Origin of the sequence: Pseudomonas sp. BN102 (assembly GCF_029871245.1) — a bacterium.
Taxonomy (GTDB): domain Bacteria; phylum Pseudomonadota; class Gammaproteobacteria; order Pseudomonadales; family Pseudomonadaceae; genus Metapseudomonas.
Genome location: NZ_SSON01000029.1, coordinates 1 through 56,497, shown reverse-complemented (window position 1 = coordinate 56,497; position 56,497 = coordinate 1). Strand labels below are relative to the sequence as shown.

General features: G+C 64.6%; 51 protein-coding genes (1 of these 51 cut by a window edge). 24 read left to right on the top strand and 27 right to left on the bottom strand.

Annotation, left to right across the window (positions count from 1 at the left end; all coding sequences use genetic code 11):
• The 4 genes from E8F12_RS04090 to rpsU form a co-directional block, all read right to left on the bottom strand.
• Positions 1-2,722, bottom strand: the 5' portion of a protein-coding gene (locus E8F12_RS04090; RefSeq protein ID WP_280324021.1) for an EAL domain-containing protein. 1,016 nt of this gene lie to the left of the window's left edge; the window shows 2,722 of its 3,738 coding nt (coding positions 1-2,722); the start codon lies at positions 2,720-2,722; its stop codon lies beyond the left edge, outside the window.
• 144 nt (positions 2,723-2,866) lie between these two features.
• The gene (gene rpoD, locus E8F12_RS04085; RefSeq protein ID WP_280324020.1) at positions 2,867-4,720 is read right to left on the bottom strand and encodes an RNA polymerase sigma factor RpoD; all 1,854 of its coding nucleotides are present in this window, start codon (positions 4,718-4,720) and stop codon (positions 2,867-2,869) included.
• 67 nt (positions 4,721-4,787) lie between these two features.
• Positions 4,788-6,779: a DNA primase gene (gene dnaG, locus E8F12_RS04080; RefSeq protein WP_280324019.1), complete on the bottom strand. Its 1,992-nt coding sequence runs from the start codon at positions 6,777-6,779 to the stop codon at positions 4,788-4,790.
• Positions 6,780-6,973: 194 nt separating this feature from the next.
• Complete coding sequence (gene rpsU / locus E8F12_RS04075; RefSeq protein WP_003085057.1) at positions 6,974-7,189, bottom strand: 30S ribosomal protein S21; 216 nt, start codon at positions 7,187-7,189, stop codon at positions 6,974-6,976.
• Positions 7,190-7,395: 206 nt separating this feature from the next.
• Here rpsU and tsaD point away from each other — a divergent pair, with 206 nt between their 5' ends.
• Positions 7,396-8,421 (top strand): tRNA (adenosine(37)-N6)-threonylcarbamoyltransferase complex transferase subunit TsaD, encoded by a 1,026-nt coding sequence (gene tsaD / locus E8F12_RS04070; RefSeq protein ID WP_280324018.1) that lies wholly within the window; start codon positions 7,396-7,398, stop codon positions 8,419-8,421.
• 31 nt (positions 8,422-8,452) lie between these two features.
• Here tsaD and plsY read toward each other — a convergent pair whose 3' ends face one another.
• On the bottom strand, positions 8,453-9,022 hold the full coding sequence (gene plsY, locus E8F12_RS04065; RefSeq protein ID WP_280324017.1) for a glycerol-3-phosphate 1-O-acyltransferase PlsY: 570 nt from the start codon (positions 9,020-9,022) through the stop codon (positions 8,453-8,455).
• 51 nt (positions 9,023-9,073) lie between these two features.
• Between plsY and folB the strand changes: the two genes are divergently transcribed.
• Positions 9,074-9,427, top strand: coding sequence for a dihydroneopterin aldolase (gene folB, locus E8F12_RS04060; protein WP_280324016.1), 354 nt, complete (start codon positions 9,074-9,076; stop codon positions 9,425-9,427).
• Entirely contained in the window at positions 9,418-9,960 is a 543-nt protein-coding gene (gene folK, locus E8F12_RS04055) for a 2-amino-4-hydroxy-6-hydroxymethyldihydropteridine diphosphokinase (RefSeq protein WP_280324015.1), read from the top strand. Before folB ends, folK begins: the two co-directional genes overlap by 10 nt.
• On the opposite strand, the gene E8F12_RS04050 is transcribed toward folK, so the two are convergent.
• From E8F12_RS04050 to E8F12_RS03995, 12 genes are all read right to left on the bottom strand, one after another.
• The gene (locus E8F12_RS04050; RefSeq protein WP_280324014.1) at positions 9,933-11,165 is read right to left on the bottom strand and encodes a multifunctional CCA addition/repair protein; all 1,233 of its coding nucleotides are present in this window, start codon (positions 11,163-11,165) and stop codon (positions 9,933-9,935) included. The two genes, folK and E8F12_RS04050, sit on opposite strands and share 28 nt — an antisense overlap.
• Positions 11,166-11,197: 32 nt before the next feature.
• Positions 11,198-11,707: a DUF4136 domain-containing protein gene (locus tag E8F12_RS04045; RefSeq protein WP_280324013.1), complete on the bottom strand. Its 510-nt coding sequence runs from the start codon at positions 11,705-11,707 to the stop codon at positions 11,198-11,200.
• 65 nt (positions 11,708-11,772) lie between these two features.
• Positions 11,773-13,338: a SpoVR family protein gene (locus E8F12_RS04040; protein ID WP_280288506.1), complete on the bottom strand. Its 1,566-nt coding sequence runs from the start codon at positions 13,336-13,338 to the stop codon at positions 11,773-11,775.
• A 13-nt stretch (positions 13,339-13,351) separates the two neighbouring features.
• Positions 13,352-14,623, bottom strand: a complete 1,272-nt coding sequence (locus tag E8F12_RS04035; RefSeq protein WP_280324012.1) for a YeaH/YhbH family protein — start codon at positions 14,621-14,623, stop codon at positions 13,352-13,354.
• Positions 14,624-14,721: 98 nt separating this feature from the next.
• A complete protein-coding gene (locus tag E8F12_RS04030; RefSeq protein ID WP_280288504.1) occupies positions 14,722-16,644 on the bottom strand; it encodes a PrkA family serine protein kinase in 1,923 nt (640 codons plus the stop codon).
• A 285-nt stretch (positions 16,645-16,929) separates the two neighbouring features.
• Positions 16,930-17,259, bottom strand: coding sequence for a thiosulfate sulfurtransferase GlpE (gene glpE / locus E8F12_RS04025; RefSeq protein WP_280288503.1), 330 nt, complete (start codon positions 17,257-17,259; stop codon positions 16,930-16,932).
• The gene (locus E8F12_RS04020; RefSeq protein ID WP_280324011.1) at positions 17,252-18,079 is read right to left on the bottom strand and encodes a symmetrical bis(5'-nucleosyl)-tetraphosphatase; all 828 of its coding nucleotides are present in this window, start codon (positions 18,077-18,079) and stop codon (positions 17,252-17,254) included. The genes glpE and E8F12_RS04020 overlap by 8 nt, the downstream gene beginning before the upstream one ends.
• 10 nt (positions 18,080-18,089) lie before the next feature.
• Positions 18,090-18,470 (bottom strand): Co2+/Mg2+ efflux protein ApaG, encoded by a 381-nt coding sequence (gene apaG / locus E8F12_RS04015; protein ID WP_280324010.1) that lies wholly within the window; start codon positions 18,468-18,470, stop codon positions 18,090-18,092.
• 30 nt (positions 18,471-18,500) lie between these two features.
• On the bottom strand, positions 18,501-19,307 hold the full coding sequence (rsmA, locus tag E8F12_RS04010) for a 16S rRNA (adenine(1518)-N(6)/adenine(1519)-N(6))-dimethyltransferase RsmA (protein ID WP_280324009.1): 807 nt from the start codon (positions 19,305-19,307) through the stop codon (positions 18,501-18,503).
• A gap of 120 nt (positions 19,308-19,427) precedes the next feature.
• The gene (gene pdxA, locus E8F12_RS04005) at positions 19,428-20,426 is read right to left on the bottom strand and encodes a 4-hydroxythreonine-4-phosphate dehydrogenase PdxA (protein WP_280324008.1); all 999 of its coding nucleotides are present in this window, start codon (positions 20,424-20,426) and stop codon (positions 19,428-19,430) included.
• A 74-nt stretch (positions 20,427-20,500) separates the two neighbouring features.
• The gene (locus E8F12_RS04000) at positions 20,501-21,793 is read right to left on the bottom strand and encodes a peptidylprolyl isomerase (protein WP_280324007.1); all 1,293 of its coding nucleotides are present in this window, start codon (positions 21,791-21,793) and stop codon (positions 20,501-20,503) included.
• A complete protein-coding gene (locus E8F12_RS03995) occupies positions 21,774-24,548 on the bottom strand; it encodes an LPS-assembly protein LptD (protein WP_280324006.1) in 2,775 nt (924 codons plus the stop codon). Before E8F12_RS03995 ends, E8F12_RS04000 begins: the two co-directional genes overlap by 20 nt.
• A 126-nt stretch (positions 24,549-24,674) precedes the next feature.
• Here E8F12_RS03995 and E8F12_RS03990 point away from each other — a divergent pair, with 126 nt between their 5' ends.
• From E8F12_RS03990 to E8F12_RS03980, 3 genes are read left to right on the top strand one after another with little or no spacing between them, the layout of a single operon-like run.
• Positions 24,675-25,700: a phosphotransferase gene (locus E8F12_RS03990; protein ID WP_280324064.1), complete on the top strand. Its 1,026-nt coding sequence runs from the start codon at positions 24,675-24,677 to the stop codon at positions 25,698-25,700.
• On the top strand, positions 25,697-26,368 hold the full coding sequence (gene murU, locus E8F12_RS03985) for an N-acetylmuramate alpha-1-phosphate uridylyltransferase MurU (RefSeq protein WP_280324005.1): 672 nt from the start codon (positions 25,697-25,699) through the stop codon (positions 26,366-26,368). Before E8F12_RS03990 ends, murU begins: the two co-directional genes overlap by 4 nt.
• A gap of 1 nt (position 26,369) precedes the next feature.
• Positions 26,370-27,137: a TerB family tellurite resistance protein gene (locus E8F12_RS03980; protein ID WP_280324004.1), complete on the top strand. Its 768-nt coding sequence runs from the start codon at positions 26,370-26,372 to the stop codon at positions 27,135-27,137.
• 7 nt (positions 27,138-27,144) lie between these two features.
• On the opposite strand, the gene E8F12_RS03975 is transcribed toward E8F12_RS03980, so the two are convergent.
• Entirely contained in the window at positions 27,145-28,164 is a 1,020-nt protein-coding gene (locus E8F12_RS03975) for an alpha/beta hydrolase family protein (protein WP_280324003.1), read from the bottom strand.
• Between the two features lie 134 nt (positions 28,165-28,298).
• On the opposite strand from E8F12_RS03975, the gene E8F12_RS03970 reads away from it, so the two are divergent.
• The 12 genes from E8F12_RS03970 (at position 28,299) to trpC (ending at position 41,855) form a co-directional block, all read left to right on the top strand.
• On the top strand, positions 28,299-30,689 hold the full coding sequence (locus E8F12_RS03970; protein WP_280324002.1) for a transporter substrate-binding domain-containing protein: 2,391 nt from the start codon (positions 28,299-28,301) through the stop codon (positions 30,687-30,689).
• Positions 30,686-31,315: a response regulator transcription factor gene (locus tag E8F12_RS03965; RefSeq protein ID WP_280288492.1), complete on the top strand. Its 630-nt coding sequence runs from the start codon at positions 30,686-30,688 to the stop codon at positions 31,313-31,315. The genes E8F12_RS03970 and E8F12_RS03965 overlap by 4 nt, the downstream gene beginning before the upstream one ends.
• 151 nt (positions 31,316-31,466) lie before the next feature.
• Positions 31,467-32,576, top strand: coding sequence for an ABC transporter ATP-binding protein (locus tag E8F12_RS03960; RefSeq protein WP_280324001.1), 1,110 nt, complete (start codon positions 31,467-31,469; stop codon positions 32,574-32,576).
• 49 nt (positions 32,577-32,625) lie between these two features.
• On the top strand, positions 32,626-33,657 hold the full coding sequence (locus E8F12_RS03955) for an ABC transporter substrate-binding protein (protein ID WP_280324000.1): 1,032 nt from the start codon (positions 32,626-32,628) through the stop codon (positions 33,655-33,657).
• A 112-nt stretch (positions 33,658-33,769) separates the two neighbouring features.
• Positions 33,770-35,017: an ABC transporter permease gene (locus E8F12_RS03950; protein WP_280323999.1), complete on the top strand. Its 1,248-nt coding sequence runs from the start codon at positions 33,770-33,772 to the stop codon at positions 35,015-35,017.
• 110 nt (positions 35,018-35,127) lie between these two features.
• Positions 35,128-35,955, top strand: a complete 828-nt coding sequence (locus tag E8F12_RS03945) for an ABC transporter permease (protein WP_280323998.1) — start codon at positions 35,128-35,130, stop codon at positions 35,953-35,955.
• A gap of 326 nt (positions 35,956-36,281) precedes the next feature.
• Complete coding sequence (gene rpe, locus E8F12_RS03940; protein ID WP_280323997.1) at positions 36,282-36,950, top strand: ribulose-phosphate 3-epimerase; 669 nt, start codon at positions 36,282-36,284, stop codon at positions 36,948-36,950.
• 1 nt (position 36,951) lies between these two features.
• Positions 36,952-37,791 (top strand): phosphoglycolate phosphatase, encoded by an 840-nt coding sequence (locus E8F12_RS03935; protein ID WP_280323995.1) that lies wholly within the window; start codon positions 36,952-36,954, stop codon positions 37,789-37,791.
• A gap of 90 nt (positions 37,792-37,881) precedes the next feature.
• Entirely contained in the window at positions 37,882-39,369 is a 1,488-nt protein-coding gene (gene trpE, locus E8F12_RS03930) for an anthranilate synthase component I (RefSeq protein WP_280323994.1), read from the top strand.
• Between the two features lie 10 nt (positions 39,370-39,379).
• Complete coding sequence (locus tag E8F12_RS03925) at positions 39,380-39,973, top strand: aminodeoxychorismate/anthranilate synthase component II (RefSeq protein ID WP_280323993.1); 594 nt, start codon at positions 39,380-39,382, stop codon at positions 39,971-39,973.
• Positions 39,973-41,022 carry an anthranilate phosphoribosyltransferase gene (gene trpD / locus E8F12_RS03920; protein ID WP_280323992.1) on the top strand — a complete coding sequence of 350 codons (1,050 nt, stop codon included), beginning with the start codon at positions 39,973-39,975 and terminating at the stop codon, positions 41,020-41,022. The genes E8F12_RS03925 and trpD overlap by 1 nt, the downstream gene beginning before the upstream one ends.
• Complete coding sequence (gene trpC, locus E8F12_RS03915; protein ID WP_280323991.1) at positions 41,019-41,855, top strand: indole-3-glycerol phosphate synthase TrpC; 837 nt, start codon at positions 41,019-41,021, stop codon at positions 41,853-41,855. Before trpD ends, trpC begins: the two co-directional genes overlap by 4 nt.
• Positions 41,856-41,921: 66 nt before the next feature.
• Here the strand turns inward: trpC and crp are convergent, their stop codons facing one another.
• Entirely contained in the window at positions 41,922-42,566 is a 645-nt protein-coding gene (crp, locus tag E8F12_RS03910; RefSeq protein ID WP_280288481.1) for a cAMP-activated global transcriptional regulator CRP, read from the bottom strand.
• A 225-nt stretch (positions 42,567-42,791) separates the two neighbouring features.
• Between crp and E8F12_RS03905 the strand changes: the two genes are divergently transcribed.
• A complete protein-coding gene (locus E8F12_RS03905) occupies positions 42,792-43,217 on the top strand; it encodes an OsmC family protein (RefSeq protein ID WP_280323990.1) in 426 nt (141 codons plus the stop codon).
• Between the two features lie 250 nt (positions 43,218-43,467).
• A complete protein-coding gene (speD, locus tag E8F12_RS03900; RefSeq protein WP_280323989.1) occupies positions 43,468-44,262 on the top strand; it encodes an adenosylmethionine decarboxylase in 795 nt (264 codons plus the stop codon).
• A gap of 94 nt (positions 44,263-44,356) precedes the next feature.
• Here the strand turns inward: speD and coq7 are convergent, their stop codons facing one another.
• Together coq7 and E8F12_RS03890 are read right to left on the bottom strand one after the other, a co-directional pair.
• Positions 44,357-45,004 (bottom strand): 2-polyprenyl-3-methyl-6-methoxy-1,4-benzoquinone monooxygenase, encoded by a 648-nt coding sequence (gene coq7, locus E8F12_RS03895; protein WP_280323988.1) that lies wholly within the window; start codon positions 45,002-45,004, stop codon positions 44,357-44,359.
• Between the two features lie 118 nt (positions 45,005-45,122).
• The gene (locus E8F12_RS03890) at positions 45,123-45,461 is read right to left on the bottom strand and encodes a histidine triad nucleotide-binding protein (protein WP_280288477.1); all 339 of its coding nucleotides are present in this window, start codon (positions 45,459-45,461) and stop codon (positions 45,123-45,125) included.
• A gap of 88 nt (positions 45,462-45,549) precedes the next feature.
• On the opposite strand from E8F12_RS03890, the gene E8F12_RS03885 reads away from it, so the two are divergent.
• Entirely contained in the window at positions 45,550-47,031 is a 1,482-nt protein-coding gene (locus E8F12_RS03885) for an AAA family ATPase (RefSeq protein ID WP_280323987.1), read from the top strand.
• A 79-nt stretch (positions 47,032-47,110) separates the two neighbouring features.
• Here the strand turns inward: E8F12_RS03885 and E8F12_RS03880 are convergent, their stop codons facing one another.
• The 4 genes from E8F12_RS03880 to hemJ form a co-directional block, all read right to left on the bottom strand.
• Positions 47,111-47,899, bottom strand: coding sequence for an SDR family oxidoreductase (locus E8F12_RS03880; protein WP_280323986.1), 789 nt, complete (start codon positions 47,897-47,899; stop codon positions 47,111-47,113).
• A 54-nt stretch (positions 47,900-47,953) separates the two neighbouring features.
• On the bottom strand, positions 47,954-49,018 hold the full coding sequence (locus E8F12_RS03875; RefSeq protein ID WP_280323985.1) for a DUF805 domain-containing protein: 1,065 nt from the start codon (positions 49,016-49,018) through the stop codon (positions 47,954-47,956).
• Between the two features lie 197 nt (positions 49,019-49,215).
• Complete coding sequence (locus E8F12_RS03870; RefSeq protein ID WP_280323984.1) at positions 49,216-50,178, bottom strand: nitronate monooxygenase family protein; 963 nt, start codon at positions 50,176-50,178, stop codon at positions 49,216-49,218.
• Positions 50,179-50,198: 20 nt separating this feature from the next.
• Positions 50,199-50,624 carry a protoporphyrinogen oxidase HemJ gene (gene hemJ / locus E8F12_RS03865; RefSeq protein ID WP_280323983.1) on the bottom strand — a complete coding sequence of 142 codons (426 nt, stop codon included), beginning with the start codon at positions 50,622-50,624 and terminating at the stop codon, positions 50,199-50,201.
• A gap of 134 nt (positions 50,625-50,758) precedes the next feature.
• Between hemJ and argC the strand changes: the two genes are divergently transcribed.
• Together argC and erpA are read left to right on the top strand one after the other, a co-directional pair.
• Positions 50,759-51,793: an N-acetyl-gamma-glutamyl-phosphate reductase gene (gene argC, locus E8F12_RS03860; protein WP_280323982.1), complete on the top strand. Its 1,035-nt coding sequence runs from the start codon at positions 50,759-50,761 to the stop codon at positions 51,791-51,793.
• Positions 51,794-51,945: 152 nt separating this feature from the next.
• A complete protein-coding gene (erpA, locus tag E8F12_RS03855; RefSeq protein WP_280323981.1) occupies positions 51,946-52,296 on the top strand; it encodes an iron-sulfur cluster insertion protein ErpA in 351 nt (116 codons plus the stop codon).
• Positions 52,297-52,358: 62 nt separating this feature from the next.
• Here erpA and E8F12_RS03850 read toward each other — a convergent pair whose 3' ends face one another.
• Positions 52,359-53,450 carry an anhydro-N-acetylmuramic acid kinase gene (locus tag E8F12_RS03850; protein ID WP_280323980.1) on the bottom strand — a complete coding sequence of 364 codons (1,092 nt, stop codon included), beginning with the start codon at positions 53,448-53,450 and terminating at the stop codon, positions 52,359-52,361.
• Between the two features lie 4 nt (positions 53,451-53,454).
• Positions 53,455-54,894, bottom strand: a complete 1,440-nt coding sequence (locus E8F12_RS03845; RefSeq protein WP_280323979.1) for a peptidoglycan DD-metalloendopeptidase family protein — start codon at positions 54,892-54,894, stop codon at positions 53,455-53,457.
• A 182-nt stretch (positions 54,895-55,076) separates the two neighbouring features.
• On the opposite strand from E8F12_RS03845, the gene tyrS reads away from it, so the two are divergent.
• Positions 55,077-56,276, top strand: a complete 1,200-nt coding sequence (gene tyrS / locus E8F12_RS03840; protein WP_280323978.1) for a tyrosine--tRNA ligase — start codon at positions 55,077-55,079, stop codon at positions 56,274-56,276.
• The last annotated feature ends 221 nt before the right edge of the window (positions 56,277-56,497 follow it).

Sequence of the window (56,497 nt, the reverse complement as noted above, 5' to 3'; positions counted from 1 at the left end):
CCACGGCCTGGGCATCGGCGGCGTTGTGCAGGCCGGGCAGCAGAATGATGAATTCATCGCCGCCGAGGCGGGCCACGGTATCGATGTCGCGCAGCTGCTCGCGCAGGCGGCTGGCGATGCCCTTCAGCAGCAGGTCGCCCACCGGGTGGCCGAGGCTGTCGTTTATGTGCTTGAAGCGGTCCAGGTCGATGAACAGCACCGCGCCCTGGTGGTGGTCGTTGACGGCATCGGCCAGAGCCAGTTGCAGTCGGTTCTCGAACAGCAGGCGGTTGGGCAGGCCGGTGAGCGGGTCGTGGTGCGCCTGGTAGTCGAGGCGCGCCTGGGCGTGCTTTAGCGGCGAGATGTCAGCGAATACGCCGACGTAGTGGGTGACCCGGTTGTAGCGGTCGCGAACGGCGCTGATGGTGAGCCATTCCGGATAGGGGTCGCCGTTCTTGCGGCGGTTCCAGATTTCCCCCTGCCAGTGGCCTTCACGCTCCAGCTGATGCCACATGGCGGCATAGAAGGCGCTGTCGTGTTGGCCGGAGGCGAGCAGGCGTGGCGATTGGCCGAGCGCTTCGCTTTCGCTGTAGCCAGTGATTTCGCTGAAGGCGCGATTGACCGCGGTGATGCGCTGCTCGGTGTCGGTGATCATCACGCCTTCGGCGGTGCTTTCGAAGACGGTCGCGGCCTGGAGCAGCTTTTCCTGCATCTGCTGGCGCTCGGTGACGTCGCGGGCGATGGTCAGCATGCAGGCGTCGTCGCCGATGGGGATGGGCTGGGCGGAGAGCTCGCAGAGGCGGATCTGCCCGGCCTTGGTGCGGACGGTCGCGGTGAAGTGGTGCAGGCTGCCCTGGTCGCGGACGACCCGGATCATGTGTTCGCGTTCGGCCGGATCGGCCCAGAGGCCTAGGTCCAGAGTGGAGCGGTCGGCGATTTCCTGGGGGCTGTAGCCGGTGATCCGGCTGAAGCCGTCGTTGGCTTCCAGCAGGAGGCCGTCGCTGATGCGGGAGATGAGCAGGCCGTCCGGCGAGGCGTGGAAGGCACGGGCAAACTTTTCTTCGGACACCTGCAGCAGCTGCTGGGTTTCCTTGAGCTGGGTGATATCGCGGACCACGACCACCAGGGCAGGGGTGTCGTCCAGGTCGATGGCCTGGGCCGAAATCAGGCCGGTGAAGGTCTCGCCACTGGCGCGGCGGAAGGGCATTTCCAGGTTGTGCAGCGGGTTGCCCTGCTGCAGGCGCTGGAGGAGTTTCGGACCGATGCCGGGGATGCCCCAGATATCGAGATCGGTGGCGGTCTTGCCGAGGGCATCGCTGGCCTTGATACCGATCTGTTGCTCGAAGGTGTGGTTGATCGCCAGCAGGCTGCCGTCGGTGCGACGGGCGATGACGATGATGTCCGGGCAGTTGTGGAACACCGAGGCGAACTTCTGCTCGGAAAGGCGCAGGGCCTGTTCGGTCTGCTTGGCCTCGGTGATGTCGATCATCAGGCCCCGCATCATCTGGGTCTCCCCGTGGGGGATGAGGGTGATGATGTCGCGCACCCAGAGCACCCGGCCGTCCGCGGCGATCATCCGGTAGTCGAGACTGTGGTCGCGACCGGCCAGGGTTTCCGCTTCGCAGAAGGCGTTGGCCCAGGCGGAATCGTCAGGGTGCAGGGTGCGGCGCCAGAAGCCGGGTTCCCGCCAGGTGGCCAGAGAATAACCGAGCAACCGTTCGGCGTGGGGCGACACGTAGGTGTAGCAGTAGTCCTCCACACGCATTTCCCAGGCGATGGCATTGAGGCTTTCCACCAGGCCCCGGTAGTGCTGCTCGCTGCTGCGCAGCTCTTCCTGGAGCGCCGCTCGGCTGGCCATTTCGCTGCTGAGGCGGCGGTTGACGCGCAACACGAAGAAGAGCACGCCGGCCAACAGGATCAGGCCGGGCAGGCCGTAGAGCAGGGCGCGGCTCCAGTCGGTGCGCTGATACAGGGCTCCGCCCACCCAGCGCTCCTGGATGGCGGCGACTTCTTCGGGGGTGACGTCGGCTAAGACCTTGTCGAGGATGCCCGCGAGGATTGGCTCACTGCGCGGTGTAGCCATAGCCAGTTGATAGCGGTAGGGCGTTTCGCCGCTGATGGCGATGCCTTCCAGCTTGAGCTGGCGCTGGCTCCAGACGCTGGAGGCGAGGTCGCCGACGAACGCGTCCACCTGGCCGGTGGCCAAGGCATGCAGGGCGGCGGCGACGCTGGGGTAGGCCTGCAGGTTGAGGTCGGGATTGTGCGTGCGCAGCAGTTCGTGGGGCGCGTAGTTGGCGACGACGCCGACGCGCAGGCCGTAGAGCCCCTTGAGGTTGGCCGGCTGCGGGCCCTTGGCCTGGGACAGGATGACGATGGGGAAGTCCAGGTAGGGGCGGGTGAACAGCAGGTACTCCTGGCGTTCCGGGGTGGACATGATGCCTGGCAGCAGGTCCAGGTCGCCGTTGCGAGCCTGCTGCAGCACGGCGCCCCAACTGCTGGGTTCGACGGGCGTCAGTTTCACGCCCAGGCGCTGGCGGATCAGGTCGACGTAATCGGCCGCCAGGCCCAGGTGATTGCCCTGCAGGTCACGGAATTCGAAGGGGGGCCAGGAGGTGTCGATGCCTAGGCGCAGCTCGCCGTGATTGTCGAGCCAGGCCTGTTCTTCCCGGGTGAGCGTCAGAGCCCCGGCCGAAGAGGCCCAGAGTGCCAGCCAGAGCATCAGTACGGCCCGCGCTCGCGCCATTGGCAGCCTCTTTCCTTGGGGGGAGATGTCTGGTCGAAGTGTAGACGTGGCCGCTTGCCATCCGAAAGAGAAAAGTGCGGTCTGGCGCGCTATCAGGGATGGACAAAAGAAAACCCCCGGACTGGCCGGGGGTTTCTGGATCGCTTACTCGTCGAGGAAGGAGCGCAGGTGCTCGCTTCGGGACGGGTGACGCAGCTTGCGCAACGCCTTGGCTTCGATCTGGCGGATACGTTCGCGGGTTACATCGAACTGCTTGCCGACTTCCTCGAGGGTATGGTCGGTATTCATGTCGATGCCGAAACGCATGCGCAGGACCTTGGCTTCACGGGCAGTGAGGCCGGCCAGGACTTCGCGGGTCGCTTCCTTGAGGCTTTCCACGGTGGCTACGTCGATCGGGGACTGCATGGTGCTGTCCTCGATGAAGTCGCCCAAGTGGGAGTCCTCGTCGTCGCCGATCGGGGTCTCCATGGAGATCGGTTCCTTGGCGATCTTCAATACCTTGCGGATCTTGTCCTCCGGCATCTCCATACGCTCGCCCAGCTCTTCCGGAGTGGGCTCGCGGCCCATTTCCTGCAGCATCTGGCGGGAGATGCGGTTGAGCTTGTTGATGGTCTCGATCATGTGCACCGGGATACGGATGGTGCGCGCCTGGTCGGCGATCGAGCGGGTGATCGCCTGGCGAATCCACCAGGTTGCGTAGGTCGAGAACTTGTAGCCGCGACGGTATTCGAACTTGTCCACCGCCTTCATCAGGCCGATGTTGCCTTCCTGGATCAGGTCGAGGAACTGCAGGCCGCGGTTGGTGTACTTCTTGGCGATGGAGATCACGAGGCGCAGGTTGGCCTCGACCATCTCTTTCTTCGCCCGGCGAGCCTTGGCTTCGCCAATGGACATGCGGCGGTTGACGTCCTTGATCTCGTTGACCGTCAGGTCGACTTCCTGCTGGAGGTCCACCAGCTTCTGCTGGTTGCGTTTGATGTCGTCCACCAGCTTGCCGATGGCTTCGGCGTACTTGGCTTTGCCCTTGGCCAGGCCTTCGGCCCAGGTCAGGTCGACTTCATTGCCCGGGAACAAGCGCAGGAAGTCGGCGCGAGGCATGCGGGCATCACGTACGCAGAGCTGCATGATGGCGCGTTCCTGGGCGCGGACGCGGTCCAGGGCGCTGCGGACTTTTTCCACAAGGACGTCGAACTGCTTCGGCACCAGCTTGATCGGCATGAAGAGCTCGGCCAGGGCCAGTAGCTCTTCAACGGCCTGCTTGCTGTCGCGACCATGCTTCTTGAGGGCCTTCTTGGCCTTTTCGAGCTGCTCGGACACGGCCGTGAAGCGGCGCAGGGCCTCTTCCGGATCAGGACCGCCGTCACCTTCTTCCTCGGTGTCGTCGCCCTCGGCTTCCTCGTCCTCTTCGTCTTCCTTTTCCTTGGCGGCGGCGCTGTCGTCCTTCAGGCCGACGGGCTCGACTTCTTCGGCCGGCAAGGTGCCGTCATCCGGGTCGATGTAGCCGCTGAGGACGTCGGAGAGACGGCCACCTTCGGTGGTGACGCGCTGGTATTCGGCGAGGATGCCGTCGACAGTGCCGGGGAAGTGAGCAATGGCGCTCATCACTTCGCGGATGCCTTCCTCGATACGCTTGGCGATTTCGATCTCGCCTTCGCGGGTCAGCAGTTCCACGGTGCCCATTTCACGCATGTACATGCGCACTGGGTCGGTAGTGCGGCCGATGTCGGTTTCCACTGCAGCCAGGGCGGCGGCAGCTTCTTCGGCGGCGGCTTCGTCGGTGTCGGCTTCCGCCAGCAACAGGGCATCCGCATCCGGGGCACTCTCGAATACGTTGATCCCCATGTCATTGATCATGCGGATGATGTCTTCCACCTGTTCCGGATCGGAAATATCCTCCGGCAGGTGGTCGTTGACCTCCGCGTAAGTCAGGTATCCCTGCTCACGGCCACGGGCGATCAACTCTTTGAGGCGAGACTGCTGTTGCGCTTTTCCGGACATAGCACCCTATCCACTTAAGGTCTTGGCGGGCTGAAAACAAGCCGAGGATTATACCTGATCCGGGGCCTTACGCGCCAGTTGAGGTCGGAGTCAGGGAGGACGTGTTGCGGCTGAGAAGGTCACGCAGCTGATCTTTTTCCTCTGCGCTGAGTTCGCTTTGCCGTGCTTTCCGCAGCAGATTTTCCAGGCGGCGTTCCCGCTGGCGAGCCGACAACCTAGTTATAGTGTCGAAAAACTGTTGTTCAAGGTTGTCGTCGGAAATCAGCCATTCCTTTTCCGCCAGGGCCCGCAGCAGGCGGCCCTGGTCGGTGCCGTGCCAGCGGGCGATCAGCTGCAGTGAACGCAGTTTCGGGTTCTTCTGAACGGCTTCCACGAGCGACACCATGAGCTGGGCGTAGGTGTCGTCTTCGGCGGCGAAATGGCTGGCATCTTCCACCTTCTGTGCCAGAGAAGGGTGGTGCAGCAGGGTGCGCAAGGCGGTCAGGGTGGGGGATTCCACCTTCACTTCCGTGCGCGGCGGGCGCTTGAATTCGTCGCGGCCCTTGCCCCACTTGCTGCCGTCCTTCTTCCAGTCGCCCTTTTTCCAGCCTTCCTTGCGCCGCTCGTCCTTCTGCCAGTTGCCCTGTGGTGCGGCGGATTGCTCGAAGTACTGCGAATGGTCCGGTTCGTGCCGCTGGTCGTCATGGCCGGAGAAGGATTCGTAGTAGGAATCGTCCGGGTGGCCATGGCTGTTGCTGCTTACGCTGGTCGGAGCGCTACGGGCGAACTGGCCGAGGGCATCACCGTGCAGTCCGGTAATTTCGCCCAGGCGCTGACGCATCAGGACCTTGAGGTTGGCGCCGGGGATGCGCTCGATCAGCGGCGCGGCCAAGGTCGCCAGGTGCGCCTTGCCCTCCAGGGAGGAGGGGTCGGCCTCCTGGGTCAGCTGCTGGAAGAAGTAGTCGGCCAGTGGTTGGGCATGCTGGGTGATGCGCGCGCGGAAGGCGTCGGTGCCTTCCTTGCGCACCAGGCTGTCCGGGTCCTCGCCTTCGGGCAGGAACAGGAAGCGCGCGCGGCGGCCGTCTTCGAGGCTCGGCAAGGTGGCTTCCAGTGCGCGCCAGGCGGCCTTGCGACCGGCCTGGTCGCCGTCGAAGCAGAAAAGAATGCTCGGCACCAGGCGGAACAGGCGCTTGATGTGCTCTTCGCTGGTGGAGGTTCCCAGTGTGGCGACGGCATTGCGCAGGCCTTGCTGGGCCAGGGCGATGACGTCCATGTAACCCTCGACGACCATGATTTCGTCGAGGTTGCGGTTGTGCTTGCGCGCTTCGAACAGCCCGTAGAGCTCCTGGCCCTTGTGGAACACGGGGGTTTCCGGGGAGTTCAGGTACTTGGGCTTGTCATCTCCCAGTACTCGGCCGCCGAAGGCGATGATGCGGCCGCGGCTGTCGCGGATGGGGAACATCACCCGGTCGCGGAAGCGGTCGTAGCGCTTGCCGGTCTCGGTGTTCTCGATCAGCAGCCCGGCGTCGATCATGTGCTTCTGCTGCAGGCTATCGCCGCCCATGTGCTTGAGCAGGTTGTCCCAGCCGGGCGGGGCGAAGCCGAGGGCGAAGTCGCGGGCGATCTCGCCCGTGAGGCCGCGGCCCTTGAGGTACTCGACGGCGGCCTTGCGTGTCGGGTGTTGCTTCAAGGCATGCCGGTAGTAGTCCGACGCGGCGGTGAGCAGGGCGTAGAGCGGGGAGTCGGTTGGCTGGCGCGGGCGGTTGCTGCGCCCGCCTTCTTCCCGCGGGATGTCCATGCCGGCGCGCTTGGCCAGGTCCTCGACCGCCTGGGGGAAGTCCAGGTTGTCGTGGTCCATGATGAAGCCGAGGGCATTGCCGCCGGCACCGCAGCCGAAGCAGTAATAGAACTGCTTGTCCGGGCTGACGCTGAAGGACGGCGTCTTTTCGTTATGAAAGGGGCAGCGCGCGGTGTAGTTCTTGCCGGCCTTTTTCAGCTGCACGCGTGCGCCAACCACCTCGACTATGTCGGTGCGGTTCAGCAGATCGTCGATGAAGCCTTGCGGGATCAGGCCAGCCATAGGGTGCTCAGGGCGCAGGAAGGTTCAAAGCATACTCCCGGCCCCCGGCGAGGGCGACAGCGGGCGGGGTGCTCGCGCTGGAAAGCAAAAAACTCCGGCATTCGCCGGGGCGAAGCGGAGTTTCTTGGGCGCTCACTATGCACTCGCCCGGCCGGAGCCGGGCGATGCTTGAGCGTGCTGCGGAGCCTGTTAACTCAGTACAGGCGCTCGCGGCGGCGCTGCTCGCGCTGCACTTTCTTGGCGTGACGCTTGACCGCGGCGGCGGCTTTGCGCTTGCGCTCGGCAGTGGGCTTCTCGTAAAACTCACGGCTGCGAACTTCGGCCAGTACGCCGGCTTTCTCGCAGGAGCGCTTGAAACGACGCAGGGCTACGTCGAAGGGTTCGTTCTCTTTAACTTTGACGGCTGGCATCCAGGTCGTACCTTCATCAATTACCGAATGGTCGACGCATTCCGGCAAAAGCTGGCTCGGTGGCGCGTCGGATTTCAAGGGCTGCGGATATTAACGCCTCGGGCCTTGGAATGCAAAGCCTTCAGTCGAAAACCGCTGGTCGGCAGGAGGGGCGGCGATTATGATTCGCGCCTTCTTCATTGGCCAGGCCAGAAAGGCTCATACCCATGCTAGTGCTGGGGTTGGAAACCTCCTGCGACGAAACCGGCGTCGCCCTATATGACAGCGAACGCGGCCTGCTGGCCGACGCGCTGTTCAGTCAGATCGACCTGCACCGGGTCTATGGCGGCGTCGTGCCCGAGCTGGCCTCCCGCGACCACGTCAAGCGCATGCTGCCGTTACTGCGCCAGGTGCTGGCCGAGGCCGACCGCAAACCCGAGGACATCGATGGCATCGCCTATACCGCCGGCCCCGGCCTGGTCGGCGCGCTGCTGGTAGGCGCCTCCTGCGCCCAGGCCCTGGCCTTTGCCTGGGGGGTGCCGGCGCTCGGTGTGCACCATATGGAAGGCCACCTGCTGGCGCCCATGCTGGAAGAACAGCCACCGCAGTTCCCATTCGTCGCCCTGCTGGTTTCCGGCGGCCATACCCAACTGGTGCGGGTGGACGGCATCGGCCGCTATGCGCTGCTTGGCGAATCGGTGGACGACGCCGCGGGTGAAGCGTTCGACAAGACCGCCAAGTTGATCGGGCTCGGCTATCCAGGCGGTCCGGAGATCGCCCGCCTGGCCCAGACCGGCACGCCTGGCCGCTTCACTTTCCCGCGGCCGATGACCGACCGCCCAGGCCTGGACTTCAGCTTCAGCGGGCTCAAGACCTTCGCCCTCAACACCTGGCAGCAGTGCCGCAATGCCGGGGACGACGGCGAGCAAACCCGTTGCGACATCGCTCTGGCCTTCGAACAGGCGGTGGTGGAGACTCTTACCATCAAGTGCCGGCGCGCCCTCAAGCAGACCGGCCTGAAGCGCCTGGTGATCGCTGGCGGGGTCAGCGCCAACCAGTCGCTGCGCCAGTCGCTGGGCAAGATGCTCGGCGAGTTCAAGGGTGATGTGTTCTATGCTCGGCCACGCTTCTGTACCGACAACGGCGCGATGATCGCCTACGCCGGTTGTCAGCGTTTGCTGGCAGGGCAGCAGGACGGTCCGGCGATTGCCGTGCAGCCGCGTTGGTCGATGGAGCAGCTGTCCGCCGTCTGACGGCCGCTTGAGCCGTTTTCACTTCAGCTAGTCAGAAATGCCGTTCGCGTCCGGCGACAAGGTCGCGTAGATTGCCGCGATGACGCCAGACGATGAGTCCGGTGAGTACCGTCATTGGCAGGAGCGCGCCGGGTTGTTGCCAGGCCAGGAGCGGCAGGGTCAGTGGCGTGGCGATCAGCGCTGCGAGAGAACTGGTGCGGGTCAGGTAGAAGGTCAGCAGCCAGGCGCCGATGGCCAGCAAGGCAGCCGGGGGGTAAAGCCCGAGCAGCATGCCGGCGGCAGTGGCGACGCCCTTGCCACCACGGAAACGGAAGTACAAGGGATACAGGTGCCCGAGCACTGCGGCGAGGCCGATCCAGGCCTGTTGGTGGATGCTCAGGCCGCAAAGATGAGCGACCAGGACGGGCAGCAGGCCTTTGCACAGGTCGCCGAGCAGGGTCAGGATCGCAAGCTTCTTTCCCGCCACCCGCAGCATGTTGGTGGCACCAGGGTTGCCGGAGCCCTGGGCACGCGGGTCGCCCGTGCCGAACAGACGGCTGAGCAGAATGGCGAAGGACAACGATCCGAGCAGGTAGGCGAGAGTCGCCAGCAGCCAAAACATGGTATCCATTCCGGGGCGAGGAAGTCCCGATTCTAGCGGGGCAGCACTGACGTGGACACGGTTTTCATCGAGGGTCTGGAAGTCGACACCGTAATCGGTGCCTATGACTGGGAGCGCAGCATTCGCCAATGCCTGCGCCTGGACCTGCAACTGGGCTGGGATAATCGTCCCGCCGCCGAGGGCGATGACCTCGACAGGGCGCTCGACTATGCGGCCGTGTCCCAGCGCATCCAGGCATTCGCCGCCGAGGCGCAGTTCCTGCTGGTGGAGACCTTTGCCGAGCGCCTGGTCGCGGTGCTGATGGCCGAGTTCGATATCCCCTGGGTTCGCCTGAAGTTGCACAAGCCGGGCGCCGTGCCCGCGGCCAGCAGTGTCGGTGTGGAGATCGAGCGCGGATGTCGCTGACGCCTATTTACCTCGGCCTCGGCAGCAATATCGAGCGCGAGCGCAACCTGACCGCCGGGCTCGAAGCCCTGGCCGAATTCCTTCAAGACATGCAGTGCTCGCCGGTGTTCGAGAGCCAGGCCGTGGGCATCAAGAGCGGGCATTTCTTCAACTTGGTGGTTTCCGCCCGTACCGACCTGTCGCTGCACGAACTGGACCGCCGGCTCAAAGTCATCGAGGCGGACAACGGCCGCTATGCCCCCGGCCGCAAGGGCCTGCCGCTGGATATCGACGTGCTGTTCTACGGCGACCGGGTGGGCAACTTCGATGGTCTGATCCTGCCGCGCGCCGAAGTGCTGAAGAATGCCTTCGTGCTGTGGCCCCTGGCTCTGCTGGCGCCCGAGGGGCGGCATCCGGGCGAGGGCAGGACCTTCGCCGAGCTCTGGCAAGCGTCCAGCATCCAGCAGGCGCTCTGGCCCGCATCCTTCGTCTGGCGCGGCGCCGAGCTGACGCCGCCGGCCCTGCGTCAGGCCTTTCCCCCGGCTTCCTTGTAAGCCTTGAGCGCCTTGAGGCGTTCGCCTTTGAGCGCTTCGCCCAGCTCCGCGCCTTTCAAGCCTTTTTCCAGCAGCGGTTGCACCGCGACCGCACGGGCGGCAGCGGCTGCGCCCAGCAGGTAGGCTGCCTGGGGGTATTCGCGCCGTTCCAGGCCGGTGCGGCCACGTGCATCCATCTCGCTGGCGGCGACGAATTCCTCGAAGCGCTGGGGGCGGCGGTAGACGTCGAAGCTCTGCAGCAGCTCCAGCAGCGTCGAGGCGCGCAGCTCCAGGGCCCGATGGGCGTGGGTGTGGTACTCGCCTACCAGCAACGCCAGTTCCTGGCAGTCGCGCGGAGCCTTGCAACGCTCGTTCACCGCCTTGATCAGCTTGAGGCCGCGCTTTTCGTGGGCGATGTGCTGTGGCCACTCCTCTTCCGGGGTCAGGCCCTTGCCCAGGTCGTGCAGCAGAGAGGCCCAGCGCACGGTGAGCGGCTGGTCGTGTTCCGCGCACTGGCGCAGCACGGCCAGTACGTGCACGCCGGAGTCCACCTCGGGGTGGTGTTTTTCCGGCTGGGGGACGCCGAACAGGCGGTCCAGTTCGGGTAGCCAGGCGGCGAGGGCGCCGCATTCGCGCAGGACCTGGATGAACACGTCCGGGCGCGGCTCCATGAGGGCGCGGGAGATTTCCTTCCAGCTGCGCTCCGGGGTCAGGGCGTCCAGCTCACCGGATTCGGCGATGCGCCGCATCAGCTCCAGGGTTTCCTCCGCCACCCGGAACCCCAGCGGGGCGTAGCGCGCGGCGAAACGTGCAACCCGCAGCACGCGCAGGGGGTCTTCGGCGAAGGCGGGGGAGACATGGCGCAACAGCCTGGCCTCGAGGTCCTGCCGGCCGCCGTAGGGGTCGATTAGATTGCCCTGGTCGTCCTCGGCCATGGCGTTGACCGTGAGGTCGCGGCGGGTCAGGTCCTGCTCCAGGGTTACGTCAGGGCTGGCGAAGAAGGTGAAGCCGCCGTAGCCGCGGCCGCTCTTGCGCTCGGTGCGCGCCAGGGCGTACTCCTCGCCGCTCTGCGGATGGAGGAATACCGGGAAATCGGCACCCACCGGACGGTAGCCCTGTTCGAGCATCTCTTCGGCGGTGGCGCCTACTACTACCCAGTCGTTCTCGGTAACCGGGCGTCCCAACAGGCGGTCGCGTACTGCGCCGCCAACTTTGTATATCTGCATGGCTTGCCTCCGTGGCTGCGGAGGATAGCAGCCTAACGGGCTGCGGGGAGTTGCTCGATCAGTGCGCGCACGGCGCTCGCCAGCAGCTCGGCGCTGTCGCGCGAAGGGCTGAGGCCGGTGATGGCCAGGCCCTCCCAGAGCACCTGGCCGGCCGAGTCGGTCAGACGCAGTCGCAAGGTGCCGGTTTCATCGCGCAGTCGATGGATGGCCTGGTAGGGGCCGAGGGGGCTGGGCGGTGCCTGGTCGACCTTGAACTCCAGCGGCGTGTCGTTTACCGCCAGCCAGTAGTAGACCCGCAGCTGGGCATCGTTGGCGGCCTGGTAGCCACGGCTCGCCAGGCCCTGACGGATCAGCGGCGCGAGTTGGGCGTAGCGTTCGCGGTAGGGCAGTTCGCCCTCCACGGCTTGTTCCGGGGAGACCAGCTCGAAGGTGCCGCGACCCGCCAGCTCCGGAGAGGCAGGCTGCAGGACGCGGATCTGCGGGATCGGGCTGGCGCAGGTGGCCAGGGCCAGGCACAGCAGCAGGACGGAGAACAGACGCATCTGAGGACGGCTCCCATAGTGGCTGATCCGCATGCTCGGCGCCGGCCGGCCATGCGGTCAACCGATCAAATGGGCGGAATGATCAGGTCCAGGCGCGGGTATTCCCCGTCCTCAGTGCGTTCCCCCTTTGGGGGGACGTGGTGGCTCCCGGTGATCTGCTCGCCCTGGCGGGTTTCCAGGTGGATGTCGAAGCCCCAGAGGCGGTGCAGGTGGCGGAGCACTTCCTCGGTGGATTCGCCCAGGGGTTTGCGGTCGTGCTGCTGGTGGCGCAGGGTCAGCGAGCGGTCGCCGCGCCGGTCGACGCTCCAGATCTGCACGTTGGGCTCGCGGTTGCCGAGGTTGTACTGCGCGGCGAGTGTCTCGCGGATCAGCCGGTAACCCTGCTCGTCATGGATGGCCGGCACCAGCAGTTCGTCCTTCTGGTCGTCGTCGAGGATGCTGAACAGCTTGAGGTCGCGGATCACCTTGGGCGAGAGGAACTGCAGGATGAAACTTTCGTCCTTGAAGCTGCTCATCGCGAACTTGAGGGTGGAAAGCCAGTCGCTGCCGGCGATGTCGGGGAACCAGCGCTTGTCCTCCTCGGTGGGCTCTTCGCAGATGCGGCGGATGTCGCGGTACATCGCGAAGCCCAGGGTGTAAGGGTTGATCCCGCTGTAGTAGGGGCTGTCGAAGCCTGGCTGGTAGATGACGCTGGTGTGCGACTGGAGGAATTCCATCATGAAGCCGTCGGTGACCAGGCCTTCGTCGTACAGGTCGTTCATCAGGGTGTAGTGCCAGAAGGTGGCCCAACCTTCGTTCATCACCTGGGTCTGGCGCTGCGGGTAGAAGTATTGGGCGATCTTGCGCACGATGCGCACCACCTCGCGTTGCCAGGGCTCCAGCAGCGGGGCGTGCTTCTCGAGGAAGTAGAGGATGTTTTCCTGGGGTTCCACCGGGAAGCGCTGGTTGTCCTTGTCGCCACCCTTGCCGGATCCCTTGGGAATGGTGCGCCAGAGGTCGTTGATCTGCTTCTGCAGGTGTTCCTCGCGGTCCTTCTGCCGGCGCCGTTCCTCCTCGGCGGATATCGGGTAGGGCCGCTTGTAGCGATCGACGCCGTAGTTCATCAGGGCGTGGCAGGAGTCCAGCAGGTCTTCCACGGCGTCGATGCCGTGGCGCTCCTCGCACTGCATGATGTACTGCTTGGCGAACACCAGGTAGTCGATGATGGAGCTGGCGTCGGTCCAGGTGCGGAACAGGTAGTTGCCCTTGAAGAAGCTGTTGTGGCCATAGCAGGCGTGGGCGATCACCAGGGCCTGCATGGTGATGGTGTTCTCCTCCATCAGGTAGGCGATGCAGGGGTCGGAGTTGATGACGATTTCATAGGCCAGGCCCATCTGGCCGCGGGAATAGCTTTTCTCGGTGGCGAGGAAGTGCTTGCCGTAGGACCAGTGGTGGTAGCCCAGGGGCATGCCGACAGAGGCATAGGCATCCATCATCTGTTCGGCGCTGATCACCTCGATCTGGTTCGGATAGGTGTCCAGCGCATAGCGCTCGGCAATCCGGCTGATCTCGCGGTCATAGGCGCGGATCAGGTCGAAGGTCCATTCGGACCCCGTGGAAATCGGTTTGCGTTCCTTCTTGCTGGCAGTCATGGGACGCCTCCCCTCAGGTCACCAGCCGGCGCTGGAAGAGTTCGCGGAACACCGGGTAGATATCCGCCGCCGAGACGATCTGTTGCTGGGCGAAGGTATCGTCGAACGCCTCGCAGACCTGCTCGTACTCGTACCACAGCGCCTGATGCTCGCGCGGGGTGATCTCGACGTAGGTGTAGTACTGCACGAACGGCATGATCTGTTTGATCAGGATATCCCGACAGATGGGGGAATCGTCATTCCAGTTGTCGCCGTCCGATGCCTGGGCGGCGTAGATGTTCCATTCATTGATGGGATAGCGCTCGGCCATGATTTCCTGCATCAGCTTGAGCGCGCTGGAAACGATGGTGCCGCCGGTTTCCCGGGAGTAGAAGAACTCTTCCTCGTCCACCTCGCGAGCGCTCGTGTGGTGGCGGATGAAGACGACCTCGATCTTGTCGTAGTTCCGCTTGAGGAACAGGTAGAGCAGGATGAAGAAGCGCTTGGCGATGTCCTTGGTCGCCTGGGTCATGGAGCCGGACACGTCCATCAGGCAGAACATCACCGCCTTGGACGACGGGTTGGGCTGCTTGACCAGCAGGTTGTACTTGAGGTCGAAGGTGTCGAGGTAGGGAACACGCTCGATTCTGGCGCGAAGTTTGGCAATTTCAGCTTCAAGTTCCTGGATATCGCTGAAATTGTCCGGCTCTTCGCGCTTGAGCCGCTCCAGTTCCTCCTTGGCTTCCTTGAGCTTGCTGCGGCTGCTGCCCGACAGGGCGATGCGTCGGGCATGGGCCGAGCGCAGGGTGCGGACGATATTGATGCGTGACGGGCTGCCTTCGTTGCTGATACCGGCGCGTACCGTCTTGAAGGTGTCGGCACCGGAGAGGTGGCGCTTGACCAGGTTGGGCAGTTCGAGGTCCTCGAACATGAAGTCGAGGAACTCCTCCTGGGTGATCTGGAAGACGAAGTCGTCCATCCCTTCGCCGGTGTTGCTCGCCTTGCCGCCGCCGCGCCCGCCACCACCGCCGGAGGGGCGGGGAATGCGGTCACCCGCGGTGAATTCCTTGTTGCCGGGGTGGACTATGGTCTGCCGTCCGCCACGACCATGGTGCAGGACGGGCTCGTCGATATCGCGGCCGGGAATGCTGATCTGCTCGCCATGCTCCATATCGGTGATGGAACGGCGGCTCACGGCCTCCTCCACGGCCTTCTTGATGTGCTCGCGGTAACGCCGCAGGAACCGCTGGCGGTTCACCGTGCTCTTGTTCTTGCCGTTCAGACGCCTGTCGATGACGTAGCTCATAGACCCCTCCGGGGAGTTTCAGGCTGCAAGGCGCAGAAGACGCCGTGCGAGACGGCGCCTCCGACGGGCTTGCTCCAGGCTTGCAGCTTGAGACTGTTTTACTGCGACTTGCGTACCCGCAGGTACCATTCGGACAGCAGGCGTACCTGCTTCTCCGTATAGCCGCGCTCGACCATGCGTTTGACGAAGTCGTTGTGTTTCTGCTGCTCCTCCTTGCTGCCCTTGGCATTGAAGCTGATGACCGGCAACAGGTCTTCGGTGTTGGAGAACATTTTCTTCTCGATCACCACCCGCAGCTTCTCGTAGCTGAGCCAGCTGGGGTTCTTGCCGTTGTTGTTGGCCCGGGCACGCAGTACGAAGTTGACGATCTCGTTGCGGAAGTCCTTCGGGTTGCTGATGCCGGCCGGCTTCTCGATCTTCTCGAGCTCCTCGTTCAACGCCACGCGGTTGAGGATCTCGCCGGTTTCCGGGTCGCGATACTCCTGGTCCTGGATCCAGAAGTCGGCATAGAGCACGTAGCGGTCGAAGATGTTCTGGCCATACTCGCTGTAGGACTCGAGGTAGGCGGTCTGGATCTCCTTGCCGATGAACTCGATGTAGCGTGGCGCCAGGTATTCCTTGATGTAGCGCAGGTAGCGTTCGCGGGTTTCCGCCGGGAACTGTTCCTGCTCGATCTGCTGTTCCAGCACATAGAGCAGGTGCACCGGGTTGGCCGCCACTTCATGGGGGTCGAAGTTGAATACCTTGGAGAGGATCTTGAAGGCGAAGCGGGTCGACAGGCCGTTCATGCCTTCGTCCACGCCTGCGGAATCGCGGTATTCCTGGATCGACTTGGCCTTGGGATCGGTATCCTTGAGGTTCTCACCGTCGTAGACGCGCATCTTCGAGTAGATGTTCGAGTTCTCCGGCTCCTTCAGGCGGGACAGCGCGGAAAACTGCGCCAGCATGCGCAGGGTGTCCGGCGCGCAGTGGGCGTGGGCCAACGAGCTGCCGACCAGCAGCTTGTCGTAGATCTTGATCTCGTCGGCGACCCGCAGGCAGTAGGGGACCTTGACGATGTAGATACGGTCGATGAAGGCTTCGTTGTTCTTGTTGTTACGGAAGCTGTGCCATTCCGATTCGTTGGAGTGGGCCAGGATGATGCCGCTGAACGGCAATCCGCCCAGGCCCTCGGTGCTGTTGTAGTTGCCTTCCTGGGTGGCGGTCAGCAGCGGGTGCAGCACCTTGATCGGCGCCTTGAACATCTCGACGAATTCCATCAGGCCCTGGTTGGCCCGGCACAACGCGCCCGAGTAGCTGTAGGCATCGGCGTCGTTCTGCGGGAATTCCTCGAGCTTGCGGATATCCACCTTGCCCACCAGGGACGAGATGTCCTGGTTGTTCTCGTCGCCCGGCTCGGTCTTGGCGATGGCGACCTGGTTGAGAATCGAGGGGTAGAGCTTGACCACGCGGAACTTGCTGATATCGCCACCGAACTCGTTCAGGCGCTTGGTCGCCCAGGGCGAGATAACCGTACGCAGGTAGCGCCGCGGGATGCCGTACTCCTCTTCGAGGATGGCACCGTCTTCATCGGCGTTGAACAGCCCCAGGGGCGACTCGAACACCGGCGAACCCTTGATGACATAGAAGGGCACGCGCTCCATGAGCTGCTTGAGCTTTTCCGCCAGGGACGATTTGCCGCCGCCCACCGGTCCCAGCAGGTAGAGGATCTGTTTCTTCTCTTCGAGGCCCTGGGCGGCATGGCGGAAGAAGGCGACTATCTGGTCGATGCATTCTTCCATGCCATGGAAGTCGGCGAAGGCCGGGTAGCGGCGAATCACCTTGTTCGAGAAGATCCGCGACAGCCGGGGGTCGAGCGAAGTATCCAGCAGTTCCGGATCGCCGATAGCCATGAGCATGCGTTCCGCTGCGCTGGCATAGGCACTACGGTCCTGCTTGCACAGGTCGAGATACTCCTGGAGGGTGTATTCCTCCTGGCGCGTCGCTTCGAAGCGTTGTTGGAAGTGGCTGAAAATGCTCATGACGTCACCTCGCTGGAAACAGGAAGCCGGCGCGGGGTCGGTTGTGCGGGTGCGGGCAGTCAGCCGAAAGCTGGCTGATGAAAGTCCCCCAGAACACCTGAATGGTCGCTGCCGATGGCCCGGAACCGGTGGACCGGCTCTCCCCTTTTTTGGATGGCCTGAGCTAAGAGTAGTTCGTAATCGGCAAGGTCAAGCATGACGGAACGATAACAAGGGATTACCGTTCGTCGGCTGGGCGGCGCTAAGCCAGTGATGGCGCGGGGTTGCGCCTCACGGAAAAAATTTTCAGTCGGCGCTGCCCTGGGCGACTTCGTCGGGGTAGAGGCTGCGCCAGAGCTCGAAACCGCCATCCAGGCTGTAGACCTCGGCGAAGCCCTGATGCGCGAGATAGGCGGCTGCGCCCTGGCTGGAATTGCCGTGGTAGCAGGAGACGATCAGGGGCTTGTCGAAGTCGGCTTTGGCGATGAAATCGGCCAGGGAGTGGTTGTCCAGGTGGTGCGAACCGCTGATGTGGCCGAGGGCGAAGCTCTGCGGGTCGCGGATGTCGACCACCACTGCGCCTTGTTCGCGCAGGGCTTGGGCCCGCTCGGGGGGGATGCGTTGGAATTCACTCATGGCGGTTCTCCTCGCAGCTGCAGCTCTGGCGCTCGCCGCTGTCGATGTTCAAAAGGGTCATGGCGCCGCCCCAGACGCAGCCGGTGTCGAGGGCGAACAGGTCGGGTTCGTCGCACTTGCCTTCCAGGGCTGCCCAGTGGCCGAAAATGATCTTCTGCCCGCGGGTCTTGCGTCCGGGAATGCTGAACCAGGGCGCGAAGCCGGGCGGTGCTGTGTCCAGGCCTTCCTTGGATTTCAGGTCCAGGGTCCCGTCGGCGCGGCAGAAGCGCATGCGGGTGAAATAGTTGGTGATGACCCGCAGGCGCGCTGCACCGTGCAGGTCCTTGTCCCACTTGTCCGGCTCATTGCCGTACATGCCGTCGAGGAACAGCGGCAGGCGGGCGTCGTCCCGTAGGGCCTCCTCCACTTCAGCCGCGCGCTTGAGGGCCTTCTTCAGCGTCCACTGCGGCGGAATGCCCGCGTGTACCAGCGCGACGTCTCGCTGCTCGTCATAGTGCAGCAGCTTCTGCAGGCGCAGCCAGTCGAGCAGTTCGGCACTGTCCGGTGCGTCGATTATCTCGCGCAGGGTATCGGCCTTGCGCAGGCGCTCGATATTGTGGGCCACCGCCAGCAGGTGCAGGTCATGGTTGCCGAGCACGCAGACCAGGGATTCGCGGATCGAATAAAGGAAGCGCAAGGTTTCCAGGGATTTCGGCCCGCGGTTGACCAGGTCGCCCACCAGCCAGAGGCGATCCCTGGCCGGATCGAAGTGAACCCGCGCCAGCAGGCACTTCAGTTGGTCCAGGCAGCCCTGGAGATCGCCGACCGCATAAGCCGCCATGCCGCTCTCCTCAGTGCAGGGCGCCGGGAACGGCGAGGCGGAAGGGGGCGATGATGGCGTCGAAGCGTTTCCCGTCTTCGGCGACCATCTGGTAGCTGCCCTGCATGCTGCCCACCTGCGTCGCCATCACGGTGCCGCTGGTGTAGCTGTGGCTGGCGCCTGGGGCAATCAGCGGCTGCTGGCCGACCACGCCGGCACCACGGACTTCCTGGACGTGGCCGTCGCCGTCGGTGATGACCCAGTGGCGGGTGAGCAGCTTGGCCGGGAGCTCGCCATTGTTCTGGATGGTCACGGTGTAGGCGAAGGCAAAGCGATTCTCATCCGGCTGCGATTGTTCCGGGAGGAAGCGGGTGACGACGCTGACGTCGACCTGATAGCGAGGATCGGACACGCGATTGCTCTCGAGTAGCTGGAAAGGAGTCTAGGGCTTGGCGCCTGCCGCGGCCAGTTGGTCGGCCAGGCGGACGAATGCGGCCAGGTCGAGCTGTTCCGGGCGCAGGCTGCCATCCACGCCGGCGGCCTCGATGGCGGCAGCGTCGAGCAGGCCCTTGAGGGTGTTGCGCAGGGTCTTGCGGCGCTGGTTGAAGGCTTCGCGCACCACGCGCTCCAGCAGGGCGACGTCCTTGGCCGGATGCGGCAGCACCTCATGAGGCGCCAGGCGGACGATGGCCGAGTCGACCTTGGGCGGCGGGTTGAAAGCGCCCGGGCCGACGTTGAACAGGTGCTCCACGCGGCAGTGGTACTGGACCATGATCGACAGCCGGCCCCAGTCGCCGCCGCCGGGCTCGGCGGCGAGGCGTTCCACCACTTCCTTCTGCAGCATGAAGTGCATGTCGCGGATCAGGTCCGCGTGGTCCAGCAGGTGGAAGATCAACGGCGTGGAGATGTTGTACGGCAGGTTACCCACGACCCGCAGGCTGCGCGGCTCGGCGCCGAGCTGGCGGAAGTCGAACTTCAGGGCGTCACCCTGGTTGAGGCGGAAGCGCGGCTCGTGACCGAACTTGTGCTGCAGGATGGGAATGAGGTCCAGGTCCAGCTCGACCACATCGAGCTGAGCGCCGCTGGCCAACAGGCCCTCGGTGAGGGCGCCCTGGCCCGGGCCGATCTCCAGCAGTCGCTCGCCTGCGCGGGCGTGGATGCTGCGCAGGATGCGGTGGATGACACCTGCGTCGTGCAGGAAGTTCTGGCCGAAGCGCTTGCGCGCGCGGTGTTGGTAGTGTTCGGACATCGAAGGCTCCAGGCCTTGGGGCCAGGCCCGGGGCCTGGCGTGGAAACTGAGCCGCGTAGTCTATCAGGCGTCAGTCCCCGCCGCCTAAGGCTCAACCGCGAAAGCGGCAAGGGTCTACCGTCAATCAATGCGCTGTTGCGCAGTGGCCATCTGGTACGCGGTTTCCAGGGCGACTTCCAGGCTGCCACAGTCGATACGACCGGTGCCGGCGAGGTCCAAGGCAGTGCCGTGGTCCACCGACGTGCGAATGATCGGCAGTCCCAGGGTCACGTTCACCGCCGCGCCGAATCCCTTGTACTTGAGCACCGGCAGGCCCTGGTCGTGGTACATCGCCAGCACGGCGTCGCAATGGTCCAGATGCTTGGGGGTGAACAGGGTGTCGGCCGGCAGCGGGCCGATCAGGTCCAGGCCCTCGGCGCGCAGACCTTCAAGGGTCGGCTCTATCACGTCGAGCTCTTCCCGGCCCAGATGGCCACCCTCGCCGGCGTGGGGGTTGAGACCGCAGACCAGGATGCGCGGACGGGCGATGCCGAACTTGTTCACCAGGTCGGCATGCAGGATGCGGCTGACTCGCTGCAACCGCTCAGGGGTGATGGCGGTGGCGACATCCTTGAGCGGCAGGTGAGTGGTCACCAGGGCTACACGCAGCCCACGGGTGGCCAGCATCATCACCACCTGGCGGGTGGCGGTCAGCTCGGCGAGGAATTCGGTGTGTCCCGAGAAGGGGATGCCGGCTTCGTTGATCACGCCCTTGTGTACCGGGGCAGTGATCATCCCGTCGAAATGCCCGTCGAGGCAGCCCTGGCCGGCGCGAGTCAGGGTTTCCAGCACGTAGGCCGCGTTCGGTGGCGCAAGTTGGCCCGGGTTGGCTGGTACGCGCAGCGGCGTGTCCCAGACATAGAGGCTGCCGGCGGCGGCCGGTGCGCTGGGCAGGTCCTGTGGGGTGACCTCGACCAGGCGGATGGCCAGGCCCAGTTCGGCGGCACGCTGTTTGAGCAGGCTGCGGCTGGCGATGGCGATCAGGGGATGGGGCTGGACCGAGCGGGAAAGGAGCAGGCAAAGGTCGGGGCCGATGCCGGCAGGTTCACCTGGGGTGAGGGCGAAGCGGAGAGGTTTCATTCCGGGTCCTTGCATGGTGTCCAGCGCGTTGGCGGTGATTGTACCGCCAGCGCGCCGTCCTGCGACCCAGGCGCTTACAACTTGGTTTCGACGTAGGCCTCGTCGCGGATCTGGCGTAGCCAGGCCTGCAGTTCCTCGTCGTATTTGCGGTTGCGCAGCACGTTCAGTGCCTGTTGCTCGCGGAACTTGTCACTGCTGTCGGTGGCGCGGCGGCCCAGTACTTCCAGCACGTGCCAGCCATAGGGGCTCTTGAACGGCTTGGAGAGCTTGCCGGCCGGGGTCTGTGCCATGACTTCGCGGAACTCGGGCACCAGGGCGTTGGGGTCAATCCAGTTCAGGTCACCGCCGTTAAGCGCCGAGCCCGGGTCCTCGGAGAAGCTCTTCGCCAGTTCGCCGAAGTCCTCGCCCGACTGGATGCGCTCGTAGAGGCGCTCGGCCAGGCGCTGGGTGTCTGCTTCGCTGCGGATCTCGCTGGGCTTGAGCAGGATGTGGCGGACGTGCACTTCGTCGCGCACCAGGGTTTCGCCACCGCGCTTGTCGAGCAGCTTCAGAATGATGAAGCCACCCGGGGTGCGGACCGGCTCGGTAACCTGGCCGACCGGCAGGGCGCTGATCATGCCGTCGAAGGGCGGAGGCAGCTGGGCGGCCTTGCGCCACCCGATCTCGCCGCCTTCCAGGGCGGTTTCGCCGGCGGAGCGGGAGATGGCCAGCTGGGCGAAATCGGCGCCCTGCTGGAGCTGCTGGTACAGCTCCTGGGCCTGGCGCTCGGCAGCCTGAATGGTGTCGGGCGAGGAGCCTTCCGGTACCGGGATCAGGATATTGGCCAGGCGGAACTCTTCCGACAGCTGGATCTTGCCCATATCGGAGGCGAGGAAGTTCTGCACTTCCTGGTCGGTGACCTGGATGCGCTCGGCCACGCGGCGCTGGCGCACACGACTGATGACCATCTCGCGGCGTACCTGCTCGCGGGCGTCATCAAAGGACAGGCCGTCCCGGGAAACGGCGCCACGGAACTGTTCGACCGTCATGCCGTTGCGTTGGGCGATGGCCTCGATGGCCTGGTTCAGTTCCTCATCGGTGATGCGGATGCCGGAGCGGTCGCCGATCTGCAGCTGGATGTTCTCGATGATCAGGCGCTCCAGCACCTGCTGGCTGAGCACATGCTCGGGCGGCAGCGAGGCGCCGCGCTTGGCGATGGTCTGTTGCACTTCGCGCAGGCGCTGGTCCAGCTGGCTTTGCATGATCACGTCGTTGTCGACGATGGCGACCACTCGGTCGATGGAGCGAACCTCGGCATGCGCGAGGCCGCCGAGGAGGAGGGCGCCCAGCAACAGCGGGCGCAGACAATCAGAGAGCTTGGTCTTCACGTTCACGGTAACCTTGAATGCCTTTTTCCAGGAAGCCTTCGGCCTTGTTGCCCACGATGCCGCCGAGGCCCTTCAGGACGATCTGCAGGAATATCCCGTGGTCGCCACTGTCGTCGGTGGTGGAGGGGGTCTGGTCGAATTCGTCGTAGTCGACCCAGTAGCGGTTGATCAGGCGCAGCTTCCAGCAGCAGCTGTCGTACTCGAAGCCACCGAAGGCTTCCAGGGTACGGTCGCGGTTGTAGTCGAACTGCCAGCGGGCAATGGCGCTCCACTGCGGAACCACCGGCCAGATGACCGAGAAGTCGTGCTGGCTGATCTTGTAGTAGTCCTTGATGAAGCCAGGCTGGCCTTCCACACCGAAGTCGCCGCCGCCGACGACCCAGTTACCGGTGGACTGGTCGTAGCGGATGGTGTCGTTGCGGTAGCGGTAACCGGCGTTGACCACCTTGTTCGGATTGTCTTCAGGCTGGTAGTGGAACATCGCGCTGCCGGAGCGGGTGCGATGGGAGTCCGGGTCCCAGTTGAAGTCCGAGGTGATGCGCCAGTCGCGATTGAAGCGATACAGGTACTCCAGCGCATAGGGCGAAACGGACGCCTGGGAATCGTCGCGGGTGCGGAAGTCGATGCCGGGCAGTTGCACCTTGCGGTCCTGGAAATAGAAGGCCTGGCCGATGCTGACGCGCTGGCGCTCGAAGCCGTTGGACTCTATCCAGCGGTTGGTCACGCCCAGCGAGACCTGGTTGGCGTCGCCGATGCGATCGCGGCCGGAGAAGCGGTTGTCACGGAACAGCGACGAGTAGTTGAAGGTGTTCTCGCCGGTGTCGAACAGAGGAATGTCGGTCTGGTCCTCTTCCGGAACGTAGAGGTAGTACAGGCGCGGTTCCAGGGTCTGGGTATAGGGCTTGCCGAAGAATTGGGTCTTGCGGTCGAAGAACAGGCCACTGTCGACGCTGTAGATCGGTACCTGGCGATCCTGGCTGCCATGGAAGGTCTGTTCGGCCAGCAGCGTGTTCTTGCCTTGCTGGTCCAGATCCAGGTCGTACTGGGTATAGGTGTACTTCACCTGCGGCTTGAGGAAGCCCCAGGTCCAGTTCATCGGCAGGCTGACGCTCGGCTCCAGGTGGGCACGGTCACCGTTGGCGCGAGCAAGACCTTGGATGTTCTCATCGAGCCAGGGCGAGGCGAGACCATCCTTGTCGGTGAAGTTGCCATCGCGCAGATTGCGGTCGAAGCGCACGAACTCGGTGCTGTAGTCGAAGTTCAGGCCGCCCGGCTGGAAGGGCAGTGCGCCATCCAGGGTGATCTGCGGCAGACGGTCGTACGGCGTGATGTCCGAGATGGTGGCCAGCTCGTAGGCATGCGCGTTCAGGCGGGCGGTATAGGTATCACCGCGGTAGCTCAGCGTACCGCGCTGGTTGACGAAAGTCGGCGTGTCGACGCCCAGGTCGGTATCCAGGTCGTCGAAGTAGTACGGATCGCTGATATCGGTGTAGTCGACCTCGGCCAGCAGGCGGGAGTCGAGGCCGCCGGTGTGTTTCCAGTTGTACAGCCAGCGCTTCTTCTCGTACTCGGACATGAGCTTGCGCTCGTCTTCCTTGTCGTCGAGGTAGGCCCCGCCCAGTTGGCCTTCGCTGCTGCGGGTCAAGTAGCGGCCCTCGACTTCCATCAGCAGACCGCGCTTGGCCATGTAGCGCGGGTACAGCGTGGCGTCATAGTTCGGCGCCAGGTTGAAGTAGTACGGCGTGACCAGCAGGAAACCGGTGTCGGAGCTGGTGCCGATGGTCGGCGGCAGGAAGCCGGACTGGCGACGGTCGTCGATGGGGAAATAGATGTACGGGGTATAGAACACCGGAATGTCCTTGACCCGCAGGGTGACGTTGGTCGCGGTGCCGAAACCGGTGGCGGGGTTCAGCTTGATATTGTTGCCCTTCAGGTGCCAGGCGTTGTCACCCGGTTCGCATCGGGTGTAGGTGCCGTCCTTCAGGCGGATGACGGCGTCTTCCTGGCGCTTGGCGTATAGCGCGTTGCCGCGGGTGTGGGACTGGTGCAGCACGTATTCGGCGTTGTCGATCTTGGCTTCGCCGTTGTCCAGCTGCAGCTCGGCGTGGTCGCCGACTACCAGGGCGCCCTTGTCGCGCAGCTTGACGTTGCCGAGCAGTTCGCCGCGGTTCTCGGCCTGGTGCAGGTTGGCCTCGTCGGCCTCCACCTGCATGCTGCCCTGGCGCAGAACCACATCGCCGGCGAGAGTGGCGATCTGCTTCTCCTGCTCGTAGCGGGAGGCCTTGGCGGAGATGTAGGTGGGCGCGTCCTCCATCGGCGTGTCGTCGTCCATGCCCGGACGCGGCGGCTCGACGTAGGCGCCGGCGCAGTAGGGGCCGGTCTCAGCCAGTTGGGCCGGAGTGAGCTTGTCGCGCGGCACCCAGTCGAGGTGACTGTAGTCGGCGCTACGGGTGGCCAGGCCCTTGCCTTCGGCCTCGGTGACCAGCGTGGCCTCGCTGCCTTCAGCCGCGGCCTGCCCCTCTTGGGGGGCAGCACCGATGGTCGAACTCACGGCACTGCTGCTGTGAACCGGACGAGGTGGTAACTTCTCGGTGCTGGCCTTGGGCGAGCAGGCCCAGCCGCCAGAGGCGGATGCCTGGCAGTCGAATTGTTCTGCGGCGACGGCGAAGGAGGTGGCTACTGGCTGCAGTGCCAGCAGGCTGCCGGTCACCAGCAGAGGAAATTTTCTACGAAACGCGGGAGATCTTACTGCCATCTTGTTAGTCCGGGCTTCCTGCGCGCCTTCGGCCCGCTGGGGCCGCACGCCTCTCGATGGGCTGAAAAAGATGCTGGATAATAAAGCATGACCCGCACAACGGCTAGCGCCGCCGGAGACCACCCGATGCACCACGAAGACCTGCGCCTTCAGCAGCTGAGCCAATGGCTGGACCAGCAGTTGCCCACCCTGTTCGCTGCCGAAGGCTGGGGCCCCGTGCCTGTCGCCAGGCTGGTTTCGGCCAGCAGCGATGCCAGCTTTCGCCGTTATTTCCGCTGGGAGGCCGACGACCGCACCCTGATCCTGATGGACGCCCCGCCGCCCCGCGAGGATTGCCGCCCCTTCGTCAAGGTGGCCGGGATGCTCGCCGAAGCCGGCGTTCACGTGCCGCGCATTCTCGCCGCGGACGTGGAGCAGGGCTTCCTGATCCTGGATGACCTGGGCCGCCAGACCTACCTCGACGTGATCAACGTCGAAAATGCCGACTCGCTCTTCGAGGACGCGATCCACGCGCTGATCGCCTTCCAGAAGCGCAGCCTCGATGTCCCCATGCCCAGCTACGACGATGCCCTGCTGCGTCGCGAGCTGCAGCTCTTCCCCGAGTGGTATCTGCAGCGCCACCTGGGCATCGAACTGGACGGTGAGCGCCTGGCCGCCTGGCAACGCGTATCCGACCTGCTGATCGGTAGCGCCCTGGACCAGCCGAAGGTACTGGTGCACCGCGACTACATGCCGCGCAACCTGATGCTGAGCCGTCCCAATCCCGGCGTGCTGGATTTCCAGGACGCGGTCTACGGGCCGGTGACCTACGATGTCACCTGCCTGTTCAAGGATGCCTTCCTCAGCTGGCCGGAAGAGCGCGTCGCCGCCTGGCTTCAGCGCTACTGGACCCTGGCGCGGGAAGCGGGAATTCCGGTGCAGGCCGACTTCGCCGAGTTTCACCGCGCCAGCGACCTGATGGGCGTACAGCGCCACCTCAAGGTCATCGGCATCTTCGCGCGCATCTGCCATCGCGATGGCAAGCCCAAGTACCTGGATGACGTACCGCGCTTCTTCTCTTATATAGAAGCCGTGGTCGCCCGCCGACCGGAGCTGGCCGAGCTGGGCGAATTGCTGGGCGGCATGCCGCTACTGGAGGTCGTGCCGGAATGAAGGCCATGATCCTCGCGGCCGGCAAGGGTGAGCGCATGCGCCCCCTGACCCTGCACACACCCAAGCCGCTGGTCCGTGCCGCCGGCACCCCACTGATCGAGTTCCACCTCAATGCCCTGGCGGCGGCGGGGTTTCGCCAGCTGGTGATCAACCATGCCTGGCTCGGGCCGCAGATCGAGGCGTATCTCGGCGATGGCGCGCGCTTCGGTCTGTCCATCCGCTATTCGGCAGAAGGCGAGCCGCTGGAAACGGGAGGCGGCATCTTCCGGGCCCTGCCATTGCTGGGGGACGAGCCTTTCCTGGTGGTCAACGGCGACGTCTGGACCGACTTCGACTTCAAGCGTCTGCGGCGGCCACTGGATGGCTTGGCCCATCTGGTGCTGGTGGACAACCCCATCCACCACCCACGCGGCGACTTTCGCCTCGACCAGGGGCGGGTGAGCGACGCAGTCGAGGGCGAGGCCAGCCTCACCTACAGCGGCATCGCCGTGCTCCATCCGCGGCTGTTCAGCGGTTGCCAGGCAGGCGCCTTCAAGTTGGCCCCGTTGCTGCGCCAGGCCATGGCCGCCGGCCAGGTCAGCGGCGAGCATTTCGCCGGACGCTGGGTCGATGTCGGTACCCACGAACGCCTGGCGGAAGTCGAGCGCCTACTGGTAGCGGAGGCCTGAGTTGGTCTGGCCGGCTACCCTGATCGGCGCCGCAGCAGGACTCGCCCTCGCGAGCATTCCCGGCGCCCTGCTGGGCGGTCTGCTGGGGCATGTGCTGGATCGGAAGCTGCAGCTGGACTCCTGGAGCGCCCTGCGCGCCCGCGTGCGTGGCGAATCGGCCATCGACCAGCAGGACCTGCTGTTCATCCTTCTTGGGCGCCTGGCCAAGAGCGATGGACGGGTGGAGGAAGCGCATATCCAACAAGCGCGCTCCGAGATGAAACGGCTCGGTCTGGATGACGCCGGCACCCGGCGGGCGATAGCCGCCTTCAACCGCGGCAAGGCCGGCGGCGACAAGCTGGAGATTTCGCTGAGGCAGCTGCGCCACGATCGCTCGAGCGTCGAACGCCTGCTGCGCAGTTGCTGGCAGTTGGCCGCAGCTGACGGGCGTATTGGCCAGCATGAGCGCCAGCTCATCCTCCAATGGGGCCATTGGTTGGGGCGTTCGGCGTCGCAGGTGGAGGCGCTGGGCGCTGGCTACGATCTGCCCCATGGACTGCCGCTCAGGCGTGGCAGCGGCTACAAGGATGCACTCACCCTGCTGGGAGTGACAGCCGATTGCGAGCCGGCGGTGATCAAGCGCGCCTACCGCCGACTGCTCAGCCAGAACCACCCGGACAAGCTTGCCGGCTCAGGCGCCAGCCCGGCCCTGGTGCGCGCCGCGACCGATCGCACGCGCGAGCTGCACAATGCCTACAACCTGATCCGCGAGCGCCACGGTTTCCGCTGAAGCCCTGTCAGCCCCCAGGCGCGGTGCCTTGCCCGTCGGCGGCTTGCAAGTGCAGGCTGAGCCAGCCCCGAATCCGCCGTATCAGCTGTTCCTGCTCGGTGGCGCGGTCGCCCGGCAGGCCCTTCATGGCGATCTGCAGGTAGGCCGGGTGCTTCTGCCGTTTGCTGGCATGCAGCCGGCGTAGGGCGGAATCGCGGTCGGTGGGCTGGTCTTTGTAGTAGAAGTCGCCGGTGGCCAGCTTGAGTTCCGACAGCGAATCCTCCAATGCAGGCTCGTATCCCGCCGGTAGTTCCGCCGCCACCAACAGGAGGTTGCGGATGTCCTTGGGTTCCTTCAGCGCCAGAAACTGCGCCGCCCAGAAGGCCCCCGTGCCGTGGCCGAGCAGCACGATGGCCTTGGGCTGCTGCTGGCGGGCAAAGGCCAGGGCTGCCTCGATGCGGGCGAACACCCTTTCCGTCTGGGCCTTCTGGATGGCATCGCGGGAGAGTGGCGGTGGTGCCGGGTCGGTGTCGGGCTCGGCACTGCCCGCCTGCTCGGTGTTGGCCGGGCCTTCTTCCGCGGCCTTCTCGGGGTTCACGGCAGGCTCGGTCTTGCTCGGCTCTTCGGTCTTGAACGGACGTGGTGGCAACGGATCGCCGCTGGGGTCGGGCAGGGTCAGGCTCAGGGTGCTCCAGCCGGAGTTCGGCAACCTGCGCCGCAACGGGCCGATGGCTTGCGGCCAGTCTGCGCTCTCGCCTTCCCCGGGCAGCAGGATCAGGAGACCGCCGGGATCACTGACATTGGCCGGCCGCCACAGCGCCAGGAAACTATCCTCGCCCGCCCGCAACCGTTGTTGCTCCCGGCTCGGCAATTGGCGCTCCAGGCTAGCGGCATCTTCCTGGCTGCGCTCCTCCAGCGGCGCGCGTTCCACGGGAGGAAGCGGCTGCGTGTCCGTGGCGGTGGTTGCCTCCGCCGCAAGTAGGGCAGGGGAGGCAGGTAGCAGGGCGAGGTAAATGGCCACGAGAGTCGGGCAAAGGGCGCGAAGCATCTGGGGATTCCTGGTCGAGCTGAGACAGAGGAGCCTAATGGCACGCCCGGCATTTGTCAGGCCGAGCCTTCGCATGGTGGGTTGCAGCTGGAGTAAGGTATGTCGGCTGTTTACCCCTTTGCGGTTGGTCCTCGATGATCCGTGCGCTTTTCTCCCTGCTGTTCGCCTGCTGCCTGGCGATTCCCGCGTTGGCGGCACCGACCCCGTTGCCCCTCGACGACGGCCAGCGGCAATGGCTGGAGGCCCACGGCCAGCTGCGCGTCGGCGCCCTGTTGCAAGCGCCCTACGTCCAGCTGGACAGGCGACTGCAGCAGCTCTCCGGGGCCAATGTCGAGCTGATGAATTGGTTGGCCGGGGCCATGGGCGTGGAGCTGGTCTGGCGCACCTACGACAGCCAGGGCGAACTGGATCAGGCCCTGCGCGCCGGGCAGATCGACCTTGCCCCCGGCCTTGTCCAGACCCCAGCCGGCCTGCGCCTCTGGCTCTTCTCCGATCCTTACATGCGCGTCTCGCAGCTGCTGGTGGGCGAACGTGACGGCAGCGCGGCGGTGGATCTCGAACAGCTCGACGCCACTTCGCCCGTCGCGGTGCGCCAGCCCAGTGCGGTGGCCGATTACCTGCGCGCGACCTATTCCAATCTCAACCTGAAACCCATGGCCAGCGAACGCCATGCTCTGCAGGCGTTGCTCGCCGAGCAGGTGCGCTATGCCGTGCTGGACGAAGCCCAGCTCAGCCGCCTGTCCCGCGAGCAGGAGTTCGCCGGGCTGGCGGTAGTCGGGGATATCGGCTTCCCGCAGCTGCTGCGGATCGCGTCGAGGCGGGACTGGCCGGAACTGGCGGCCATCATCGACCTCGCCATGCGCAGCCTGCCGCCCAAGGACCTGGACCTGCTCCACGAGCGCTGGCTACAACCCAAGTACTCGCGCCTGGGCGAGTCCGCCGGCTTCTGGCAGAACCTCAGTCTGCTGCTGGGCGCACTGCTGCTGACCGCCGCCGCCGTCATCGCCTGGCTGCGCCGCCAGCGCCGTGGTCTGGAGCGGCAACTGCTGGACGCGCGCCACGCCCTGCAACTGCGCGAGGCGGCCGAGGAAGCCCTGCGCCTCACCCAGTTCTCCATCGACCACAGCACCCTGGGCATCCTGTGGGTCAACTGGGACAGCCATGTGCGCTACGCCAACCGCGCCGCCGAACAGATGCTGGGTTATGCAGCCGGCAGCCTGGCGGACCGGCCGCTGGCGGACTTCGAGCCGGAACTGAGCATGGACCGCTGGCTCAACCTCTGGCGCCGTGCCCGCAACAGCGACGAAGGCCCGTTGAGCTTCGAGACGCGCTGCCTGCGCCCGGACGGCGGCTGGCTGCCGGCCGATGTGTCCCTGAGCTTCCTGCGCTTCGGCTCCTCGGAGTACCTGGTGGTGTTTCTCTCCGACGCCACCGAACGGCGCCGCGCCCGCGAGGCCGTGGAGGAAAGTGAAGCCCGCCTGAAGGGTATCGCCTCCAACGTGCCCGGCCTTGTGTTCCGACTGGAGCGGCGCAAGGCCGGAGTGCCCGCCGACTTCGCCTTCATCGGCGAGGGCAGCGAGGGGCTTGTGGGCTACAGCGCCAGCGAATTGCTCGACACCGGGCGCGGCATCCGCGGCCTGGTCCACCCGGAGGACCGCGACAGCTACTGGGCAAGCCAGCAGGCGGCGCTGGGCGCCGACCGCGATTGGCACTGGCAGGGGCGCATCCTCACCCGCGACGGGCAGTTGCGCTGGGCTGACATCAAGGCCAGCGCGCGGGTCTTCGAGGACGGCCGGGCGATCTGGGACGGCGTGGTCTGGGACATTACCGAGAACAAGCAGATCGAGCTGGAACTGGGGGCCTCGCGAGCCCAATTGCGCGAGCTGTCGGCGCACCTGGAAAGCGTGCGCGAGGAGGAGAAGGCGCGTATTGCCCGCGAGGTGCACGACGAACTGGGCCAGGTGCTCACCGTGCTCAAGCTGGAAACCTCCATGTGCGAACTGGCCTTCGCCGGCCTCGACGCCGGACTGCGCGAGCGCCTGGAGAGTATGAAGCGCCTGATCGCCCAGCTGTTCCAATTGGTGCGTGACGTGGCCACCGCCCTGCGCCCGCCCATCCTCGACGCCGGCATCGCCTCGGCCATCGAGTGGCAGGCCCGGCGCTTCGAAGCACGCACCCAGATCCCCTGTCTGGTGGAAGTGCCGGAGCAGCTGCCGCAGCTCTCCGACGCCAAGGCGGTTGGCCTGTTCCGCGTGCTGCAGGAAGCCCTGACCAATGTCATGCGCCATGCCGAGGCGCATACTGTGGCGGTTCGCCTGTGCGAAGAAGACGGCATGCTCTGCCTGCGCATCAGCGACGACGGCCGGGGCTTCGACACCAACGCCGGGCGTGGCAGTTCCTTCGGCCTGGTGGGTATGCGCGAGCGCGTGCTGATGTTGGGCGGCAACCTGCAGATCGACAGTCAACCCGGAGAGGGCACCACCCTCTGCGTCCGCGTGGCATTGGATAAGGAGAAAGTGGCGTGATCCGAGTACTGGTGGCTGAAGACCACACCATCGTCCGCGAAGGCATCAAGCAGCTCATCGGCCTGGCCAAGGACCTCTGCGTCGCGGGCGAGGCGGCCAATGGCGAGCAGTTGCTGGAAACCCTGCGGCAGACGCCCTGCGAGGTGGTGCTGCTGGATATCTCCATGCCCGGCGTCAACGGCCTGGAAGCCATTCCGCGAATCCGCGCGCTGAGCAACCCACCGGCGGTACTGGTGCTGTCCATGCACGACGAGGCGCAGATGGCGGCGCGGGCGCTGAAAATCGGCGCCGCCGGCTACGCCACCAAGGACAGCGACCCGGCGCTGCTGCTCACGGCCATCCGCAAGGTGGCGTCCGGTGGCCGCTACATAGACCCTGAGCTGGCCGACCGCATGGTCTTCGAGGTTGGCCTGACTGACGCACGACCCGCCCACACCCTGCTCTCGGAGCGGGAGTTCTCGGTGTTCGAGCGCCTGGTGCGTGGCGAAGGGGTGAACGAGATCGCCCAGCAGCTGGCGGTCAGCAGCAAGACCGTGAGTACTCACAAGGCGAGATTGATGCAGAAGCTCGGTCTGCACTCGGTGGCGGACCTGGTGAAATACGCCGTCGAGCACAAGTTGCTGTGAATGTCCGACAATGGCTCTCTGATTTGTAGGGCGATCCCTACAAGAAATCCTCTCTAAGCCTTATAGCAATCTCTCATACCGCCCGATTTGCGTGCTTTGCCGCCTTCTCTAGGCTTTCCCCTACGGCAGACACAAAAACAAAGGTGCGGTTATGGCCGATTCAAAAGGCAGCGACATCCTGGTCAGCTTTCGCGGCGTACAGAAGAGCTACGACGGCGAGACCCTGATCGTCAAAGACCTCAACCTGGACATTCGCAAAGGCGAGTTCCTCACCCTGCTCGGGCCGTCCGGCTCCGGCAAGACCACCAGCCTGATGATGCTCGCCGGGTTCGAGACCCCCACCAACGGCGAGATCCTGCTGGGCGGTCGCTCGATCAACAACGTGCCCCCGCACAAGCGCGACATCGGCATGGTGTTCCAGAACTACGCGCTCTTCCCGCATATGACGGTGGCCGAGAACCTGGCCTTCCCGCTCTCGGTGCGCGGCCTGAGCAAGACCGACGCCAGCGAGCGGGTCAAGCGCGCGCTGTCCATGGTCCAGCTGGACGCCTTCCGCAACCGCTATCCCGGCCAGCTTTCCGGCGGCCAGCAGCAGCGCGTGGCCCTGGCTCGTGCCCTGGTGTTCGAGCCGCAGCTGGTGCTGATGGACGAACCCCTCGGCGCCCTGGACAAGCAGCTGCGCGAGCACATGCAGATGGAAATCAAGCACATCCATCAGCGCCTCGGCGTCACCGTGGTCTACGTGACCCACGACCAGGGTGAAGCTCTGACCATGTCCGACCGGGTGGCGGTGTTCCATCAGGGCGAGATCCAGCAGATCGCCCCGCCGCGCGAGCTCTACGAGCTGCCGCGCAACACCTTCGTGGCTAACTTCATCGGTGAGAACAACCGCCTCAATGGCCAGCTGGAAAGCCGCGAGGGCGACCGTTGCGTGGTGCGCCTGGCCCGTGGCGAGAAGGTCGAGGCGCTGGCGATCAACGTCGGCCAGCCGGGTGAGCAGGTGACCCTGTCTATCCGTCCGGAGCGTGTGCGTCTCAATGGCCACAGCGAGAGCTGCGTCAACCGCTTCTCCGGGCGCGTCGCCGAGTTCATCTACCTGGGCGACCACGTGCGTATCCGCATGGAGGTCTGCGGCAAGCCCGACTTCTTCGTCAAGCAACCTATTGCTGAGCTCGACCCCGCACTGGCGGTAGGCGATGTGGTGCCGCTCGGCTGGCAAGTGGAGCACGTCCGCGCTCTGGACCCGCTTCTGGCGGAATGACGCGGCGGCACCAAGGCATTAGCAACCCTGCACTGTGGAGAAAATAACAATGTCGAAATCCCTGAAACTCACCGCCATCGCCCTCGGGTTGGCCTGCGCCGCCCAGGCCATGGCCGCCGACCTGACCGTGGTGTCCTTCGGCGGCGCCAACAAGAACGCCCAGGTCAAGGCCTTCTACGAGCCTTACCAGAAGAGCACCGGCAACAAGATCATCGCTGGCGAATACAACGGCGAGATGGCCAAGGTGAAAGCCATGGTCGACACCAACAGCGTGTCCTGGAACCTGGTGGAAGTGGAGTCGCCCGAACTGTCCCGCGGTTGCGATGAAGGCCTGTTCGAAGAGCTCGACGCGGCCCAGTTCGGCAAGGCCGAAGACTTCGTGCCCGGTGCCATCCAGCCCTGCGGTGTAGGCTTCTTCGTGTGGTCCACCGTGCTGGCCTACAACGCCGACAAGCTGAAGAGCGCGCCCACCAGCTGGGCGGATTTCTGGGATGTAGAGAAATTCCCCGGCAAGCGCGGCCTGCGCAAGGGCGCCAAGTACACCCTGGAGTTCGCCCTGATGGCCGACGGCGTCGCGCCGAAGGACGTCTACAGCGTGCTCGCCACCAAGGAAGGCCAGGACCGCGCCTTCAAGAAGCTCGACCAGATCAAGCCGAGCATCCAGTGGTGGGAAGCCGGCGCCCAGCCGCCGCAGTTCCTCGCCTCCGGTGACGTGGTCATGAGCTCCGCCTACAACGGCCGCATCGCCGCCGTGCAGAAGGAGAGCAACCTGAAGGTGGTATGGAACGGCGGCATCTACGACTTCGACTCCTGGGCCATCCCGAAGGGCGCCAAGGATGCGGACAAGGCCAAGGAGTTCATCGCCTACTCGGTCAAGCCCGAGCAGCAGAAGACCTACTCCGAGAACATCGCCTATGGCCCGGCCAACACCCAGGCGGTGCCGCTGCTGGACAAGGCCCTGCTGAAGGACATGCCGACCACTCCGGAAAACATCAAGGACCAGGTCGCCATGGACGTCACCTTCTGGGCTGACTACGGCGAGCAACTGGAGCAGCGCTTCAATTCCTGGGCGGCCAAGTAAGGCTGCTTTTACTCCCCTCTCCCTCCGGGAGAGGGGCCGGGGGTGAGGGACGCATCTCCTCACCCTGGCCCTACGGGGCCGAAAGTCCAACCCTGTTCCAACGGAGTTCGCCATGGCCACTGCAGTGCCCCTGAACGAGGTCGCCGGCCCCAGCCTCAAGCAGCGCCTCGCCCGAGCGGAGCGGATGAACCGCCTGAAGTCCCAGGCGCTGATCCTGCCGCTGCTGATTTTCCTCCTGCTGACCTTCCTGGTGCCCATCGGCGCGCTGCTCTACAAGAGTGTGAACAACCCGGAAGTGGTCGGTTCCATGCCACGCACCGTCGACGCCATCTCCAGTTGGGACGGCAAGGCGCTGCCCGCCGAGCCCGTGTACAAGGCCCTGGCCGAAGACCTCGCCGCGGCGCGCAAGAACCAGACCATAGGCGACCTTTCCAAGCGCCTGAACATGGAACTGGCCGGCTACCGCAGCCTGATGGCCAAGACCGCCCGCGCCTTGCCGTTCAAAACCGAGCCGGCTTCCTACAAGGAGGCGCTGGAAGGACTGGACGAGCGCTGGGGCGACCCGGCCTATTGGCAGGCAATCCGCCGCAACGCCAGCCACCTGACCCCCTATTACCTGCTGGCCTCCCTCGACCATCGTATCGACGACCTTGGCGAGCTGGCGCCGGCCACCCCGGACCAGGCCATCTACCTGGACATCTTCGCCCGCACTTTCTGGATGGGCGCGGTGATCACCGTGATCTGCCTGCTGCTGGCCTACCCACTGGCCTACCTGCTGGCCAACCTGCCGACCCGCCAGAGCAATCTGCTGATGATCCTGGTGCTGCTGCCGTTCTGGACGTCGATCCTGGTACGGGTGGCGGCCTGGATCGTGCTGCTGCAGTCCGGCGGCCTGATCAACGGCGCGCTGATGAAGCTGGGTCTGATCGACCAGCCGCTGCAGTTGGTGTTCAACCGCACCGGCGTCTACATCGCCATGGTGCACATCATGCTGCCGTTCATGATCCTGCCCATCTACAGCGTGATGAAGGGCATCTCCCCCAGCTATATGCGGGCAGCGATCTCCCTCGGATGCCACCCCTTCGCCAGCTTCTGGAAGGTGTACTTCCCGCAGACCGTGGCCGGCGTCGGCGCCGGGTGCCTGCTGGTGTTCATCCTGTCCATCGGCTACTACATCACCCCGGCGCTGCTGGGTAGCCCGAACGACCAGATGGTCAGCTACTTCGTCGCCTTCTTCACCAACACCACCATCAACTGGGGTATGGCCACGGCCCTGGGCGGCATGCTGCTGTTCGCCACCCTGATCCTCTATGTGGTGTACAGCTGGCTGGTGGGCGCTGGCCGCCTGCGCCTGGGATAAGAACGCCTCCGAAGGAGGCCACCCGATCCCCCTCTGCCGCTCGCGGGAGAGGGTGGCCCAAAGGGCCGGGAGAGGGTGGGGTAACAAAAAGATTCTGAGGAGAGAGCTTCATGCTGAGTCCCTACATGTCCCCGGTCGAGCGCCTGTGGTACTACACGCTGCGCGGCCTCTGCGGCCTGGTGCTGCTGTTCCTGATCCTGCCGGTGCTGGTGATCATCCCGCTGTCGTTCAACTCCGGCACCTTCCTGGTCTACCCGCTGCAGGGGTTCTCTCTGCGCTGGTACGCCGACTTCTTCAACTCGGCGGAGTGGATGCGCTCGCTGACCAACAGCATGATCGTCGCCCCGGCGGCCACCGTGCTCGCGATGGTCTTCGGCACCCTGGCCTCCATCGGCCTGACCCGTGGCGAGTTCCGCGGCAAGGCGCTGGTGATGAGCCTCTTGATCTCCCCCATGGTGGTGCCGGTGGTGATCATAGGTGTCGCCGCCTACCTGTTCTTTGCGCCGCTGGGACTGGGTAACAGCTACATCTCGCTGATCCTGGTGCACGCGGTGCTGGGCGTGCCCTTCGTGATCATCACGGTGTCGGCCACCCTGCAGGGCTTCAACTACAACCTGGTGCGTGCCGCCGCCAGCCTGGGCGCGCCGCCCTTGACCGCCTTCTTCAAGGTGACCCTGCCGCTGATCGCGCCGGGGGTGATCTCCGGGGCGCTGTTCGCCTTCGCCACCTCCTTCGACGAAGTGGTGGTGACCCTGTTCCTCGCCGGCCCCGAGCAGGCCACCCTGCCGCGCCAGATGTTCAGCGGTATCCGCGAGAACCTCAGCCCCACCATCGCCGCCGCCGCCACCCTGCTGATCGGCTTCTCCGTCGCCCTGCTGCTGGTGCTGGAGTGGCTACGCGGCCGCAGCGAACGCATGCGGACCTCTATGCCGGAATAAGTTCTCCAACCTTCCGCCCGCCCGCTCCCCGTGCGGGCGGGTTCTTTTTTCCTCCCGCCTCAGAACCAGCTCACGATCAGCTGTGCGTCGGTCCTGCGGCATTAAAAACAGGCTCGGAAAGCCGCTTGCGGCTAACGCGCTTCAGCGCGGCCCGAAGCGAGTAACGCTCATTTACAACTCGTAAACTCCGCTTCCTCGCCCGTTTTTGCCTTGCATGACTCTAGTTCGCAAGATCGTGAACAGGTTCTCGGCCATCGGTCGAATCCCCGCGCGCCATCCATCCCGGCTACAATCCGCGCCACCGTGATTCCGCCCTGAGGTCAGCCATGCAGCCCTTCGCCATCGCACCGTCGATCCTTTCCGCCGATTTCGCCCGCCTGGGCGAGGAAGTGGAGAACGTACTCGCCGCCGGCGCCGACATCGTTCACTTCGACGTGATGGACAACCACTACGTGCCCAACCTGACCATCGGCCCCATGGTCTGCACCGCCCTGCGCAAGTACGGCATCACCGCGCCGATCGATGCGCACCTGATGGTCACGCCGGTGGACCGCATCATCGGCGACTTCATCGAAGCGGGCGCCACCTACATCACTTTCCACCCGGAGGCCTCCCTGCACATCGACCGCTCCCTGCAGCTGATCCGTGACGGCGGCGCCAAGGCCGGCCTGGTGTTCAACCCGGCCACCCCGCTGGACGTGCTGAAGTACGTGATGGACAAGGTCGACATGATCCTGCTGATGAGCGTCAACCCCGGCTTCGGCGGGCAGAAGTTCATCCCCGGCACCCTCGACAAGCTGCGTGAAGCACGTGCGCTGATCGATGCCTCCGGCCGCGACATTCGCCTGGAAATCGACGGCGGCGTCAATGTAAAGAACATCCGCGAGATCGCCGCCGCCGGTGCCGACACCTTCGTCGCCGGCTCGGCCATCTTCAACGCGCCGGACTACGCCGAAGTCATCGCCGCCATGCGCGCCGAGCTGGCTCAGGCCTGATATGAGCGCCTTGCAGCGGCTGTTCGATGGGCGCCTGCCACGCCTGGTGATGTTCGACCTGGATGGCACCCTCGTGGATTCGGTGCCCGACCTGGCCGCCGCCGTCGACCGCATGCTGCTCGCCCTCGGGCGTCCGGCAGCGGGTGTCGAACGGGTTCGCGAATGGGTCGGCAACGGTGCGCGCGTGCTGGTGCGTCGTGCCCTGGCTGGCGACATCGACCATTCCTCGGTGCATGACAGCGACGCCGAACGCGGCCTGGAACTGTTCATGGAGGCCTACGCCGAGAGCCACGCGCTGACCACCGTCTACCCGGGCGTTGCGGAAACCCTAAGGTGGTTGAAGAAGAAGGGCGTGGAACTGGCGCTGGTCACCAACAAGCCCGAGCGCTTCGTCGCCCCGCTGCTGGACGAGATGAAGCTGGGGAGCTACTTCCCGCTGATCATCGCCGGCGACACCCTGCCGCAGCAGAAGCCCGATCCGGCCGCGCTGCTCCATGTGATGCACATGACCGGGGTCAGCCGGACCGAGGCGTTGTTCGTCGGCGACTCGCGCAGCGACGTACTCGCCGCCAAGGCCGCCGGAGTGCAATGCGTGGCCCTGAGCTACGGTTACAACCACGGCCGCCCCATCAGCAACGAGGATCCGGCCCTGGTGGTGGATGACCTGCGCGAGCTGTTGCCAGGAGGTTGCGCCGCTCACGGCGCTGCGCTAATGTCGCCGGACTCCTCCGACAATCCGCCTCAACGAGACAGAAACGTGGTGGTTCCCTGCAAGCATTGGCTCGAACGAGCCGGAATGAAGATCATCAAGGCCGTCGCCCGTTGGCGCTGGCGCGCCTGAATTCATTCTGGCCGGACGCCCCGGCGCGCTTGCACACCGACGTTTTCATCTCCAGGAGCCCAGCAGGGCTCCCCGCCCACGAGGCTGATCATGACCCGCGAAGAATTCCTGCGTTTGGCCGCCGAAGGCTATAACCGCATTCCGCTTGCGTTCGAGACCCTGGCGGACTTCGACACCCCGCTGTCCCTTTACCTGAAGCTCGCCGATACCCCTTACTCCTACCTGCTGGAGTCCGTGCAGGGTGGTGAGAAGTGGGGCCGTTACTCCATCATCGGCCTGCAGAGCCGCACCGTGCTGCGCGCCCATGGCCTGAAGGTCAGCGTCAGCGTCGACGACACCGAGGTGGAAAGCCACGACTGCGAAGACCCGCTGGCCTTCGTCGAGGCCTTCAAGGAGCGCTACATGGTGGCGCCAATCGCCGGGCTGCCGCGCTTCAACGGCGGCCTGGTCGGTTACTTCGGCTACGACTGCGTGCGTTATGTTGAAAAGCGTCTGGCTAACTGCCCGAACCCCGATCCGCTGGGCACCCCGGACATCCTGCTGATGGTCTCGGACGCAGTGGTCGTCTTCGACAACCTGGCCGGCAAGCTGCACGCCATAGTCCTGGTCGATCCGAGCCAACCCGATGCCTTCGAGCAGGGCCAGGCGCGCCTGGCCGAGCTGCGCCAGAGGCTGCGTCAGCCGGTGGTACCGCGCCTGGGTGTGGACCCGGGCCTGCCTCTCGGCGTGGAGCCCAGCTTCCGCTCCAGCTCCACCCGCGAGGACTACGAGCAGGCGGTGCGCGATATCAAGGAGTACATCCTGGCCGGCGACTGCATGCAGGTGGTGATCTCCCAGCGCATGTCGATCCCCTTCAAGGCCGCGCCCATCGATCTCTACCGCGCCCTGCGCTGCTTCAACCCGACTCCGTACATGTACTTCTTCAACTTCGGCGACTTCCACGTGGTGGGCTCCTCGCCGGAGGTGCTGGTGCGGGTCGAGGACGGCCTGGTCACGGTACGCCCCATCGCCGGTACCCGCCCGCGCGGCGCCAGCGAGGAGGCCGACCAGGCGCTGGAGCAGGATCTGCTCTCGGACGCCAAGGAGCTGGCCGAGCACCTGATGCTGATCGACCTTGGCCGCAATGACGTCGGCCGCGTCTCCAGCACCGGCAGCGTCAAGGTCACCGAGAAAATGGTGATCGAGCGCTATTCCAACGTGATGCACATCGTTTCCAACGTCACCGGCCAGCTCAAGGACGGTATCTCCGCCATGGAGGCACTGCGCGCCATCCTGCCGGCCGGCACCCTCTCCGGTGCGCCGAAAATCCGCGCCATGGAAATCATCGACGAGCTGGAACCGGTGAAGCGTGGCGTCTACGGCGGCGCCGTGGGCTACTTGGCCTGGAACGGCAACATGGACACTGCCATCGCGATCCGCACGGCGGTCATCAAGGACGGCGAGCTGCACGTACAGGCCGGCGCCGGTATCGTTGCCGACTCGGTGCCGGCACTGGAATGGGAAGAGACGCTGAACAAGCGCCGCGCCATGTTCCGTGCCGTGGCCCTCGCCGAACAGACCGCCAAGACCGACGCCTGAGGATTGCCCCATGCTGCTGATGATCGATAACTACGACTCTTTTACCTACAACGTGGTGCAGTTCCTGGGCGAACTGGGCGCGGACGTTGAAGTGATCCGCAACGACGAACTGAGCGTCGCCCAGATCGAAGCCCTGAACCCGGAACGCATCGTCGTCTCCCCCGGCCCCTGCACGCCCAATGAAGCCGGCGTTTCGCTGGATGTGATCCGCCACTTCGCCGGCAAGCTGCCGATTCTTGGCGTCTGCCTGGGCCACCAGAGCATCGGCCAGGCCTTCGGCGGCGACGTGGTGCGCGCCCGCCAGGCCATGCACGGCAAGACCAGCCCGGTATTCCACAGGGACCAGGGTGTGTTCGAGGGCCTGAACAACCCGCTGACCGTGACCCGCTATCACTCCCTGGTGGTGAAGCTGGACACCCTGCCGGACGAGCTCGAGGTCACCGCCTGGACCCAGCATGCCGACGGTTCGGTGGACGAGATCATGGGCTTGCGTCACAAAACATTGAATATCGAGGGTGTGCAGTTCCATCCGGAGTCCATCCTTACCGAACAGGGCCACGAACTCTTGGCCAACTTCCTCAAGCTGACCGGTGGAGTGCGCTGATGGACATCAAGGAAGCCCTGAACCGGGTGGTCAACCAGCTGGACCTGACCACCGATGAAATGCAGGACGTGATGCGCCTGATCATGACCGGCCAGTGCACCGACGCGCAGATCGGCGCTTTCCTCATGGGCATGCGCATGAAGAGCGAGACCATCGACGAAGTCGTCGGCGCCGTCTCGGTGATGCGCGAACTGGCCAGCCGCGTGGAGCTCTCCACCCTTGATCACGTGGTCGATGTGGTCGGCACCGGCGGTGATGGCGCCAACATTTTCAACGTCTCCTCGGCCGCCACCTTCGTGGTCGCCGCGGCGGGCGGCAAGGTGGCCAAGCATGGCAACCGCGCGGTATCCGGCAAGACCGGCAGCGCCGACGTGCTCGAAGCCGCCGGCATCTACCTCGACCTCAAGCCGGAGCAGGTGGCGCGCTGCATCGAGAGCATCGGCGTCGGCTTCATGTTCGCCCAGGTCCACCACAAGGCCATGAAGTACGCCGCCGGCCCACGCCGCGAACTGGGCCTGCGCACCCTGTTCAACATGCTCGGCCCGCTTACGAATCCGGCTGGCGTAAAACACCAGGTTGTCGGCGTGTTCAACCAGGCGCTGTGCCGCCCGCTGGCCGAGGTGCTCAAACGCCTGGGCAGCGATCACATCCTCGTGGTGCATTCCCGCGATGGCCTGGATGAGGTGAGCCTGGCTGCGCCCACCCATGTCGCCGAGCTGAAGAATGGCGAAGTGACCGAGTACCAGATTCAGCCCGAGGACTTCGGCATCAAGAGCCAGAGTCTGATCGGCCTCACCGTCGGCAGCCCGCAGGAGTCGTTGGAGCTGATTCGCGACGCCCTGGGCAAGCGCAGGACCGAGAGTGGCCAGAAGGCCGCCGACATGATCGTGCTGAACGCCGGCGCGGCGCTTTATGCCGCCGACCTGGCTTTCAGCCTGAAAGAAGGCGTGCGCCTGGCCCAGGACGCCCTGCACACCGGTCTCGCCCGTGAGAAGCTGGACGAGCTGGCCTCCTTTACCGCGGTGTTCCGAGTGGAGAATGAAGCGTGAGCATCCCAACCGTTCTTGAGAAGATCCTGGCACGCAAGGCCGAGGAAGTGGCTGAGCGTCGCGCGCGGGTTTCCCTGGCCGAAGTCGAGGCCCGGGCCCGTGCCGCCGACCCGACCCGGGGCTTCGCCCGGGCACTGCTGGAACGCGCGGCGCGCCATGAGCCGGCGGTGATCGCCGAGATCAAGAAGGCTTCGCCGAGCAAGGGCGTGCTGCGCGAGAACTTCGTGCCGGCACAGATCGCCCGGAGCTACGAAGACGGCGGCGCGGCCTGCCTCTCGGTCCTGACTGACGTCGACTTCTTCCAGGGCAGCGATGCCTACCTGCAGGAAGCCCGCGCCGCCTGTTCGCTGCCGGTGATCCGCAAGGATTTCCTGATCGACCCCTACCAGGTGGTCGAAGCCCGCGCCCTTGGTGCCGACTGTGTGCTGCTGATCGTCGCCGCGCTGGAAGACGCGCGGATGAAAGAGCTGGCGGCCACCGCCAAGGACGTCGGCCTCGACGTGCTGGTGGAGGTGCATGACGGCGAGGAGCTGGAGCGCGCGCTCAATTGCCTGGACACCCCGCTGGTGGGCATCAACAACCGCAACCTGCACACCTTCGAAGTCAGCCTGGAAACTACCCTGGACCTGCTGCCGCGCATCCCGCGCGACCGCCTGGTGGTCACCGAGAGCGGCATCCTCAACCGCGCCGACGTGGAGCTGATGGAAGTCAGCGAGGTCTACGCCTTCCTGGTAGGCGAAGCCTTCATGCGCGCCGAGGAGCCGGGTACCGAGCTGGGCCGGCTGTTCTTCCCGGAGCGCAACCGCGTCGTGGCGGGCATCGATCCGGACTGATCCGGCCTGCGCACCCAGACATGAAAAAGCCGGCTTGCGCCGGCTTTTTCATGTCCTCTGGACGCTTCAGCGGGTGCCGAAGACGACCATTGTCTTGCCCTTCACATTTACCAGACCCTGCTCTTCCAGGCTCTTCAGCACACGGCCGACCATTTCCCGCGAGCAGCCGACGATGCGGCCGATTTCCTGGCGGGTGATCTTGATCTGCATGCCATCCGGATGTGTCATGGCGTCGGGCTGCTTGCACAGATCCAGGAGGGTCCGTGCCACGCGGCCGGTCACATCGAGGAAGGCCAGGTCACCCACCTTGCGCGTGGTGTTGCGCAGGCGGTCGGCCATCTGGCTACCCAGGGCGTAGAGGATTTCCGGGTCCTGCTGGGTCAGTTCACGGAATTTGGCGTAGCTCAGCTCTGCCACTTCGCACTCGGTCTTGGCGCGGACCCAGGCGCTGCGTTCCTTTTCGGTGCCTTCCTTGTCGAACAGTCCCATCTCGCCGAAGAAATCGCCGGCATTGAGATAGGCGATGATCATCTCGCGACCGTCGTCATCCTCGATCAGGATGGTGACGGAGCCCTTGATGATGAAGAAGAGGGTTTCGCAGCGATCGCCCGCATAGATGATGGTGCTCTTTGCCGTGTAGCGGCGGCGGTGACAATGCGCGAGAAGCTTGTCCAGGCTCTTGATCTTAGGTGTAAGAGTTATTGCAACCATGCCCGAGTCCCGAAAAGAGAAGGTAAGCCTTTGTCAAACAGGCAATTTTCTAATAATTGTCCGGCCAAGTGTGCCAGTAAACCGGCGCCAGCTTAACAGAGCCCCCTCAATCGACAATGTGATTTTGCGACGCAGCTAACACCTGCCCTGGAACTATTTGAGCCCCGGTAGGGAATAGGCGCTGTGATAAGCTACCGCACCTTTTTCCGAGCGGAGTCCTAGGCGATGAAAGCACGCATCCAATGGGCGGGCGAAGCCCTGTTCCTTGGCGAGTCCGGCAGTGGCCACGCGGTTGTGATGGACGGCCCGCCCGAGAGCGGCGGCCGCAATCTGGGCGTGCGCCCCATGGAGATGCTGCTGATCGGCCTCGGCGGCTGCACCAACTTCGACGTGGTGAGCATCCTGAAGAAATCGCGCCAGCCGGTGGAGAGCTGCGAAGCCTTTCTCGACGCCGAACGCGCCACCGAGGACCCCAAGGTCTTCACCAAGATCCATGTCCACTTCGTGGTCAAGGGCCGCGGTCTCAAGGAGGCCCAGGTCAAGCGTGCGGTGGAATTGTCTGCCGAAAAGTACTGCTCGGCGTCCATCCTGCTCGGCCGCGCCGGGGTGGAAATCACCCACGACTACGAGATAGTCGAACTCGGCGTCTGAGTCCTGAGCGCCGATGGCCGGTTGGATGAAGACATCCGGCCATCATATTTGCGCGGCAAACTCTGGCAGACGGCGCCCGCCGTCTGCATAATTCGCCCCCTTCCAGCTTTCCGGGGCATCGGGCCCCGAACATACGACCACAATCGCCATCGCGAAGAGGTGTAATCCGTCCTACGCAGCTGCGTCGTGCGCAACTGACGGGCATGCTCAACCACGCGGCAGAGCCGCATGCACAAGAGAGTTTCCAACGGTGAAAAGCAAACTCAAGCTCCACGGGTTCAACAACCTGACCAAGACCTTGAGCTTCAACATCTATGACATCTGCTATGCGGAGACCCCAGAGGACCAGCAGGCCTACGTCCAGTACATCGACGAAGAGTACGACGCCGAACGCCTGACCCAGATCCTCACCGATGTGGTCGAAATCATAGGTGCCAACATCCTCAATATCGCCCGCCAGGACTACGATCCCCAGGGCGCGAGCGTGACCATCCTGATCTCCGAGGAGCCGGTGACCCCCACCGACAGCCAGATCGAGGAATCCCCCGGCCCGCTGCCGGAGACCATCCTGGCGCACCTCGACAAGAGCCACATCACCGTTCACACCTACCCGGAAATCCATCCGGTCTCGGGTATCGCCACTTTCCGCGTGGACATCGACGTATCCACTTGTGGCGTGATCTCGCCGCTGAAGGCGCTCAACTACCTGATCCACCAGTTCGACTCGGACATCGTCACCGTGGACTACCGCGTGCGCGGTTTCACCCGTGACGTGGAAGGCAAGAAGCACTTCATCGACCACGAGATCAACTCGATCCAGAACTACCTCTCCGACGACACCCAGGACGCCTACCAGATGACGGACGTCAACGTGTACCAGGAGAACATGTTCCACACCAAGATGCTGCTCAAGGACTTCGCCCTGGACAACTACCTGTTCGGCGACGCCACCCGCAACCTGACGGCCGAGCAGCGCAAGGAAGTCGAAGAGCGCGTGCGCCACGAAATGCTGGAAATCTTCTACGCGCGCAATATGCCGCATTGAAGGGGAGCGGGAGCGGCAAGCTTCAAGCCGCAAGCTTCAAGTGAAGAACACAAAGGGCGCCGAGGCGCCCTTTGTCATTCTTGCGGCTTGCTCTTCAGATCCGGTAGGTACTCTTGGTCATGACCTTCGACAGCAGCGTCATGCCGAACTTTACCGGCGCCGGGAAGCGCAGGCCGCCGGCCTCGATGGCGCTGGTGGCGTGCTGTTCCTCGTCCGTGCGCATCTGCTCGAGGATGGCGCGGGACTTGGCGTCATCCGCCGGCAATTGCTCCAGGTGTTCGTCAAGGTGCTTGCACACCTGATCCTCGGTAGCGGCGACGAAGCCAAGGCTGACTTTGTCGCTGATCAGGCCGGCAACCGCGCCGACGCCGAACGACAGGCCGTAGAAAATCGGGTTGAGCACGCTCGGGCGGCTCCCCAGCTCGCGGATGCGCTGTTCGCACCAGGCCAGATGGTCGACCTCTTCCTCGGCGGCGTGCTCCATGGCGGCGCGCACATGGGGCAGCTTGGCGGTCAGCGCCTGACCCTGATACAGCGCCTGGGCGCAGACTTCACCCGTGTGGTTGATGCGCATCAGGCCCGCTATATGGCGGGCGTCCTCGGCCTTGAGCTCGGCATCGGGCTGGCCCTCGGCGGGGGAGGGGCGGAACGGCTGGCCGGTGAACGGCAGCAGGGTGCGCAGAGCGGCATCGGCCTGCAGCAGCAGACGGTCGGCGGGGGAATAGGAACGTTCGCTGGCCATGCAGCACCTCCGTGGGATGTCGGCGGGCATTCTAACCCAAGGGGCTGGCCAAGGCTTGACCGACGTCAGGCCCGAAGAAATGGGCGGGAAGCGTCCCGCCCTGGGCGGTATCGCCGGATCAGCCCGGTGGCCAATGCATCTGCCGCTGGCCGAGCACGTGCATGTGAATGTGAAAGACGGTCTGGCCGCCCTGATGGTTGCAATTCATCACCACACGGAAACCCTCGTCGCACCCCTGCTCGGCTGCCAGCCGCTGCGCCGTATGGAGCATGTGGCCGGTGAGAGCCTTGTCGTCGTCCGTGAGGTGATTGAGGGTTGGCACGTGCTTCTTCGGGATCACCAGGAAGTGCACCGGCGCCTGGGGGGCGATGTCGTGGAAGGCGAAGACCTGATCGTCCTCATAGAGCTTGCGTGCAGGAATTTGCCCGGCAGCGATTTTGCAGAACAGACAGTCCACGGGAATTCTCCGGCCTGTTATAAGAAACCGGAGTTTAGCGGTGTGTATTTTCCCCGGCCAGCATCGGTCGATGTCACAAGGAGCCCCTGTGAAGAACGACATCCATGACCTCGGCCTGGTGCTGGACTCGAGGGTCAAGCTGATCCTGATCGAATCCTGGGACGAACGCCGGGTGCTGGAGACCCTCACCAGCCTGGCGGTGAAGCGAGGTCTCGGCTTGTTCACCTGGGCGGTCAGCGAAGGCCTGCAACGCCTGGGCTTTAGCGGTGACAGCCTGGGCGAGGGCGACAGTCGCGAGCCGGAAACCGCGCTCAGGCTGATCAAGGCCGATCCGCAGCCGAATCTCTACGTGCTGTGCGACTTGCATCCCTTCCTCGATGACAACCCGAAGGTGGTGCGCTTGCTCAAGGAAGTGGCCATGGCCGAGGGCAATCACAAGCCGACCCTGGTGCTGGTGTCCCACGCCCTCAAGCTGCCGCCGGAAGTGCAGCGCTACGCCGCGCGCTTCGATCTGGCGCTGCCCGGCGAGGACGAGTTGCTCAGCATCGTCCGCGAGGAAGCGGCGCGCTGGAGCGAGCGCAATCGAGGCGCGCGGGTGCGCACCGACAACCGCACCCTGCAGCAGGTGGTGAAGAACCTGCGCGGCATGAGCCACGGCGAGGCCCGCGCCCTGGCGCGCAACGTGATCTGCGACGACGGCGCCATCACCCAGGAAGACCTGCCGGAACTGAACAAGGCCAAGTTCCAGCTGCTGGACCTGGAGGGCGTGCTCAGTTTCGAGTACGAGACCGCGCGCTTCGCCGAGGTTGGCGGCCTGGCCAACCTCAAGCGTTGGCTGGCCGAGCGCCAGGCCGCGCTGCTGGATGACAAGGGCGTCGATCGGCCTAAGGGCGTGCTGCTGGTGGGCGTCCAGGGTGGCGGCAAGAGCCTGGCGGCCAAGGCTGTCGCCGGCCTCTGGGGCCTACCCTTGCTGCGCCTGGATTTCGCCTGCCTGTACAACAAATTCTTCGGCGAGACCGAGCGCAACCTGCGCGAGGCCCTGAAGCTCGCGGAGCAGATGGCGCCCTGCGTGCTTTGGATGGACGAAGTGGAGAAAGGCCTCGCCAGCGGCGACCACGACGGCGGGGTCAGCCAGCGGGTGCTGGGTACGTTGCTGACCTGGATGGCTGAGCGGAAGACGCCGGTGTTCATGGTCGCGACCGCCAACGCCATCGATCGCCTGCCGCCGGAGCTGTTGCGCAAGGGCCGCTTCGACGAGTCGTTCTTCGTCGACCTGCCGCAGCCGGAAGTCCGGGGCGAGATTTTCCGCATCCACTTGGTCCGTCGCGATCTGGATCCGGCGCAGTTCGATCTGCACGAACTGGTAGCGGCCAGCGATGGCTTCTCCGGAGCGGAGCTCGAGCAGGCAGTGGTCGGCGCGCTCTATGCGGCCCAGGCCCAGCAGTGTGCGGTCGACCAGACGCTGTTGTTGCGCGAACTCAAGGGCACGGCGCCGCTTTCGGTGCTGATGGCCGAGCCGCTGGCGAACCTGCGGGCCTGGGCGAACGGGCGCTGCGTGAGGGCCGACTGAGACTTCGGGGAGATCGAGGCTACGCAGGCTGGCTGGAGCGCCGCGATACCCATCGACTCGGTCGCGGGTAACGGATAGATCAGGGCTGGGCGAAGCCGCGGATAATCCGTCCGAACAGCCGGCGCACCAACCAGCGCGGGGCCAGCCTGGGGAACAGGGCGGACAGCCGGTTGCGCCAGCCGGGGATGATGATGGCGCGGTTCTTTTCCAGGGCGCGCACGGCCACCAGCGCTACTTCCTCGGGGCTCATCATCAGCTTGCTGCCATCCAGCTTGCCGATGCGCAATTGGGCACCGCGGAAGAAAGCCGTGCGGGTCGGCCCGGGGCAGAGCACCGAGACCTTCACATTGCGCGCGCGCAATTCCTCGCGCAGGCCTTCGGAGAAGTGCAGCACATAGGCCTTGCTGGCGTAGTAGTTGCTCATCCAGGCGCCGGGCTGGAACCCGGCAACCGACGCGATATTGAGGATCTGGCCGCCGCCCCGGCTGGCCATCATGCCGCCGATGGCGTGACAGAGCCTGGCCATGGCGAGGATGTTCAGCTCGATCAGTTCCTGCTCGCGCCCCCAGTCCTGGTCGACGAAGGCGCCGGAGGTGCCGATGCCGGCGTTATTCACCAGCAGGTCGAACTCCCGCTCGCCCTGCTCAAGCTCCATTAGCAGGCCGGATACCTGCAGGGGCTCGGCCAGGTCACAGCAGCGGAACAGCACTTCCACGCCAAATCGCTGGGTCAGCTCGTAGGCGATGCTCTCCAGTGCGTCCCGCTGGCGGGCGATCAGCAACAGGTGGCGTCCCCGTCGCGCCAGGGCCTCGGCCAGGGCCAGACCAATACCGCTGGAGGCGCCAGTGATCAAGGCATAACGGGGCATCTGGGGTTCTCCGTAAAGGGGCCGGGTTGGACAGCTCCGGCCCCGGGAGGTTGCTTACTCTGTGGCGCCGCTTTCGAGCGCGGGTGCTTGCGCCGGCTGCTCGAAGCTGGCGGCATCGCCGAGCTGGGCGCGCATCAGGTAATCCTGGTAGGCCGGCATCGCGATGGCGGCGACTATACCGATAACTGGCACCAGGATGATCAGCCAGGCCAGGACTTTTACCGCACGGCTATTGGGTGGCGGCGGCGGCCCGTAGCGGTTGGGACCGGCAGTTCCCGGCATGAAGAGCATGAGCAGGGCGAACACGCTACCGACTATCGGAACGAAGTTCAGCAGCCAGAGCCAGCCGGACCAACCGATGTCGTGCAGTCGCTGCACGCCGATGCAGACGCTGACCACCACCAGGGCCAGACAGGCGACCAGGGTCAGTAGGCCGGCCAGGGCGTCGGAAACGGCGAAGCTGCCCAGGATCACACCGCCCACCGGCAGGAAGGCGAGCATCAGGGCCATGCTCCAGCCCAGGTAGCGAACGCGGCCGATGCGGCCCTGGGCGCTCAGTACCTTGAGTTCGCCGAATTCCGGTAGCTGCTCGCCGACCCGGGCCTGGGGCGGCGCATAGGGAGAAGAGGGAGCGGAAGGCGGGGAGGGCGGCGGGGCCTCGCTACCGGTGATGGGGGTAGTCACTTGCGTCGCCTCTTCGGCCAGCAGCGCCTGGCGGGCCAGATATTTATCGATGATGATGCCGCAGGCCTGGCATTCCGCCGCCTTGGGCTGGTGGTGGCCACATTTCGGGCAGCTCATGGTCTCGGTGGCGACAGTTTCCGCGACCTTGGCAGTGGTGGGTTCCGGCGGGGCATCCGTCGCCACCCGGTTGAGGCCGGAGGCCTGGTCGTGCTCCTTGCGCACCTTGGCCCCAGCCCGCTGCAGGGCGGCGAGGTATTTGTCGGCCTCGGCTTCCGCCAGGTCGCGCTTGAGAGCGACACTGCGGCCGCCGAACAGGCTGTCGATTTTGCTGGCGTCACTCTTAAACAGGCGGGCGAGGTTTTCCTTGACGGTTTCCAGCGCCACGCCAGGCATGGGCTCACCGTCGAAGACGATCTTGTAGCGGGCTTCGGTCATGCAGGCATCCTTGTCGACGACAGAAAAAAGATGATGGCACAGCGTAATTGCGCCCCGGCCCGCGGCACAAGCGGCCTGGCGCACAAAAAAGCGCCGAGTTCAGGCGAGGTGGGGGGGACGCCGGCGACCGATCAGGCTGCTCTGGCGCAGCAGGCCCGGTGCGCCGACTACACCGAGCCCTGGCGAGTGGCGGCTCGTTATCCGGCCCAGCGCTGGCCCAGATGGTCGGCCTTGTCGCGGGCTGCGCGGTATTCCTGGTCGAGGCGGGCGATCAGCTCGTCCGCGGTCGGCAGGTCGCGTATGTTGCCGACGCCCTGGCCGGCGGACCAGACGGTCTTCCATGCCTTGGCTTCGTCGCTCACGGGTTTGAGCTTCTCGCCGTAGTTGATGTCGGCCTTGTCCGTAAGGCGCTTGAGGTCGTAACCGGCCGCCTCCAGGCTTTGGCGCATGAAGCTGGCGGGTACGCCGGAGACCGCCGGGGTGTGGACTATGTCGGCAGCGCGGGCGTCGAGGATCATCTGCTTGTAGCGGGTTTCGGCATCGCTCTGCTCGGTGGCGATGAAACGGGTGCCGAGGTAGGCAAGGTCGGCGCCGAGCATCTGCGCGGCAAATATCTCGTGCCCGTGGTTGAGGCAGCCGGCGAGCAGCAGGGTCTTGTCGAAGAACTGGCGGATCTCGGCGATCAGGGCGAAGGGGCTCCAGGTGCCTGCATGCCCGCCCGCGCCCGCGGCGACCGCGATCAGGCCATCCACGCCGGCCTCGGCGGCCTTCTCGGCGTGGCGGCGGGTGGTGACGTCGTGGAACACCAGGCCGCCGTAGCTGTGCACGGCGTCCACCACTTCCTTCACTGCGCCCAGGCTGGTGATGACGATGGGGACGCGTTTCTCGACGCAGATGGCCAGGTCTGCCTGCAGCCGGGGATTGCTGTGGTGGACAATGAGGTTCACGGCGAAGGGGGCGGCGTCCACGCCCAGGCCCGCTTCGATTTCCTCCAGCCAGGCACGGAAGCCGCTGCTTTCACGCTGGTTCAGGGCCGGGAAGCTGCCGACTATGCCGTTGTTGCAGCAGGCAAGGACCAGCTTGGGGTTGGATACCAGGAACATCGGCGCAGCTACCACCGGGAGGCGCAGCCGTTGATCGAGCAGGGCAGGCAGGGACATCTGGCATTCCTCTTGTCAGGTCAGAAGGGCTTGACCACCACCAGGATCACGATAGCAATCAGAAAGAGCACCGGAACCTCGTTGAACCACCGGTAGAACACATGCCCCCGGCGGTTTTCGCCACGGGCGAAGCGTTTGAGCAGAGAGCCGCAGGCGTGGTGGTAGCCGATCAGCAGGACCACCAGGGTGAGCTTGGCGTGCAGCCAGCCCTGGCTCAGCCAGCCCGGATTGAGGTAAAGCATCCACAGGCCGAACACCAGGGTGGCGACCATCGAGGGACCCATGATGCCGCGGTAGAGCCTGCGCTCCATGACCGCGAAGCGCTCGCGGCTGGCTTCGTCCTCGGCCATCGTGTGATAGACGAAGAGGCGCGGCAGGTAGAACAGGCCGGCGAACCAGCAAACGACGGCGATGATGTGCAGGGCCTTCAGCCACAGGTAGAGCATGAGTCAACTTCCATAGTCCAGATGGGCCGGATAGTAGAGGCTGGATAGGCCGCACGTCACCTCGGCGGTTGGCCCCTGGCCGATGCGGCCTTATCATCGGCAACTTTCCAATCGGTTCTTTGAAGGGGCAAGAGATGGTCAAGGTCGGAATAGTCGGCGGCACGGGCTACACCGGTGTCGAACTGCTGCGTCTGCTGGCTCAGCATCCGCAGGCGGAAGTCGCGGTCATCACGTCGCGATCCGAGGCCGGGGTCAAGGTAGCCGACATGTATCCGAACCTGCGCGGCCATTACGACAACCTCGCGTTCAGCGTGCCGGACGTGGCCACCCTGGGCGCCTGCGATGTGGTCTTCTTCGCCACGCCCCATGGCGTTGCCCATGCCCTGGCTGGCGAGCTGCTGGATGCCGGCACCCGGGTGATCGACCTCTCCGCCGATTTCCGCCTGCAGGACGCCGAGGAGTGGGCCAAGTGGTACGGCCAGCCCCATGGCGCCCCGGCGCTGCTGCCGGAAGCCGTCTACGGTCTGCCGGAAGTGAACCGCGAGGCCATCAAGGGGGCGCGCCTGATCGCCGTTCCCGGCTGCTACCCCACCGCCACCCAGCTCGGCTTCATCCCGCTGCTGGAGGCTGGTCTTGCTGATACCAGCCAGCTGATCGCCGACTGCAAATCCGGCGTCAGCGGCGCTGGCCGTGGTGCCAAGGTTGGCTCGCTATTCTGTGAGGCGGGCGAAAGCATGATGGCCTACTCGGTGAAGGGGCACCGTCACTTGCCGGAGATCGCCCAGGGGCTGCGCCGTGCCTCTGGCGGCCCGGTTGGCCTGACCTTCGTGCCGCACCTGACTCCGATGATCCGTGGCATCCACGCGACCCTCTACGCCAATGTGGCGGACAAGGGCGTCGACCTGCAGGCGCTGTTCGAGAAGCGCTACGCCAACGAGCCCTTCGTCGACGTGATGCCGGCCGGCAGCCATCCGGAAACCCGTAGCGTTCGCGGCGCCAACGTCTGCCGCATCGCCGTCCATCGTCCTCAGGGCGGCGACCTGGTGGTTGTTCTCTCGGTGATCGACAACCTGGTCAAGGGCGCCTCCGGCCAGGCGGTACAGAACCTCAACATCATGTTTGGCCTCGAGGAGCGCCTGGGCCTGTCCCACGCTGCCCTGCTGCCTTGATCGGGCGCGGCGCCGGTGGGCTCAGCTATCGGCGTCGCACTTCGGCCCATGGATCGGGTCGAAATGCTTAATAGTTGACCAGTTTTCTAGGGTAAGCGGATAATGCCTCGCCTTAGCGCAGTATGGCGGCGTCAAGCCGGGAGAGTTGCAGCATGAGCGTCGAAACCTTCACCCCTTCAGCCCTGATGTTTACCGATGGCGCGGCCAGCAAGGTGAAGAACCTGATCGATGAAGAGGGCAATCCGCGCCTGAAGCTTCGTGTTTTCGTCACCGGTGGTGGCTGCTCGGGCTTCCAGTACGGTTTCACCTTCGATGAAGACGTGTCGGACGATGACACCATTGTCGAGCGCGACGGCGTCAGCCTGGTAGTCGACCCGATGAGCTTCCAGTACCTGGCCGGTGCCGAGGTGGATTATCAGGAAGGCCTCGAGGGTTCGCGCTTCGTGATCAAGAACCCGAATGCCACCACCACCTGTGGCTGCGGTTCTTCCTTCTCGATCTGATTATCAGCTCGTCCTTCGAACGCCGTGCCTATGCACGGCGTTTTCGTTTCTGCAGGCTTGGTTCAGGCGGGGTGGATGGCGCCGAGTATGCGCAGGCCCCGGGCGCCGGTGACGCTGGGACGGTTGGCAGGAATACCTTCCAGGCAGCAGTGGGCCAGCCAGGCGAACGCCATGGCCTCGACCCAATCCGGATCGACCCCGAAGTCCGCGGTGCTGCAGACGCGAGTACCGGGCAGCAGGGCGTCCAGGCGTCGCATCAACTGACGGTTGTGTGCGCCGCCGCCGCAGACCAGCAGGTCGTCGGTCCTGGTCTGAGCCGAGCGGAGCGAATCGGTGATGCTGCGCGCGGTGAGCTCCAGCAAGGTGGCCTGGACATCCTCGGTCCTGAAGATCGGCAGGCGTGCAAGGTGGGACTGTAACCAGCCCAGGTTGAACAGCTCGCGACCGGTGCTTTTCGGGCCGCGGGTGGCGAAGAAGGCATCGCCGAAGAGAGTGTCCAGCAGAACCTGCTGCAGGGAGCCGCTGGCCGCCCAGTCGCCATTGCGGTCGTAGCTTTCGCCGCGCTGCAGCTGGATCCAGGCGTCCAGCAGGACGTTGCCTGGGCCGCAGTCGAAGCCGTGTACGGCGTGCCCCGGCTCGATCAGGCTCAGGTTGCTGAAGCCGCCGACGTTCAGCACCGCACGGTGGCTGCTGGCGTCGCTGAAGAGAGACTCGTGGAAGGCCGGAACCAGCGGCGCGCCTTGGCCGCCAGCGGCGACATCGCGCCGGCGGAAATCACCGACTACCGTGATGCCGGTGAGCTCGGCCAGGAGAGCGGGGTTGCCGATCTGGATGGTGAAGCCGCGGGCGGGCTCGTGGCGCACGGTCTGGCCGTGGCTGCCGATGGCACGGATATCCTTGGCGCCCAGGCTATTGCGTACCAGCAGGGCGTTGATACCAGCGGCGGCCAGTTCGACCCAGCCCTGCTCCGCCAGGGCGGCGCGGGCGAGTTCATCGGGGCCTGAAGCGCAAAGTGCCAGCAGCTCACTGCGCAGCGAGTCCGGCATGGGGATGTAGTGGGTGTCGAGGAGGGTGATGCGATCGGTCTGTTCGACCAGGGCGATGTCCAGGCCATCAAGGCTGGTCCCGGACATCACCCCCAGATAGCGCAACATGGCCTCAGCGCTTGTTCAGGGCCAGCATGCTGGCCTTTTCCTGGTCCATGCGCGCCAGCAGCGGCTGGGTCATCTGCAGGAAGCGCTTCTTCTCGCTGGCCATCAGCGGGTCGGCCATCGGCAGCTTCACGCCCAGCGGATCGACGTGTATGCCGTTCACCTGGAACTCGTAGTGCAGGTGCGGACCGGTAGACAGGCCGGTAGTGCCCACATAGCCGATGATCTGGCCCTGCTTCACGCTACCGCCGGTGCGGATGCCCTTGGCGAAGCGCTGCATGTGGCCGTAGAGCGTCTTGTACTTGCTGCCGTGCTGGATGATCACCGCATTGCCGTAGCCGCCGCGACGGCCGGCCAGGAAAATCTTGCCGTCGCCGGTGGCCTTGATCGGGGTGCCGCGGGGCGCCGCGTAGTCCACACCCTTGTGGGCGCGGATCTTGTTCAGGACCGGATGGCGGCGGCCGTTGGAGAAGCGCGAGCTGATGCGGGCGAAGTCGACCGGAGTACGGATGAAGGCCTTGCGCATGGCGGTGCCGTCGCCGCGAAGGTAGGTCGCAGTGCCTTGTCTGTCGACATAACGGACGGCGGTGAAGGTCTTGCCACGGTTGATGAAGCGCGCGGCGAGGATCTCCCCGCTACCCACCTTCTTGCCGTCGACCACCTTCTCTTCGTAGATCATCTCGAACTCGTCGCCTTCGCGGATATCGAGGGCGAAGTCGATGTCGTAGCCGAAGATGTTGGCCAGGTCCATGGCCAGGTCATGTGACAGGCCGGCGCGCTTGGCGGAGAGGAACAGCGAGCTGTCGATCACGCCGCGGGCGTAGGCCGAGCGCAGGTCGGGTTTGACCAGGTCACGCTTGAAGGCGTAGCCCTTGGACGTCTTCTCGAGATGCACGCTCTCGAGGCCGCTCAGCTTGGTGCTGATCTTCTCCAGCTCCCCGCTGGGAGTCAGCTTGAATTCGAAGCTCTGGCCGACCTTGAGACGGCCGAGCTGTTTGGCGTCCTTGCTGCTTTTCAGGACGTCGTGCAGGTCGTTGCTGGACAAACCGACCTTGGCGAATACCGTGGACAGGGTGTCGCCATTACCCACGGTCACAGTCTTGAGGCTGGGATCGGCAGGTTTCTGGACGGTGGCGAGATCGGAAGATTGGTCTTTCTTCTTATCCGCGTCTTTTTCGGCGCTGTTCTGGTTTTCGGCTGGGTTCTCGATCTTGGCGAATGGCGAGATACCCTCATCCCCGTCGACTGATCCTGGTCGGAGGTCGTCCTTCTCCTGGATCACCATCTCGGAGCCGCTTTCCAGCTCCAGATTGATGTAGGTCTTCTTCGCCTCGACCTCGCGAGACGGGAACACCAGCAGGGCCAGGCTGAGCAGCGCAGCCACACCGCTTGCAGCCAGCAAATGGCTCTTCGGATACGGCGGCGCTTTGGGTACTGAATGCGTCATGGCGTGTGGTGTTTTTTGGAATGTGAACTAACTGCCTAAAATATAATCAAAATCCGCCCTAGGCAACCTTGGATTGGTGCCTTCCGCTGATTGGCATGATGCGGGCGCAAAACTTGTAATTAGTTCGCGATCTTGTATGGTTGGTTCCCCTTTTGTCTATCGAATGGTCAACGAGTCCTGTCATGAAGTCGGTTGAAGAGCAGCTGGCGCTGATCAAGCGCGGTGCGGAAGAGGTCCTGGTTGAGTCCGAGCTGGTAGAGAAGCTCAAGCGTGGCCAGCCGCTACGCATCAAGGCAGGCTTCGACCCGACCGCGCCTGACCTGCACCTGGGGCATACCGTGCTTATTAATAAGCTGCGCCAGTTCCAGGAGCTGGGGCATCAGGTGATCTTCCTGATCGGCGACTTCACCGGGATGATCGGCGACCCCAGCGGCAAGAGCGCCACTCGCCCGCCGCTGACCCGTGAGCAGGTCCTTGATAATGCCGAGACCTACAAGGCCCAGGTGTTCAAGATTCTCGACCCGGCCAAGATCGAGGTGGCCTTCAACTCCACCTGGATGGACCAGCTGAGCCCGGCGGACTTCATTCGCCTGGCGTCCCAATACACCGTTGCTCGCATGCTCGAGCGCGATGACTTCAGCAAGCGCTACGGCACCAATCAGCCGATCGCTATCCACGAGTTCCTCTATCCGCTGGTGCAGGGCTACGACTCGGTGGCGCTGCGCGCCGATGTGGAGCTGGGCGGCACCGATCAGAAATTCAACCTTCTGATGGGGCGCGAACTTCAGCGCGCCTATGGGCAGGAGTCCCAATGCATCCTGACCATGCCGTTGCTGGAAGGGCTGGATGGCGTCAAGAAGATGTCCAAGTCCCTGGGCAACTACGTGGGTATCCAGGAAGCGCCCGGCGTCATGTACAACAAGCTGGTCTCCATTCCTGACCAACTGATGTGGCGCTACTTCGAACTGCTGAGCTTCCGCTCCATGGAGGAGATCGAGCAGTTCAAGCGTGACGTCGAGCGGGGTGCCAATCCGCGTGATATCAAGATCAAGCTGGCCGAGGAGATCGTGGCGCGCTTCCACGGTGAAGAGGCTGCGGCTACTGCTCACCGTTCTGCGGGCAATCGCATGAAGGAAGGCGAACTGCCGATGGATCTGCCGGAAGTGCAGCTGTCTGCATCCGAAGACATGCCGATCGCCTCTGTTCTTAACAAGGCCGGGCTGGTGAAGAATGCGGCGGTCGCTCGTGATCTGCTGGGTTCCGGCGGTGTGCGTATCGATGGTGAGGTGGTGGATCGCGGCTTCGTGTTCAAGCTCGGCGCGACCCATGTCTGCCAGGCTGGCAAGAAGTCGTTCGCGCGGGTTTCCCTGGTTGCCGAATGAAAAGTTGAAATAACTGTTGACGGCAGTTTTGGCATCCCTATAATGCGCACCACTTCCGGCGCAGTCGCCAAGTAAAACTCCTTGATAATCAACGAGTTAAGCTAGTGGCAAGGGTGTCGGAAGGTTCCGCTTCGCAAGGTTCGCCACTGGCGGATGAAGCTGGAACAGGAGGTGTTGACAGCGGCTTTGAACGCTGTAGAATGCGCCTCCCGCTGACGAGA

What these genes read in the sequence shown, in the direction of transcription:
- E8F12_RS03945 (WP_280323998.1), top strand. Translation starts at nt 35,128, where the DNA reads ATGCTGAGTCCCTACATGTCCCCGGTCGAGCGCCTGTGGTACTACACG.
- E8F12_RS03975 (WP_280324003.1), bottom strand. Translation starts at nt 28,164, where the DNA reads ATGCTTCGCGCCCTTTGCCCGACTCTCGTGGCCATTTACCTCGCCCTG.
- E8F12_RS03905 (WP_280323990.1), top strand. Translation starts at nt 42,792, where the DNA reads ATGAAAGCACGCATCCAATGGGCGGGCGAAGCCCTGTTCCTTGGCGAG.
- E8F12_RS03870 (WP_280323984.1), bottom strand. Translation starts at nt 50,178, where the DNA reads ATGTCCCTGCCTGCCCTGCTCGATCAACGGCTGCGCCTCCCGGTGGTA.
- E8F12_RS04035 (WP_280324012.1), bottom strand. Translation starts at nt 14,623, where the DNA reads ATGAGCTACGTCATCGACAGGCGTCTGAACGGCAAGAACAAGAGCACG.
- E8F12_RS03880 (WP_280323986.1), bottom strand. Translation starts at nt 47,899, where the DNA reads ATGCCCCGTTATGCCTTGATCACTGGCGCCTCCAGCGGTATTGGTCTG.
- tyrS (WP_280323978.1), top strand. Translation starts at nt 55,077, where the DNA reads ATGAAGTCGGTTGAAGAGCAGCTGGCGCTGATCAAGCGCGGTGCGGAA.
- murU (WP_280324005.1), top strand. Translation starts at nt 25,697, where the DNA reads ATGAAGGCCATGATCCTCGCGGCCGGCAAGGGTGAGCGCATGCGCCCC.
- hemJ (WP_280323983.1), bottom strand. Translation starts at nt 50,624, where the DNA reads ATGCTCTACCTGTGGCTGAAGGCCCTGCACATCATCGCCGTCGTTTGC.
- pdxA (WP_280324008.1), bottom strand. Translation starts at nt 20,426, where the DNA reads ATGAAACCTCTCCGCTTCGCCCTCACCCCAGGTGAACCTGCCGGCATC.
- E8F12_RS03950 (WP_280323999.1), top strand. Translation starts at nt 33,770, where the DNA reads ATGGCCACTGCAGTGCCCCTGAACGAGGTCGCCGGCCCCAGCCTCAAG.
- rsmA (WP_280324009.1), bottom strand. Translation starts at nt 19,307, where the DNA reads ATGTCCGAACACTACCAACACCGCGCGCGCAAGCGCTTCGGCCAGAAC.
- E8F12_RS03990 (WP_280324064.1), top strand. Translation starts at nt 24,675, where the DNA reads ATGCACCACGAAGACCTGCGCCTTCAGCAGCTGAGCCAATGGCTGGAC.
- E8F12_RS04020 (WP_280324011.1), bottom strand. Translation starts at nt 18,079, where the DNA reads ATGGCGGCTTATGCGGTCGGCGATCTCCAGGGCTGCCTGGACCAACTG.
- crp (WP_280288481.1), bottom strand. Translation starts at nt 42,566, where the DNA reads ATGGTTGCAATAACTCTTACACCTAAGATCAAGAGCCTGGACAAGCTT.
- rpe (WP_280323997.1), top strand. Translation starts at nt 36,282, where the DNA reads ATGCAGCCCTTCGCCATCGCACCGTCGATCCTTTCCGCCGATTTCGCC.
- E8F12_RS04045 (WP_280324013.1), bottom strand. Translation starts at nt 11,707, where the DNA reads ATGCGTCTGTTCTCCGTCCTGCTGCTGTGCCTGGCCCTGGCCACCTGC.
- E8F12_RS04030 (WP_280288504.1), bottom strand. Translation starts at nt 16,644, where the DNA reads ATGAGCATTTTCAGCCACTTCCAACAACGCTTCGAAGCGACGCGCCAG.
- rpsU (WP_003085057.1), bottom strand. Translation starts at nt 7,189, where the DNA reads ATGCCAGCCGTCAAAGTTAAAGAGAACGAACCCTTCGACGTAGCCCTG.
- E8F12_RS03845 (WP_280323979.1), bottom strand. Translation starts at nt 54,894, where the DNA reads ATGACGCATTCAGTACCCAAAGCGCCGCCGTATCCGAAGAGCCATTTG.
- dnaG (WP_280324019.1), bottom strand. Translation starts at nt 6,779, where the DNA reads ATGGCTGGCCTGATCCCGCAAGGCTTCATCGACGATCTGCTGAACCGC.
- trpD (WP_280323992.1), top strand. Translation starts at nt 39,973, where the DNA reads ATGGACATCAAGGAAGCCCTGAACCGGGTGGTCAACCAGCTGGACCTG.
- E8F12_RS03935 (WP_280323995.1), top strand. Translation starts at nt 36,952, where the DNA reads ATGAGCGCCTTGCAGCGGCTGTTCGATGGGCGCCTGCCACGCCTGGTG.
- coq7 (WP_280323988.1), bottom strand. Translation starts at nt 45,004, where the DNA reads ATGGCCAGCGAACGTTCCTATTCCCCCGCCGACCGTCTGCTGCTGCAG.
- erpA (WP_280323981.1), top strand. Translation starts at nt 51,946, where the DNA reads ATGAGCGTCGAAACCTTCACCCCTTCAGCCCTGATGTTTACCGATGGC.
- rpoD (WP_280324020.1), bottom strand. Translation starts at nt 4,720, where the DNA reads ATGTCCGGAAAAGCGCAACAGCAGTCTCGCCTCAAAGAGTTGATCGCC.
- argC (WP_280323982.1), top strand. Translation starts at nt 50,759, where the DNA reads ATGGTCAAGGTCGGAATAGTCGGCGGCACGGGCTACACCGGTGTCGAA.
- folK (WP_280324015.1), top strand. Translation starts at nt 9,418, where the DNA reads ATGTCGCTGACGCCTATTTACCTCGGCCTCGGCAGCAATATCGAGCGC.
- E8F12_RS03970 (WP_280324002.1), top strand. Translation starts at nt 28,299, where the DNA reads ATGATCCGTGCGCTTTTCTCCCTGCTGTTCGCCTGCTGCCTGGCGATT.
- E8F12_RS03875 (WP_280323985.1), bottom strand. Translation starts at nt 49,018, where the DNA reads ATGACCGAAGCCCGCTACAAGATCGTCTTCGACGGTGAGCCCATGCCT.
- E8F12_RS03960 (WP_280324001.1), top strand. Translation starts at nt 31,467, where the DNA reads ATGGCCGATTCAAAAGGCAGCGACATCCTGGTCAGCTTTCGCGGCGTA.
- trpE (WP_280323994.1), top strand. Translation starts at nt 37,882, where the DNA reads ATGACCCGCGAAGAATTCCTGCGTTTGGCCGCCGAAGGCTATAACCGC.
- E8F12_RS03925 (WP_280323993.1), top strand. Translation starts at nt 39,380, where the DNA reads ATGCTGCTGATGATCGATAACTACGACTCTTTTACCTACAACGTGGTG.
- E8F12_RS03995 (WP_280324006.1), bottom strand. Translation starts at nt 24,548, where the DNA reads ATGGCAGTAAGATCTCCCGCGTTTCGTAGAAAATTTCCTCTGCTGGTG.
- E8F12_RS03850 (WP_280323980.1), bottom strand. Translation starts at nt 53,450, where the DNA reads ATGTTGCGCTATCTGGGGGTGATGTCCGGGACCAGCCTTGATGGCCTG.
- plsY (WP_280324017.1), bottom strand. Translation starts at nt 9,022, where the DNA reads ATGTTTTGGCTGCTGGCGACTCTCGCCTACCTGCTCGGATCGTTGTCC.
- E8F12_RS03955 (WP_280324000.1), top strand. Translation starts at nt 32,626, where the DNA reads ATGTCGAAATCCCTGAAACTCACCGCCATCGCCCTCGGGTTGGCCTGC.
- tsaD (WP_280324018.1), top strand. Translation starts at nt 7,396, where the DNA reads ATGCTAGTGCTGGGGTTGGAAACCTCCTGCGACGAAACCGGCGTCGCC.
- E8F12_RS04050 (WP_280324014.1), bottom strand. Translation starts at nt 11,165, where the DNA reads ATGCAGATATACAAAGTTGGCGGCGCAGTACGCGACCGCCTGTTGGGA.
- E8F12_RS04040 (WP_280288506.1), bottom strand. Translation starts at nt 13,338, where the DNA reads ATGACTGCCAGCAAGAAGGAACGCAAACCGATTTCCACGGGGTCCGAA.
- glpE (WP_280288503.1), bottom strand. Translation starts at nt 17,259, where the DNA reads ATGAGTGAATTCCAACGCATCCCCCCCGAGCGGGCCCAAGCCCTGCGC.